This is a genomic window from Streptomyces tyrfis (genome assembly GCF_037034285.1).
Taxonomy (GTDB): Bacteria; Actinomycetota; Actinomycetes; order Streptomycetales; family Streptomycetaceae; genus Streptomyces.
In genome coordinates this window covers 1-56,185 of sequence record NZ_JBAGJZ010000043.1, presented here as the reverse complement: position 1 = coordinate 56,185, position 56,185 = coordinate 1, and the positions used below count along the sequence as shown (strand labels likewise).

Genomic DNA, 56,185 nt, shown 5'->3' with positions numbered 1-56,185 from the left:
CGACGACGCCCCCCGTGGTCCGGCCCGGCCGCCCCTCGGCAGCCGGGCCGGGAAGCACACCCTCGGCCGGCCGGGCGCACACCCTGGGCCGGCCGGGCGCACACCCTGGGCCGGCCGGGCGCACACCCTGGGCCGGCCGGGCGCGCCCCCTCGGCCGGCCGGGCGCGCCCCCTGGGCCGGCCTGGTACGCGTGGGCCGGACGGACACGCCATGGGCCGGACGCGGCACGGCCGGCCGCTCGACGCCGTCGGCGGCCCGTCAGCCGCCCGTCAGCCGCCCGTCACCGCCCCGGCCAGCAGCGTGATCTCGGCCGCGACGGCCTCCGGGTCGGCCGCGACGGTGACCTGGGCGACGCCGTCCAGGCTCGGGTGCGCGCCGACGCGGACGGCGCGCTCGGCGTTCCGCAGCAGGTCGACGTCGTTGATGTCGTTGCCGAACGCGATGTACTCCCCGATCCCCGCCCCCGTCAGGGCCTCCCACTTCGTCGTCGAACCCGGCGCGAAGTCGATGATCGCCTCGTCGAGGTGGTGGTTGACCATCAGCCCCAACCGCCGTCCCGCGTCGGCGAGTCCGGCCATGTCCGACGCGCCGACGACCAGGAACTTCACGACCTCGGGGAGCGCCGAGAGTTCCACCGGCCGCGCGAGGCCGCCCTGGTCGACCCGGCTCATGATCGGATGGTCGGCGGGGCCCGTGTAGGCGTAGTCCCAGGGGCCGTCCGCGAGATAGGCCGCCTCGTACCGTTCGACCGCGTCCAGCAGCGCCGCGAGCCCGGCGGGGTCGAAGGCGGCCCGGGCCCGGACCCGGCCGCCTACCGAGACCAGGCTGCCGTTCCCGCCGATCAGCGTGGCGGACGGAAAGTCCCCGTCGAGCACGGGCAGGAGGTCCCTGACCGGGCGGGCGGACGCGAAGACCACGTCGAAGCCGGTGCGTTCGCATTCACTGATGGCCGTGCGGATCCGGTCGTCGATCGTCCGCCCGTCGAAGCAGAGCGTGCCGTCGATGTCGAAGACCAGGGTGCGAGCGCGAGTGCTGTACATCGTCGGATGATATCCAGCGCCCCGGCGGCCGGAACGCCCCCACCAGGGGCGGAACCCGCCCCGGCCACCGGGCGCGCCCCGCGGCCGCGGCTGTCCCGGAGGCCGTCCGCGCGAGGGTCCCGGGCCCGCTCACTCCCCGGCGGGAGCGACCCCCACCGGGCAGGAGACGCCCGTGCCGCCGATGCCGCAGTAGCCCGCCGGGTTCTTGTCCAGGTACTGCTGGTGGGGCGCCTCGGCCGGCCACAGCGGGCGGCCCTCGGCGGGGAGGATCTCGGTGGTGATTTCGCCGTAGCCGGAGCCGGTGAGCACCCGCTGGTACGCCTCGCGGGAGGACTCGGCGGCCGCCGCCTGCTCGGGGGAGTGGGTGTGGATCGCCGAGCGGTACTGCGTGCCGACGTCGTTGCCCTGGCGGAAGCCCTGGGTCGGGTCGTGGGACTCCCAGAACAGCCTCAGCAGCTCGGCGTACGAGACGGTCTCCGGGTCGAAGACGACGCGGACGGCCTCGGTGTGGCCGGTGAGGCCCGAGCAGACCTCCTCGTACGTGGGGTTCTGCGTGTAACCGCCCTGGTAGCCGACGAGCGTGGTCCAGACGCCGTCCGTCTGCCAGAACTTGCGCTCGGCGCCCCAGAAGCAGCCCAGCGCGAAGTCCGCGACCTCCAGGCCCTCCGGGTACGGGCCCAGCAGCGGATTGCCGAGGACCGTGTGGCGGTCCGGGACGGCGAACGCGGGCTCGGGGCGGCCCTTCAGGGCCTCCTCGGGGGTGGGGAGCTGCGGGGTGCGGCGGTACAGAAACATGCGGGGCTCCTCCGGGGCTGGAATTTCCGGTCGGTACAACGCGCCGGGGCCGCCGGAGATTCCGGCCGCCCCGGCACGGCCGCCCCGGCACAGCCGGGCGGCCGGGCGCGGTCAGGAGTCCTCCCCGACCCTCAGGGCGCTGTACTCGTGGCATGTGGTGAAGAAGGTCTTCGGAGACGTGGAGTACGACCACGGGGCGTACGGCGACGGGACGTCGTCGGCGGCGGGGCAGTCGATCAGGCGGAACTGCTCCATCGCCTCCGCGTACCGGTCCTGCCAGTACAGCGTCCAGGCGAGCAGGTGGCGGGCCCGGACCAGCCGCCGGTCCTCGCGGCCGGCCGCCGCGGCAGCGGCCACGTCGGCCAGGCAGGCGTCGGCCGCGGCGATCAGTTCCGGGGCCTTGTAGTACTCGTCCGGGTCCGTCTCCGGGCTGCTCCGCTCCTCCTTGAACGCGGCGTACAGCGGGAGCAGCGTGAGCAGCCGGCCGGGGCTGCTCCGCCTCGCCGCCTCCCGCGCGAGGTACCCGGCCTGCCGGTACGAGCCGGCCCAGTGGTGGCCCCAGTACCGGAGCGCCGTGTCGTGGGCCGCGAGGTGGGCCCCGCCGCGCACGACGATCTTCGCCCACAGGGCACGGCACTCGGCCCGGTCGTAGCCGAGGGCGAGGGCGCAGGGGATCTCGGCGACGTACGGGCACGGGTCGTCGCCCGCCAGCGCCTGGGCCTCGCGGCACGCCTCGCGGGCCCCGGCCATCACCCGGCGGAAGACGGAGGACTGCTCCCACGTGGGGTCCTGCGTCGGACGCGTGCCGTGCACCCGCGCCGCGACGCCGGTCAGCGCGCCGGCGTGCACGAGGGCCGCGCCCGCGTCCCCGGGACGTTCGGCGCGCCAGACCAGCAGCCAGGCGTCGTCGGCCGCGGCCTCGTCCTGGAGGACGGCGGCACGCCGGAGACGTTCCTGCCGGTCCCGGCCCGCCTTGCGGAGGAAGGCGGCGCCCGCCCGCCAGTCGCCGGCGCGGAGGGCGATGCGGACCTCCTCGTCGCGGACTTCTGCGGCGGGGAGCCTCCTGCCGGGGATCTCCCTGGCGCGGAACTCCTCGTCGTGCGGGCCGGGGGCGTTCCCGGGGCCGGTCCACGACGGCGTCCTCCGCGCCCTCGTTCGGACCTTCGGCCAGAGGTACTCGCGCGCCCGGAGGCACGCGCGCAGAGCGGTCGCCGACGGGAGTGGCCGGGGTGTCGTCGCGGAGAGCTCCGGGCCGGTGCGGGGAAGTCCGGCGCCGGGAAGCCCGGTGCGGGGGAGGGGGCGGAGGTCAGGATCGAGCAGGGCGCGCAGCGGCCCGGTGTCGGGGACGTCCGCCGCCGCCGCGTCCAGCGCCGCCGGGAACAGCTCCGCGTGGCCCGGCGGCAGCTCCAGGAACGCCTCGTCGTCGGTCCAGGGAAGCCGCCAGCGGGCGCGCCCCTGCCGTACGTACTCGGCCTCGGCCAGTTTCCACAGCACGAGGTGGAGCCAGTGCCCGGCGAACGCGCGGGCCACCCGGCCGGTCGCCCGCCGGGCCTCGTCGGACGTGTGGAGGCGGTCGGCGATCCGCCACTGCGCGCCCGCGTCCACGGCGTCGAGCGCCTCGGCCACCGAGCCGTCGCCGCCGGTCACCGCGGCGACCGCCCTGACCAGGTACCGCGCCAGCGACTCCTCGCGCGCCACCGTCGAGTCGTGCAGCAGCTCCGGCCAGTCGACCCGGCGCAGTCGCAGCAGCTCCGGTGCCAGCACCCGCTCCTCGACCGCGGCCAGTGTGCGCTCGGCGTCGACGAGCAGGTCCATGGCCGGCGCCGCCGGCGCCGGCCCGCGCCCGTCGTCCGGCAGCGCCTCGATCCGGGCGATGCGCTCCGTGAACGACCCATGCTCGTAAGGGGTCCCCGTTCCGGGCGGCGCGGAGTAGTACGGGTCGTCGAGCACGTCCCCGCGCGCGTCCAGCATGTGCCGGAGGCCGCCGAGGACCTCGCCGGGCGGGGGCAGCAGCCCGATCTCGTCGCCGATCAGGGCGTACGACTCCAGGTACTCCGCGTGCGCGTGGCGGAGGGCCCGGAGCTCGCGCAGCGCGCACGCGCTCACGTCCCGGCCGGCGATCCGCGCGGCGGCGACGTCGGCGGCGGACTCCGCGCGGTCGGTGTCGGACGTCGTGACGCGCCCGCAGAAACGCTCGTACCTCTCGTACCGCCCCGCCAGGAAGCGGTACGAGGCGCCGGCGTGGCCCGGGTCGATCCTCCTGGCCCTCCTGCCCCTGGCGCGCGCCTTCGCGGCTTTCTCCTCCTGGCGTTCCCGCTCCCTGGCGACGGCCTTCTCCGACTGCTCCCGGAAGTGGGCGACGGCGCGGGCCGCCCGGTCCCGGGCGAGGGCGGCGACCGCGGCGAGACGGGTGTCGGAACGGGCGCAGCGGCTCATCTCGTACGCGAGCACGAAACGCAGCCGGGCCTCGGACGTTCCGAGCAACAGCGGTACGCCGACGGAGAGCCGGCGGCGCCCGGCGACCAGGCCGAGGAGCCGGGTGTGCTCGGTGGCCTCGGCGCCCACCCCGCCGGTGAGCACGAGGTCGTCGGGCGCGCGGGCGCCGGCCCGGTCGGCGAGGTCGCGGACCAGGGCCCAGAGCCGGGGCTGTTGGGCGTCGTCGACGCGCAGCCCGCGTACGTCGTCGCGGTCCGGCGTGCACGTGTCGCGCAGGAACGTGCCGCGCACGATCGAGAACGCGGGCACGGAGGAGCGGACGAGGAACAGCGCGGCTACGGGAAGCCACGCCCAGCGGAACACGGCCCAGTCGACGACGCAGAGGACCGCGAGCAGAAGGAGGCCCAGCGCGTAGAAGCCGGCGAGCAGGGCAACGGCGCGGAAGGCGCGCAGAGTCGGGAGCATCGGACGGATCCCCCCCACGGGAACGGAGGTCGGCGGCGACCGTGGCGGTCGTGGTGCGCGTGGGGAATCGGAGTATGTCGTCCCGCGGGCGGGCGCGGCAACGCGATATGCGGGCGGCCGGGGCCGGGGCGAACTCGCCCCGGTCCCGGCCATCGTCCGTACGCGGAACGGGAGTCGGGGCGTGAACGCCCGTACAGCAGGGGGCAGTTCGAAGACACCCCCTAGCGCGGCAGCGTCGCCGGGCTGCCGCCGTTCGCCTCGTATCCCGCGACCGCCAGCGCCCGGTGGACCGTGTACGCGGCGGCCGGGTCCGTCTCCTGGGTCCAGGGCAGCGCGCCCACATGGCCGTCGACGTGGACGATCTGGTTCATCGCCTCCGCCCAGCGCTCCATCCGGACCAGGAAGAAGACCAGCAGGTGGCGCACATGGGCGAGCATCGGGTCGTCCGGGCGGGCCGCGTGCACCGCGAACAGGGCGCCCTCCACCGCCCTGGTCACCACCGCGCTCCGGTAGAAGCCCTGCACCAGGTTGACCTCGGGCAGGTGCTCGTACACCGCGAAGAGCGGCAGCGCCGCGAGCAGCGAGCCCCGCGGGGCGCGGGCGGCGGCCGTGGTGGCGAAGCGGTCGGCCGCCTCACGGGAGCCGTGCCACTTCTCGCACCAGTAGTGCAGCGCCGCGAGGTGCGCGCCCAGGTGGGCCGGGGCGCGGTCGATCACCTTCGCCCACAGCCGGTCGAACTCCTCGGGGGAGTACCCGAGTCCACGCGCGACGGCCAGTTCGACGATGTACGGGACGGGGTCGCCGGGCGCCAGCGGCGCGGCCTCGCCGCAGACCGTGCGGGCCTCCTCCAGGATGATCCGGAAGTCGTCCGACCCCGCGGTCGACGAACGCCACGCCTGCTGCACCAGGAACTCGGCGTGCACCGCCGCCCCGCCCGCGTCCTTCGGCGCCTCCGCCCGCCAGGCGCGCAGCCAGGCCCCGCCGACGCCGGGCCGCGCCGCCAGCTCCAGCGAGGCGGCGCCCGCGAACGCCTGCACCCGCTGCCAGCGCAGCTCGCCCTCCTTGGGCGTGCCGGCCAGCAACTGCGAGGCCGCCCGCCAGTCCTGGGAACGCTGCACCAGGTCGAGCACGTCCAGGAGATCCTGATCCGGCCCCGGCAGCCGGATGTCCAGCTCCTCCTGACGCGCGAAGCCGTAGGCGGCCGGGTCGGCGGCGTCCGGCGAACCGGGCGCGACCTGGCGGATTCCGCCGCGGCGGCGCAGCACGAAGGGGCCGATGACCGCGGCGAGCATGCACAGCGCGATCAGGAACCAGAGAATCTCCATGCCCCCATTGTCACCGGACGGCCGAGTAGCCCGCTGAGCACCCTCGCGACGAACTACGCTCGGGCCCCATGAGCGACCAGCACAGCTTCGAGACTCTCGCGATCCACGCGGGGAACACCGCCGATCCCCTCACCGGCGCCGTCGTCCCGCCCATCTACCAGGTGTCCACGTACAAGCAGGACGGCGTGGGCGGCCTGCGCGGCGGCTACGAGTACAGCCGCAGCGCCAACCCGACCCGCACCGCCCTGGAGGACAACCTCGCGGCCCTGGAGGGCGGCCGCCGAGGCCTGGCCTTCGCCTCCGGCCTCGCCGCCGAGGACTGCCTGCTCCGCACCCTGCTCACCCCCGGCGACCACGTGGTCATCCCGAACGACGCCTACGGCGGCACCTTCCGGCTGTTCGCGAAGGTCGTCTCGCGGTGGGGCGTGGAGTTCTCGGTGGCCGACACCTCGGACGCGTCGGCGGTACGGGCGGCGATCACCCCCCGCACCAAGGCGATCTGGGTGGAGACCCCGTCCAACCCGCTGCTCGGCATCACCGACATCGCCGCGGTCGCCGACGTGGCCCGCTCGGCCGGTGCGCGGCTGGTCGTCGACAACACCTTCGCCAGCCCCTACCTCCAGCAGCCGCTCGCCCTGGGCGCCGACGTGGTGGTGCACTCCACCACCAAGTACATGGGCGGCCACTCCGACGTCGTCGGCGGCGCGCTGATCACCGGTGACGCCGGGCTGGCCGAGGAACTGGCGTACCACCAGAACGCGATGGGCGCGGTGGCCGGGCCGTTCGACGCGTGGCTGGTGCTGCGCGGCATCAAGACGCTCGCGGTCCGCATGGACCGGCACAGCGAGAACGCCACGAAGATCGCGGACCTGCTGACCCGCCACCCCAAGGTCACCCAGGTCCTCTACCCGGGGCTGCCCGAGCACCCGGGGCACGAGGTCGCCGCCAAGCAGATGAAGGCGTTCGGCGGCATGGTGTCGTTCCGGGTCGAGGGCGGCGAGGAGGCGGCGGTCCGGGTCTGCGACCGGGCCGAGCTGTTCACCCTCGGCGAGTCGCTGGGCGGCGTCGAGTCCCTGGTGGAGCACCCGGGCCGGATGACGCACGCCTCGGCGGCGGGCTCCCCGCTGGAGGTCCCGGCCGATCTCGTCCGGCTGTCCGTCGGCATCGAGTCCGCCGACGACCTGATCGCGGATCTGACCCAGGCGCTCGGCTGACGGAACCGGCCGGGGGCACGTCCGGGGCGGACGCACGGCCGTGCCCCCGGGCGGGCCGTGGACAGGCCCCCCGGGCGGGCGTCGGCCGTGCCCCGGGCGGGCCTCGGGTGAGCATCGGCCGGCCCGGGCGGACACCGGAATCCAGTGGGCCGCCCGGGGCGCGGTGGCCCGCCGGGGGCCCGGACACCCGTCCCGACTCCCCGGACACCGGCATCGGCCCCGGCACGCCCATCCCGGCCCCGGAAACCCACCCCGGCCCTGGTCGTCCGCCCCGGACCGGAGCCCCGTGCCGTACGGTCCCCCGGACCCGCCCTCACCAGCCGCCCGCCGGGGTCGTCGTGGCGGGCGGCGTCCGCCACGGCTGCGCCGTCACCGCCCACACCGTGAACGCGGCCGCCGCCGCGAGCACCAGGACCAGCAGCAGCCGGCGGGCGAGGCGACGCCGGCGCCGCAGTCCGCCGCCGCGTTCGACGGCCCGCCGCGCCAGATCGGCGGGCACCCGCGGATGCGGACCCTCCAGCATCCGCCGGACCTCGTCCTCCTTGTCGCCGCCGCGGCTCATGACACGGCCTTCGCCGGACGCCTCGGCGACGACAGCCACCGGGAACCGGGGCGGCGGGCGCCGCGCAGGACGGCCACCGCGCGCGTGCAGACCACCCGGAGCCGTTCTTCCGGAAGCCCCAGCAGCGCCGCGGCCTGCTCCTCCGCGACCCCCTCGTACAGGCGGAGCACGAGCACCAGGCGCTCCTGCGGGGTCAGCGGGTCCAGCGGGCCGCCGCACGGCCGGCGGTGGCGCCAGACCTCGCGGGCGAAGCGGACGGCGAGCTCCCGCCGGGTGCGGTCGTACGGGTCCTCGCCGCGCAGCTCCTCCCACCGGGCGTACGTGCGCGCCAGCGCCGCCGTGAGCATCCGCACGGCGCGCGGGTTCGCGCCGGGCGGGTGCAGGGGTTCGGCGGTGAGCAGCGTGGCCGTGTGCAGCAGGCGGCCGGCCGCGCCCGCCACGAAGGTCTCGAAGTCCTGGGCGCGGTGCCGCTCGCGGTCCGTTCGGCGCTCTCGCACAGGGCACATCCGAGCCGCTGCCGGAGCCCCGGGTCAAGAGGCGTGCACGGCCCCGGTCCGCCCGGCCCCCGCGGGGCTATCCGGCCGGGGGCGCCTGGTGCGCGGCCTGGCGGGCGGCGAGCGCCGCGTTGAACCGGGTGAGCAGCGTGCAGAACGTCTCGCGCTCCTCGGCCGTCCAGTCGGCCGTGACCTGCGTCATCAGCTCGCGCCGGGAGCCGCGGACCTCGTCCAGCCGGGCCTGGCCGCGCGGGGACAGCTGGAGCACCACGGCCCGGCCGTCCTCCGGGTGCGAGGTGCGCTTGACCAGGCCCGTGTCGACCAGCGGCGCGACCTGCCGGGTCACGGTCGAGGAGTCGATCCCCATGCCCGCGGCCAGGGCCTTGACGCCCATCGGCCCCTCCTGGTCCAGCCGGTTGAGCAGCAGATAGGCGGCCCGGTCCATGGAGTTGCGCACCTGCCCGACGCCGCCGAGACGCGTCTGCTCGGCACGGCGGGCGAACACCGCGACCTGGTGCTGGAGCGCGTCGAGCACACGCTCGGATTCCGTGGGTTCGGGAGCGGCGCCCCCGGAAGGAGACGCAGCTGTCGTCATGTCCTGAGGGGGCATGGCCGGGAGCTCTCTTCGTGCGGTGTCGGGTGGGTGGGGGACAGAGTACGCGGCCCCGGGGCAACGCGTGCCAGTGCCGCACAAACCCGCGGACATCGCGCGGGACCGGACCGCGGGCGGCGCTCGCACACCCGTCGGGCTGCGAGACTTGCCGTATGGACTTCCGCACGCCCGGTCACCATCCCCCGCTCATCCTCGACGACGTCCGGGGGGCGCAGAAGATGCTCTCCGGCGTGGCCAGGACGACCCCCATGGAAGGCAGCCGTCATCTGACGGAGCTGGTCGGCGCCCCGGTCCACCTCAAGTGCGAGAACCTCCAGCGGACCGGTTCGTTCAAGCTGCGCGGTGCCTATGTGCGGATCGCCGGCCTGTCCCCGGTGGAGCGGGCGGCCGGGGTGGTCGCCGCCAGCGCCGGGAACCACGCGCAGGGCGTCGCGCTCGCCTCCTCGCTGCTCGGCGTGCGGTCCACGGTCTTCATGCCGGTCGGCGCGCCCCTGCCGAAGGTGGCCGCCACCCGGAGCTACGGGGCCCGGGTGCGGCTGCGCGGCCAGGTCGTCGACGAGTCGCTGGACGCGGCGCGGGAGTACGCGCGGGAGACCGGCGCGGTCTTCATCCACCCCTTCGACCACCCCGACATCATCGCCGGGCAGGGCACGGTCGGCCTGGAGATCCTCGAACAGTGCCCCGAGGTGCGCACGATCGTCGTCGGGGTCGGCGGCGGCGGACTGATCGCGGGCGTCGCGCTGGCGGTGAAGGCGCTGCGGCCCGACGTGCGGATCGTGGGCGTGCAGGCGGCGGGCGCGGCCGGCTACCCGCCGTCGCTGGCCGCCGGGCACCCGGTGTCGGTCGGTCCGCTGAACACGATGGCGGACGGCATCAAGGTGGGGCGGCCCGGCGACGTCCCGTTCGAGATCGTCCGGGAACTGGTCGACGAGGTCCGCACGGTCTCCGAGGACGAGCTGTCCAGCGCACTGCTGCTCTGCCTGGAACGGGCGAAGCTGGTGGTGGAGCCGGCCGGCGCCAGCCCGGTCGCGGCGCTGCTGAGCGACCCGGGGGCGTTCCGCGGGCCGGTGGTGGCGCTGCTGTCGGGCGGCAACGTGGACCCGTTGCTGATGCAGCGCGTGCTGACCCACGGCATGGTGGCGGCCGGCCGCTATCTGAGCCTGCGGCTGCGGCTGTCCGACCGCCCCGGCGCGCTGGCCACGCTGCTGGGAGTCCTCTCGGTGGCCGACGCCAATGTGCTCGACATCGGTCATGTGCGGACCGACCCCCGGCTCGGACTGACCGAGGTCGAGGTGGAACTCCAGCTGGAGACCAAGGGCCCCGAGCACTGCGAGGAGGTCTCGGCGGCGCTGCGCGAGGCGGGCTACCTGGTCATGGACTGAGAGCGTCATGACTGAGAGCGGCCGAGCCCGTCCGGGGCCGGCCGACGCCGTCCAAGGGACGGTCCGTCCCGGCCACGATCCGCGACGATCCGCCCGGGTACGGGTCGCGATGATCCGGGACGGTCTGTTCCCGGCGATGAGCCGCGACTCCTCGACGAACCGCCCGGCTACGGGGCCGCGACGCGCGGGTGCCGCCGGTCCCGTCCGGGCCGGCGGCACCCGCGCGTCGTCGGTGCGTGCCGTGGGGTCAGCCGGTGTAGGGCTTCGCCTCGAGGATCTTCACGCTGGCCATCCTGCCGTTCGGCAGCTCGTACTCGGCCACGTCGCCCCGGCGCTTGCCGTTGACGCCGGTGCCGAGCGGCGACTGCGGGGAGTACGTCTCGATGTCCGAGCTCGCGTACTCGCGGGAGGCGAGAAGGAAGGTCAGGGTGTCGTCCGGGTCGCCGTCGAACGCGATGGTGACCACCATGCCGGGCTCGACCACGCCGTCGTCGGCGGGGGCCTCGCCGACCTTCGCGTGCTCCAGGAGCTGGGTGAGCTGGCGCACCCGCAGCTCCATCTTGCCCTGCTCCTCCTTCGCCGCGTGGTACCCGCCGTTCTCCCGGAGGTCACCCTCCTCACGGGCCGCCGCGATCTTTACGGAGATTTCCGCGCGCGCGGGACCAGAGAGGTACTCCAGCTCGGCCTTGAGCTGGTTGTACGCCTCCTGCGTGAGCCAGGTGACGTTTTCGCTGGTCTGGGTCACAGGGTGCTCCTCGTCGGTACTGGGAATACAAAGCATCGCCCTACCCGTAAGCATGTGCCTCTACGGGTGGGCGAAACCACGAGCCTAACAATTCACGGGGAAAAGGGGGAGCAGGTAAACCATCAGGACCGCGTCCGCGCAGGTCAGCGGCGATGCGGCCCGCCCGGTGTCGCTGTACGGCGGGTCAGTGGCGCGGGCGTGGCGCCGGGCGCCGCACTCGTCTCAGTGCGTCTCAGTGCGCCGCGCCGTCGTCCGCGGTGCAGCCCATCAGCTCGACGGCCGTCGCCCGCGCGGTGGTGCGCAGCGACACGATGCGGTCCACCCGGTCCGCGCGGTCGTCGAAGCGGAAGTCCTTGCGGGCGACCTCCCTGCCGTCCTCGTGCCGGGCGCGGAGCGTGCAGTAGCCCTTGGCGTCCGCGTCCTTGCGCACCTCCAGGTGCACGTCCACCTGCTCGTCCGAGACGACCTTGCGCTTGATCACCTCGGCGCTGATCTGCTGCCCGGCGATGTAGTCGTAGCCGATCCAGCCGACCACGCCGAGGAGGGCGACGCCGAGCACCGCGCCGACGACCCGGAGCCTGCGGTCGGCGCGCTCGTCCGCGGAGCGGCCGTAGCGGTTCTCCGGAAGCGCGTCGCGCACCGCGGTCATGATCGTTCCTCCCGTGCCGGGACCGAGGAATTTTCCGCCCCCCGGTTCGGTCACTATAGAAGCCCCGGACCGCCGCCCGACGACCGCCCCGCGCCGACGTTCCGCGGGCACGACACCACGTTTGACGTTGACGACACCGCGTAATCGCGGCCGATCACTGAGGAACGAGCTTTGACTGAGCAGCTGCGATTGATGGCCGTTCACGCCCACCCCGACGACGAGTCGAGCAAGGGCGCGGCAACGATGGCCAAGTACGTGTCCGAGGGGGTGGACGTGCTGGTCGTGACCTGCACGGGCGGCGAGCGCGGCTCCATCCTCAACCCGAAGCTCCAGGGGGACGCGTACATCGAGGAGCACATCCACGAGGTGCGCCGGAAGGAGATGGACGAGGCCCGGGAGATCCTGGGCGTCAGGCAGGAGTGGCTCGGCTTCGTCGACTCCGGACTGCCCGAGGGCGACCCGCTGCCGCCGCTCCCGGAGGGCTGTTTCGCGCTGGAGGACGAGGAGAAGGCCGCCGGGCGGCTCGTCCGCAGCATCCGTGCCTTCCGGCCGCAGGTCATCACGACCTACGACGAGAACGGCGGGTACCCGCACCCGGACCACATCATGACCCACAAGATCACGATGATCGCCTTCGAAGGCGCGACGGACACCGAGACCTTCCCCGAGTCGGAGTTCGGCCCCGCCTGGCAGCCGCAGAAGCTCTACTACAACCAGGGCTTCAACCGGCCGCGCACGGTGGCGCTGCACGAGGCGCTGCTGGCCCGCGGCCTGGAGTCCCCGTACGGCGACTGGCTCAAGCGCTGGAAGGAGTTCGAGCGGGCGGAACGCACCCTGACCACCCATATCCCGTGCGCGGACTTCTTCGAGGTCCGCGACAAGGCGCTGATCGCGCACGCCACCCAGATCGACCCCGACGGCGGCTGGTTCCGGGTCCCGATGGACATCCAGAAGGAGGTCTGGCCCACCGAGGAGTACGAGTTGGCGAAGTCTCTGGTCGACACCTCCCTCCCCGAGAGCGACCTCTTCGCGGGCATCCGCGACAATGCCTGATATGTACGCGACTCTGGCACTGACCGACCTCGTTACGCTCGCCGACCCGTTCGACAAGAACAAGGTGACCCCCGGCGTCCTCGGCTTCATCGTCTTCGCGGCACTGGCCGTCGGCGTGTGGATGCTGATGAAGTCCATGAACCGGCACATGGGCAGGGTCGACTTCGAGGAGGCGCCGGACCCCTCGGTTCCGGCCGACGCCGCCATGGCGACGGGCTCCGCCTCCGCGAAGCGGAAGTAACGCGCGAGCGGAGCGGCGGCGGACGCGGAGACCGTCGAGCCGGTCGGCGCGGCGGCGGACGCGGACGCGGAACCTGCTGAGCCGATCGGCGTGGCGGCGGCAGCGGGGGCGGGCGCGGGGGAACGCTCCGTTGCCCCGCCGCCGCTCCGCCCCGACTGCCGGGCCATCGCGACGTCGGCGCGCCCGTCCTGCCCGTGGATCCCGTTGATCCCGTGATCCCGTGATCCCGTGGGCAGGGCGGGCCGCTGTGCTGCCGGGCGCGGTGACCGTCGGCCGTCGTGACCGCGGGCCGTCTCCCGGGCGTGCTGGGCGGCCGCGGGCGGTCTGCCGGGCGTGACGTGCGACTGCGGGCGGTCTGCCGGGCGTGGGCGTGGCGCGCGGGCCGTCTCCTTGGGCGTGGGCGTGGGCGTGGCGCGAGTCTTCGCCCCTCGCCCTTCCCTCCTCGCCCGTTCTCACGTCTCGCCGTCGCGCGCGGCCCGGATCGGGACGGTCCGGGACGGTCGGCCGGGACGGCCCGGGAGCCGTGATCGGGCCGGCTGCGGCGCCGGGCGTCGCTGTGCCCGCCTTCGACAGCTCCTGCCCGCGTGGGCGACTTGACGCGTACGTTCGCCCTGGCCCCTGGCCCCTGGCTCCCGGCGGTCCCGGCTGGTGTCCAGGCGGTCCCGGCGAGTACGTCCCGGGGGCCCGCCGGTCCGCCCCCCCCTCCGCGCCGCCCCTCCTCCCTCGTATCCCTCGTACGACGTGACCTGTGACCACTGTCACATGACCTTTTCGCGGTCGATGTCCTCCGGAACCGGGGCGTCGGGCGTATGCCCGGTGAGACCGAGGAGATCCAGGAGCTGTTTGTTGACCGTCGAGGAGTTCGAAGAGTTCTATGCGCAGACGGTCGCCCGGCTGACGGGGCAGTTGTTCGTGATGCTCGGTGATCTGCACGAGGCGCAGGACGTGGTGCAGGAAGCTTTCGTCAGAGGGTGGAGCCGACGGCGTCAGCTCGACCGCGAGGAGCGGCCCGAGGCATGGATCCGTACGGTCGCCTGGCGTCTGGCGGTGAGCCGGTGGCGGGGCCGACGCCGTACGGCCGACGCCTGGCGGCGCCGAGGCGCCCCGCCCCACACGGAGGCGCCCGGACCGGAGTCGGTGGCCCTCGTGGAGATGCTGCGCGATCTGCCGCTCAGGCAGCGCCGCACACTGGCCCTGCACTACGTGTGCGACCTGACTGTCGAACAGATCGCCGCGGAGACCGGCCTGGCGGCCGGCACCGTCAAGACGCACCTGGTCCGGGGCCGGGCCACGCTCTCGCACCGTCTGCAGGATCCGCGCACCGAGGAGGGGCCCCGTGCCTGAAGCCCACGACCCGTTGCGGTCGCTGTTCCGGGAGGCCGCCGACATCGGCCGGGCCGGGGCCCGTTCCGTGCCGCCGTCGGTCATCACCGCGCGCGGGAGGCGGGTGCACAGACGCCGGGTCCTGACGCTCGCCCTCGGCGCCTGCCTGGCCGTCTCCGGCGCGGGCGCGGCAGCCGCCGCGCTGCTGCCCGCCGGCGCCGGGGCCACCCTCCCCGCCACCACGCCGCCGCTGCCCGGCCGCTCGTCCCCGCCCTCCCCGCCGTCCTCCGGCGCCCCCTCGCCGGGCCGGAGCGATTCGCCGCCGCCCGGAGACCCGCTCCCCGGGCGCGGCGGCACGGACAGCCCGAGCGCTCCGACCCGGAGCACCAGCCCGCCGCCCACAACGCCGCCCTCCTCCACACTGCCGCCGGCCTCCTCCTGGTCCTCCTCGTCCTCCTGGTCCTCCTCGTCCTCCTCGTCGTCCGTCTCGTCCTCGTCGTTCTCCAGCCCCTGAGCCCTCTCCCGCCCCGGCCTTCCGCGTACGGTTCAGGGCGCGCCGTCCCGCCCCCGACCGAGCCCGACCCCGGCCCCGATCCCGATCCGAGCCGATTCGCCCGTCCCGACCCGACCCCGGAGAACTCGCAGTGACCCTCCCCTCCCTCTCCCGCAGGCGTGAGCCTTCGCCCGCCCGGACCGGGACCGCCCCGGGGCCGTCGGCCGCCGTCCCGCCGTCGGACGCGAACGTCCTGGACCGGCTGCTGCTCCGCCCCCTGCGGCGGCTCACGCCCGCCGACCGCGAGGTGCTCTGGCTCTACCTGCTGACCCGGGTGGGCATCTGGACCGTCGCCTACTGCACCCGCTGGCTGTTCGCCGACGACGGCCAGAGCCACCACGCCGCCTCGTTCTTCTCGTCGTGGCAGCGGTGGGACTGGTGGCACTATCTGCACATAGCCCAGCAGGGCTACTTCCCGGACGGGAACGGGCCCTGGACGTCCGAGTGGGACAACCGGGAGGCCTTCTTCCCAGGCTTCCCCTTCCTGCTGCGGGCCGTCCACACCGTGGTCCCGAGCTGGCCCGCGGCCGGCGCGCTGATCTCCTTCGTCGCCGGGGGAGTCGCCGTGCTGGCCCTCGGCCGGATCGCCCGGCTCCGGCTGCCGCAGGACGAGGCCGGGTCCCGCGCGGCCCTGTTCTTCCTGCTCTCCCCGTGCGCGGTCTTCCTCGCCGCCGGTTACACCGAGGCGCTCTTCCTCGCCCTGGCCCTGCCCGCCTGGCTGGCCGCCCAACGCCTCAACTGGCCGCTCGCCGCCCTGCTGACGGCCCTGGCCACCACCGTCCGGGTCAGCGGGCTCTTCCTCGCCGCCGCCCTCGCCGTCCACTTCCTGGTCACCGCCCGCACCGCCGCCCACTGGCGCCGCGTCCCCTGGCTCTTCCTGCCCGCCCTCCCGCCGCTCCTGTACAGCTGGTACCTGCACGCGCACACCGGCGACTGGATGGCCTGGAAGCACGCCGAGGAACGCGGCTGGTACCGCGACTTCCACACCCCCTGGGAAGCCTGGGCGAACACCTGGCACGCCGCCTTCGGCCACTCCCAGGCCACCGGTTACGCCCTGATGAGCCAGGCCGAACTGCTCGCCATGCTGGTCGGCGTCGCCCTCTGCGGCCTGCTGCTGTGGCGCAGGCGCTGGCCGGAGGCCGCGTACATCGGGCTGAGCCTGTGGGCCCTGGGCACCTCCTACTGGTACACCTCCATCCCCCGGGCGACCCTGCTGTGGTGGCCCCTGTGGGTGGGTCTCGCCGCCTGGAGCCTGCGCCGGCCCCGCGTCAAGACCGCCTATCTCGCCATCGCGGCCCCCCTCATGACCGTCGTCGCCCTCACCTTCCTCTCCGGACGCTGGGCCGGCTGAGCACCCGGCCGCCGTCCCGTGGCGTGGGCGCGTCGTTCCGCCGGGTGCGACAGGATGGGGCCATGGCCAACCGACTCGCGCACGCCACGTCCCCGTACCTGCTCCAGCACGCGGACAATCCCGTCGACTGGTGGCCGTGGGAGCCCGCGGCCTTCGCGGAGGCGCGCCGGCGCGACGTGCCCGTGTTTTCCTGAGCGTCGGGTACAGCTCCTGCCACTGGTGCCAGTGAACTCGCGAACCCCGTAGTCGGCGGTATCTACACGTCCCTGATGATCACGCGCGTCCCACAGAGCTTCGACCAGTCGTCACGGTCGGAGGTCAGCACGATCACGGGAGCTGGAACGCGGAGCGCGAGCGCAGCGACGAGGGCGTCGATCGCGTACTTGTGTCCGTGCAACCCGCCTGCGTCCAGAAGAAGCTTCACCGCGGTCAGGGAGTCCTCCTGGCTGACCGGTTCCACCCGCAGCCGGGATAGCACCCACTTCAAGCGCGCCAGATCCGTCTTCCCGTGCACGGCTTCGACGATGGTCAGGGCAGACACGAGGACGGACACCCCGACCTGCCGCGATGCCTCGATACGAGCCACCATCTTGCGGTCGTTGCGCAGGAGCAGGGAGAGCGCCTCGGAGTCGAGCACCAGTGATCGGGCCGGCTGCTCCTTCACGCAGCGCCTCGCTCGGCGTTCTCGTCTCCGAACAACTCGCGTCGGGCGGCTTCGATCTCCTGCTCAGTGAGCGCGCCGTGCACTTCCTCGTGGGCCGTCACGATCTCGGCGAGCCCGTCCATGGCGAGCTGATGTCTGACAGCCTCGGTGATGTAGCTGGACAGTCCCCGGCGGCCGGTTCGAGAGCGGAGCTCGCTGACCAGCTCGACGGGCATGGACACGGAGATGTTCTCGGTGGTCCCGGCTCGGGTCGGCTTCATGTTCAGAGTGTACGACAAGCTCTATTACACGGAGGGCTTCGTCGCTTCCCAGTGAGCTGGTCGACGGCCGGAGCTGCACTCAACCCAGGCGGGCTTTCCCGACCTGGGACAGACGCCTACTGAGGGACGACACCGGTTCGTCCACTTACCGCCGCCCGACATGACTCAACCAAACCTTCAACTCCCGAGAGAGTTACGAAATAGAATTTTCTAGACAAAAGTTGGCTTACTTAGGCAATAGGTATCGCCCTGCGTGGAAGCTGTTCACCGCTGTGCGATTGCGCCCCGCTGCGGCGGTAGAGGGCACCGTCGAGCAACTTGCCGCCCGGCTGAATGAACCTGCACCTGACCGTACTGCCTTGCACGGAGGTACAGACTCGCTGGATCCGATTCCGAGGACTACGAACAGGCGAGCCACGCTCTGCTCATGATCTTTTACTGGAGCGCCTCGGACTCGAATGGCAGGCATCCGAAGCGAGTGAGCCGGACGCTCTGCCCTTGAGTGTGCATGCGGCCAGTGGGCATCGGGAGGTGCGGGAGCGCTGGGGGAACTGGGCGCCCCGGTAAGCCTAGATCGAGAAGGAGCCCCTTGCCCCCTCTGCCGACGCTTCCGGTGTTGCGATCAGCCGCCCTGGGCTGGCCGACCCAGAGCGTGCGACGATGCAGGTATGAATCGACTGGCTAACGAGCAGTCGCCCTATCTCCTCCAGCACGCCTCCAATCCAGTGGACTGGTGGCCATGGGGAGAGGAGGCGATGCAAGAGGCCAAGCGGCGCGACGTTCCCATCCTTCTCTCGGTGGGCTATTCGTCGTGCCACTTAGCCCACTGATCACTGGTGCCATGTGCTCGCCCACGAGAGCTTCGAGGACGAGGAGACGGCGGCCTTCTTGAACGCGCACTTCGTGTCCGTGAAGGTGGACCGGGAGGAGCGCCCCGACGTCGACGCCGTCTACATGGAGGCGTTGCAGGCGGCGACCGGTCAGGGCGGCTGGCCCATGTCCGTGTTCATGACCCCCGACGGCCGGCCGTTCTACTTCGGGACGTACTTCCCGCCCGAGCCGCGCCACGGCATGCCCTCGTTCAAGCAGGTGCTGGAGGGCGTACGGGCGGCCTGGGCCGAGCGGCCCGGCGAGGTGGCCGAGGTGGCGGGGAGGATCAGCCAGGACCTGGCCGCGCGGCGGATGGAGCCGGCGCTGGGCGGGCCGCCCGGCGGGTCGGAGCAGGCCGGGGCGCTGCTCGAACTCACCCGCACGTACGACCCGGTGTCCGGCTGGTTCGCCGGGGACACCAAGTTCCCGCCGAGCATGGTCGTCGAGTTCCTGCTGCGCCACCACGCCCGGACCGAGTCCCAGGGGGCCCTGGACATGGCCCAGGGGCTGTGCGGGGCGATGGCCCGGTCCAGCCTGTTCGACCAGGTCGGCGGCGGCTTCCACCGGTACGTGCTGCGCCAGCGCCCCGGTGGACCCCTGGTCCCGCACTTCGAGAAGATGCTGTACGACAACGCGCTGCTCTGCCGGGTGTACGCGCACCTGTGGCGGGTGACGGGCTCGGCGGAGGCCCGCCGGGTCGCCCTGGAGACCGCCGACTTCATGGTGCGCGAACTACGCACCGCCGAGGGCGGTTTCGCCTCCGGGCTGGACGCCGACAGCGCCGAGAACGCCGACGGGACCGGCCGGCACGTCGAGGGCGCGTACTACGTGTGGACGCCCGAGCAGCTCGGCGAGGTGCTCGGCGAGCGGGACGCGGCCTTCGCCGCCGAGTACTTCGACGTGACGGAGGAGGGCACCTTCGAGGAGGGCGCCTCGGTCCTCCGGCTCGCCGGGACGGGCCCCGAGGCGGAGGCGGGCCGGGCCGACGAGGTGCGGGCCAGGCTGCTGGCCGCCCGTGAGCAGCGCCCGCGCCCCGGGCGGGACGACAAGGCGGTCGCCGCCTGGAACGGCCTGGCGATCGCCGCACTCGCCGAGACGGGGGCCTTCTTCGACCGCCCCGACCTGATCGAACGCGCCACCGAGGCGGCCGATCTGCTGGTCCGGGTGCACCTGGGGGACACCGCCCGGCTGGACCGTACGTCGAAGGACGGGCGCCCCGGCGGGCATGCCGGGGTGCTGGAGGACTACGGCGATGTCGCGGAGGGCTTCCTCGCCCTGGCCTCGGTGACCGGCGAGGGGGTCTGGCTGGAGTTCGCCGGGCTCCTGCTCGACACCGTGCTCCGGCACTTCACCGGCGACGGCGGAGAGCTGTACGACACGGCGGACGACGCCGAGCGGTTGATCCGCCGCCCGCAGGACCCCACCGACAACGCGACGCCGTCGGGCTGGACGGCGGCCGCCGGCGCGCTGCTCTCGTACGCCGCCCACACCGGTTCCGAGGCCCACCGCACGGCCGCGGAGGGGGCGTTGGGCGTGGTGCGGACGCTGGGGCCGCGGGTGCCCCGGTTCATCGGCTGGGGGCTCGCCGTGGCCGAGGCGCTGCTCGACGGGCCGCGCGAGGTGGCGGTCATCGGCCCGGTCGGCGGCGCGCTGCACCGGGCGGCGCTGCTGGGGCGGGCGCCCGGCGCGGTGGTGGCGGCCGGCGAACCGGGGCCGGGCGGGGCGGCTGAACAGGGCAAGGCGGGCGAGCCGGGCGGGGCGGAGTTTCCGCTGTTGGCGGACCGGCCGATGGTGGACGGGGCGCCGACCGCGTATGTGTGCCGGCACTTCGTGTGCGACGCCCCGACGACGGACCCGGACGAACTGGCCCGGCGTCTGGGGGCCGACCCGTCGGGCGCGGGTCCTCGCCCTGCCTGAGGCGCCGGTCCCGGAGCGCCGGTTCCGGAGCGCCGGTTCCGGCGTGCTGGTTCCGGTGTGCTGGTTTCGTCGTGACAGTCCCGTCGCGCCGGTTCCGTCGTGGCCGGTCCCGCCCGGTGCGGCCTACAGCTCCAGGCCGCCTTCGAGCGTGTCCAGCGCCTCGTCGATGAGGGCAGCCAGGTCGTCGTTCTGGCCGCGCTCGCCCCAGCACAGGGTCGCCTCGCGCAGCGCGCCCAGCACCGCCGCGACGAACACCCGGACCACCAGGTCGTCGGGGCGGCGGCCGGTGCGGTCGGCCAGCACCTCGGCCAGCATCCTCGCCGTGACCGAAAGAGACTCCGTCAGGCGCGCCCGGACGGCGGGGACCTCCACCATCAGCCGGGTGCGCTGCCGTACCTCCTCCTCGTTGCGCGTGAGGAACGCCGGCAGCGTCCCGGTCAGGACGGACCGCAGCGAGTCCAACGGGCGTTCGCCGGGCGGCCGTCGGCGCAGCCCGGCTTCCAGGACCTCGTCGTACGCGTCGGTGAGGACGATGTCCTCCTTGGCCGGGAAGTAGCGGAACACGGTGCTCGGCGACACCTCGGCGGCCTCGGCGATCTGCTCGATCGTCGTCGCGTCGTACCCCCGCTCCAAGATCAGCCGGTACGTCGCCCGGCGAATCGCCGCCCGGGTCTTGAGCTTCTTCCGCTCGCGCAGTCCCGGCTGCGGGCGCTCCCCAGCCGGGGAAACGGAAGGGGTACGGGAGATGGCGGCCATGGTCGTCATTGTCGGCCATCGGAGGGCCCGGGGCCATGGACGGGAATGGCCGCGGCTCGGAGACCGCGGCCACCCCACGAAGGGGCACGGCCACCCCACGTCGTCGAACGACGACACCCTTCTCAGGTGGACGACACCCGTCTCAGGTGAAGGCGATGGCCGCGCCGGTCGAGATCGAGAGTTTCGCAGCGTGGAGGAGTTGCAGGCATACATAGGACTCGACGCCGTAGCGCTGCCACCCCTCGGGGGCCGGCGTCTCGGCATCGGCGGCGTCGACGATCTCTTCGGAGTCCGGATCGAGGTCTTGTTCAAACCCACGACCCGATCTTGCCATCGTCCATCGGCCATCGGGCGACCGCACCTTGCCCTGCTGCCGGGGGCACGCCTTGTACGGGCCGAAAGTCGATGCCAAGAACCGGACGGGAGCCGGGTGGCCCCCGGTCAGCCGTGGTTGTACGCCACCAGTGAGATGCCGACGTAGTGCACCACGAAGGCGGCCAGGGTCAGCGAGTGGAACACCTCGTGGAAGCCGAACCAGCGCGGGGACGGGTTCGGCCGCTTGATGCCGTAGATGACGCCCCCGGCGCTGTACAGCAGCCCGCCGACGACGACCAGGACCAGCACCGCGATGCCCCCGGTGCGCAGGAAGTCCGGCAGGAAGAAGACCGCCGCCCAGCCCATGGCTATGTAGCAGGGGGTGTAGAGCCAGCGCGGCGCACCGACCCAGAACACCCGGAAGGCTATGCCCGCGGCCGCCGCCGCCCACACCGCCCACAGCAGCGGCCGACCGGTCGACTCGGGGAGCAGCAGCAGGGTCAGCGGCGTGTACGTGCCCGCGATGATCAGGAAGATGTTCGCGTGGTCGAGCCGACGGAGCACCGCCTCGCCGCGCGGGCCCCAGGTGCCCCGGTGGTAGAGCGCGCTCACCCCGAACAGCAGGCACGCGGTCAGGGTGTACACGGCGCAGGCGATCCGCCCGCGCGGGCTGTCCGTCAGTGCGATCAGCGCGATTCCGGCGACGACCACGGCCGGGAACATCCCGGCGTGCAGCCAGCCACGCAGCCGTGGCTTCGGCGGGATCACCGGATTCGACGGGGTCGCCGGAACGGGCTCGGGCGAGGCGGAGTCCGGTCCGGCCGGCTCGGGCGCGGCGGTGGCGGCAGTCATTCCCGCATCGTACCTACGCGACCGTAGGTACCGGACGGAAGTGGCCATGCTCACGTGTGCGGCCCTCTGGACATATGGGCGCAAGGGTCGGATGATCAAATGAGTGCGGTCGGCACCGGATGAGCGCCAACGGATTCGAAGGGGACGAAGCGTCCGGGTCGCAGCCCCCACGGGGCCTTTCAACACACACCCTCAGCAAGGAGCGATCGTGGCGCGCGACATCGCGGCTCCCCCCACTGCCCCCACCAACCACCAGGAGCTCGTTTCCTGGGTGAACGAGATCGCTGCCCTCACCGAGCCGGACCGGGTGGTCTGGTGCGACGGCTCCGAGGCCGAGTACGCCCGCCTGTGCGAGGAGCTCGTCGCCAGGGGGACGTTCAAGAAGCTGGACGAGACCAAGCGCCCGAACTCCTACTACGCCGCCTCCGACCCCAGCGACGTCGCCCGCGTCGAGGACCGTACGTTCATCTGCTCCGAGAAGGAGGAGGACGCCGGCCCGACGAACCACTGGAAGGCCCCCGCCGAGATGCGGGAGATCTTCACCGGTGAGAACGGGGTCTTCCGCGGCTCCATGCGCGGGCGCACCATGTACGTCGTGCCCTTCTGCATGGGCCCCGTCGGCTCCCCGCTCTCCGCGATCGGCGTCGAGATCACCGACTCCGCGTATGTCGCCGTCTCGATGCGCACCATGACGCGCATGGGCCAGGCCGTCCTCGACGAGCTGGGCGCCGACGGCTTCTTCGTCAAGGCCGTGCACAGCGTGGGCGCGCCCCTGGAGGAGGGCCAGGAGGACGTCCCCTGGCCGTGCAACACCACCAAGTACATCTCGCACTTCCCCGAGGACCGCGAGATCTGGTCGTACGGCTCCGGCTACGGCGGCAACGCCCTGCTCGGCAAGAAGTGCTACGCGCTGCGCATCGCCTCCGTCATGGCGCGCGACGAGGGCTGGCTCGCCGAGCACATGCTGATCCTCAAGCTCACCCCGCCGCGGGGCGAGGCGAAGTACGTCGCGGCCGCGTTCCCGTCCGCCTGCGGCAAGACCAACCTGGCCATGCTGGAGCCGACCGTCCCCGGCTGGACGGTCGAGACCATCGGTGACGACATCGCCTGGATGCGCTTCGGGGAGGACGGCCGCCTCTACGCGATCAACCCCGAGGCCGGGTTCTTCGGCGTCGCGCCCGGCACCGGCGAGCACACCAACGCCAACGCCATGAAGACCATGTGGGGCAACTCCGTCTTCACCAACGTCGCGCTCACCGACGACGGCGACGTCTGGTGGGAGGGCATGACGGAGACCGCTCCGGCGCACCTCACCGACTGGCGCGGCAACGACTGGACGCCCGCGTCCGACACGCCGGCCGCCCACCCCAACGCCCGATTCACCGTCCCGGCCGGGCAGTGCCCGATCATCGCGCCCGAGTGGGAGGACCCGAAGGGCGTGCCGATCTCCGCCATCCTCTTCGGCGGCCGCCGCGCCTCGGCCGTGCCGCTGGTCACCGAGTCCTTCAACTGGCAGCACGGCGTCTTCCTCGGCGCCAACGTCGCCTCCGAGAAGACCGCCGCCGCCGAGGGCAAGGTCGGCGAGCTGCGCCGCGACCCGTTCGCCATGCTGCCGTTCTGCGGTTACAACATGGGCGACTACATGGCCCACTGGCTGAAGGTCGGCGCGGACAAGCCGGACCAGTCGAAGCTGCCGAAGATCTACTACGTGAACTGGTTCCGCAAGAACGACGCGGGCAAGTTCGTGTGGCCCGGCTTCGGCGAGAACAGCCGGGTCCTGAAGTGGATCGTCGAGCGCCTGGAGGGCAAGGCCGAGGGCGTCGAGACGCCGATCGGCGTCCTGCCCACCAAGGACGCCCTGGACACCGAGGGCCTGGACCTCTCCGACGCCGACCTGGACTACCTGCTCACGGTCGACAAGGACGTCTGGCGCGAGGAGGCCGGCCTCGTCCCCGACCACCTGAACACCTTCGGGGACCACGCTCCCAAGGAGCTGTGGGACGAGTACCACGCCCTGGTGCAGCGCCTGGGCTGACCCCACCGGGCCGCGCCCCGCGTGGGCGCGGCCCCGCACACCCCGCGGCCGGGCCTGTGAACATCCGCCCTGACCTGTGGGTCGAGCGCCCGCCGCGGAACGGCCCCCGGAACCCCCTCACGGTTCCGGGGGCCGCCTCTTCCGAGGGGTCGGGGTTCCGGGGCTCGGGGGCGACCGGCGGCGGGGGAGCGGTGGAAGTGGGGCGGGGAGCGGTGGAAGTGGAAGGCGCCCGGTCCACGCGCCTCGGCGGCCCGTGGACCGGGGCCGTCAGCGGGCGCCGACCAGCCGCGACGGGGCGGCGGGGGCGGTCGCGGCGGCGAGCGCCGCGGTGTGGGCGTCCATGCGCTCGGCCGCGAGGATCGCGACGACCGTGTCGGCGCGGGAGGCGGCCACCACCAGCGCCCGGCCCGCGTGGGCGTGCGCACGGCGGTGCAGGGTGAGCGCGGACGCGTCGGTCCGGCCGGCGTGCCGGGCCGGCGGGGCCCCGCGCAGCCGGGCGACCTGCTCCGCGATGCGGTCGCCCGCCGCGCCCAGCCCCAGCTCGTCGGTGACCGCGAGCAGTGCCGCCAGGTGCCCGGCGAGCTGGATGTCCAGCTCTTCCTCGCGCGAACGGTGCGGGAAGTCAGTGGTGCGGTCGGCCGGTGTGTGGACCGATTTGGTGCGGATCGGTTCGTACATGGAGGGCCTCCTGGGGTTGCCGTGAGACCATCCTACCTTGGAATCAATCTAAAGTTGTCTGCGGTCGATGTGGCTGGGCGGTCGGAGGGGGCGGGTCCGGTCACGGCCGGCATCAGGGCTGGCCGTATCCGTCCAGGAAGTGCGCGATCCTGGTCACCGCGTCCGTCAGATCCTCGACCGAGGGCAGCGTCACGACCCGGAAGTGATCGGGCTCCGGCCAGTTGAAGCCGGTGCCGTGCACCACCATGATCTTCTCGGCCCGCAGCAGGTCGAGCACCATCTGCCGGTCGTCCTTGATCTTGTAGACCTTGGGGTCGAGGCGCGGGAAGAGATACAGCGCCCCCTTCGGCTTCACGCAGGTCACCCCGGGGATCCGGGTCAGCAGCTCGTACGCGGTGTCGCGCTGTTCCAGCATCCGGCCGCCCGGCAGCACCAGGTCCTCGATCGACTGCCGCCCGCCGAGCGCGGCGGCCACCGCGTGCTGCGCGGGCATGTTGGCGCAGAGCCGCATGTTGGCGAGGATCGTCAGCCCCTCGATGTACGAGGCGGCGTGCGCCTTGGGCCCGCAGACCGCCAGCCATCCTGACCGGTATCCGGCGACCCGGTAGTTCTTGGACAGCCCGTTGAAGGTGAGCACCAGCAGGTCGGGCGCGATCGTCGCGGTCGGGGTGTGGACGGCGCCGTCGTACAGGATCCGGTCGTAGATCTCGTCGGAGCAGACGACCAGGTTGTGCCGCCGGGCGATCTCGGTCAGCCCGCGCAGCATCTCGTCGTCGTAGACCGCGCCCGTCGGATTGTTCGGGTTGATGATCACCAGCGCCTTGGTGCGGTCGGTGATCTTCCGCTCGATGTCGGCGAGGTCCGGCAGCCAGTCGGCCTGCTCGTCGCACCGGTAGTGCACCGCGGTGCCGCCGGCCAGCGAGACCGAGGCCGTCCACAACGGGTAGTCCGGCGCGGGCACCAGCACCTCGTCGCCGTCGTCGAGCAGTGCCTGCATCGACATCTGGATCAGCTCGGAGACGCCGTTGCCGAGATAGACGTCCTCGACGTCCAGCTCGACGCCCTTGGTCTGGTAGTGCTGCGTCACCGCACGGCGCGCGGACAGCAGGCCCTTCGCGTCGCCGTAGCCGTGCGCCCCGGCGACGTTGCGCAGTATGTCCTCCAGGATCTCGGGAGGGCATTCGAACCCGAACGCGGCGGGGTTGCCGGTGTTCAGCTTGAGGATGCGCTGACCGGCCGCCTCCAGCCGCATCGCCTCCTCCAGCACCGGGCCCCGGATCTCGTAGCAGACGTTGGCGAGCTTCGTGGACTGGATGACCTGCATGCCCGGGAGCTTACGACCGGGTCTCCCGGGTCGCCGGGCTTTCGCCCCCGGCCCGTCCGCCCGGGTGATCCGGCCGCCGGTCCCGCGTCTTTCATCGCCATGCGCCCGCGCCCCCGGACCGTGGGAAACGTCGGCCGGGGGCGGGTGAGGGGCTTGGAATGGGCCGGAACGGGGACGTGACGCAGACGAACGGGTGAGATGTGCCACGCGGGTGGGGTGGGGAGGGGGCGGGGGAGGGCGGACCCGCCGGAGCCCAGGGGTGTTTCCGGGCGGGTGTTCCGGACGCCGTTCCGGGTGCGTCTTCCGGTTTCAGGTGTGTCTTCCGGCGCCGGGGGTGTCGGGGGTGTCTTCGAAGACAGCCCTTAGGCGCGGGTGAGGTGGGTGAGGGTGGTGCCGTTGGGAAAGGCGGTGCGCTCGGCGACGTCGAAGGCCGTGGGGTCGAAGACGCCGTCGACGACCGGGACTCCGGCGCCGGCGACCACGGGGTAGGTCTTGAGCAGCAGTTCGTCGATCTCGGGCAGGAGGGCGCCCGCGAGCCTGCCGCCGCCGCAGAGCCAGATGTCCAGGTCGGCGCCTTCTTCCCGCTTGAGCTCGCGGACGAGGGCGAGCGGGTCGCCCGGGACGACGGTGACGGCCGGGTCGATCTCCGGGTCGAGCGTGCTGGAGACCACGTACTGGCGCAGATGCGCGTAGGGGCTGGTGATCCCGTGGTCCAGGGCGGGCCGGTAGGAGCCGAGACCCATCAGGACGGTGTCGAAGCGCCGGTTGGGCGCCTCGGCCACACCGGCGGCGGCGCGGTGGGCGGTCGGGACGGTCTCGGGGTACAGCGTGTTCATCCAGGAGAAGTACGCGGCGGCCTGCCGCTCGTCGCCCTGCGGGAAGAAGTCGTACTCGCCGCCGGGGCCCGCGATGCGGCCATCGAGCGTGACGGCGACGTAGTACACGAGCTTTCGCAACTCTGATGACTCCCATCGTAGTACTCTGGTTGGAGTGGTTTGAAAGTAGTACTACGGATGGAGTGGTGTCAATGGTGAGAAGGAACGACCAGCGGCGCGCCGCCCTCGTCGACGCCGCCATCGAGGTGCTGGCGAGGGAGGGCGCCCGGGGGCTGACGTTCCGGGCGGTGGACGCCGAGGCCGCCGTGCCCGCCGGCACCGCGTCCAACTACTTCGCCAACCGCGACGCGCTGCTCACCCAGGCCGGTGCGCGCGTCTATGAACGGCTCCAGCCCGACGAGGCCACGATCGCCCGCCAACGGGCCGCCGGTCGCGACCGGGAGACCTACGCGGAGCTGATGCGCGGACTCGTCGACCGGGTCGCCGCCTTCCGCACCGGCTACCTCGCCCTGCTGGAACTCCGCCTCGAGGCCACCCGCCGCCCCGCGCTGCGTCAGGTCCTCACCGAGCGGGTCCGGGCCGACGTCGACGCCAACGTCGCCTATCACGAGGCGTCCGGCCTTCCCGGCGACGCCATGGCCGTCAAGCTGCTCATCCTGACGCTGAACTGGCTGATCGTCGAACAGCTCACCTTGCCGGACGTCTTCACGGAGGCGGAGCGCGAAGAGCTGGTGGAGGCGGCGGTCGAGCGGATCGTGGCGGCGGGGTAGGTCCGGTCTTCGAACTGCCGTCGACCGTGCCGCCGGTCACCGGGCGCCGTGAGACCGGCCGGCGAGGAGGTCAGGCGGGTCAGGCGGGTCCGGGCGGGGCCTGGGGGAGTGCGACGCCCTCGGGGAGGCGGATGCCGAAGTCCTCCGCCAGCACCCGCAACACCTCGTCGTCGTCCGCCAGTTCACGCTCCCGGTGGGAGCCGTCGTCCATGGTGGTGGTCAAGGTGCGGCCGGTCAGGGACAGATGGCGGTCCGGGGCGAGCCGCTGGACGCGCAGATCGTGGTGGAACGGGGAACGCGGGTTGGTCGCGATGTGCCAGTTGACGACCTCGAAGTCCGGTGCCTCGAAAGGCTCCAGGGTGAAGGCGTACTGTCCCTTCCAGCTGCCGTTAGGGGCCCGCCACTGAAGCTCCCACAGTTCCAGGGGCCCGTCGTGCGGCGGATGCACCAGCCGATGGCGGAGCGGGCCGCCGTCCGGCTCCGGGGCGCGGCCCGGCTCGGGGGCGCGGCCTCGTTCCGGGACGGCGGCCCGCTCCGGGGCGGTGGTCGGCGGGACCGGGGCGGCGGTCAGCGGGACGGGCGGCCCGGGGTGGACGGGTGGCCGGGGCCGGACGGGTGGTCGGATGTCATGTACCGACCGTACGCAACCGGCCCGGGTGGTCGCGCGCGGGGCGCGGGCGGCCCGTCCCCGGGGTGCGCCGGCCCGCCCCGGCCCCGGCCGAGGCACCCCTTACGCGACCGTCCGGGCCGGTGCCGCCGGTGTGGGTGGCCGGAAAACGCCCCTTGTGGGGGTGCCCTCCGTACGTAACCATGCGCATGTCAAGTCGAAGGAACTTCGACAGCCGGGGCCGTCCGGGTCCCGCGCAAGTCACTGGAGGGGACCCCCACATGAAGAAGCCTCTCGTCGGTGCGCTCTTCGCCGTTCTGCTCCTCGGGGCAGGAACCGCGCCGGCCGTCGCGGCCACCGGCCCCGACACGGCGGCGCCCGCCGCGGTCAAGGAGAAGGCCGCGGTCAAGGCGGTCAACTTCGCCGGGACCGTGGCGCTCAGCAACTGTTCCGGCTCCGTCGTCCGCACGCCGTCCTCCCAGCCCTCCGACCCCGCGCTGGTGCTCTCCAACGGGCACTGCATGGAGACGGGTTTCCCCGGGCCGGGCCAGGTGGTGTACAACCGCTCGTCCAGTCGCAGCTTCACCCTGCTGAACGCCTCCGGCAGCGGCGTCGCCACGCTCCGGGCCAGCAAGATCGCGTACGGGACGATGACGGACACCGACATCTCGGTGTACCAGCTCACCAGCACCTACGCGCAGATCGAGAGCAACTACGGCATCAAGGCGCTGGAGCTCGACACCGCGCACCCCGTGCAGGGCACCGCGATCACGGTCGTCTCCGGCTACTGGAAGCGCACGTACTCCTGCAACGTGGACGGGTTCGTCTACCGTCTCAAGGAAGGGCAGTGGACCTGGAAGGACTCGGTCCGTTACACCTCCGCCTGCCAGACCATCGGCGGCACGTCCGGCTCCCCGGTGGTCGACAACGCCACCGGCAAGGTCGTCGCCGTCAACAACACCGGCAACGAGAACGGCCAGCAGTGCACGGACAACAACCCGTGCGAGGTCGACGAGAGCGGAAAGGTGACGGTGCGTAAGGGCATCAACTACGCCCAGCAGACCTACGGCATCGTGCCGTGCATCGGCGCCGGCAACCAGTTCGACCTGAATCGGGCGGGATGCGCGCTGCCCAAGCCGTGAGGCCGGCCAGGGGTGCGGGTCCCTTCCGGGGGCCGCGCCGGTGAACCTCTCCGCCGTCGTGACCGCCCGTCCGTGCCGGGCGGTCACGACGGCGGTGTCCGTGCGGCGACGATGCACCCGCGCCGACAGCGTGCCCGTGGCGGCGGCGTCGTGGTGGCCGCCGCGTCTCATGGGAGGGGCCGGGTCGCGTCCTTGCGCCGGACCGCCGCCTCGACGCCGTCGAGCAGCACGCCGAGGCCGACGGTGAACGTCTTGCGCGCCTCCCGCTCCAGAAAAGGCACCGCCTCCACCTCGCCGTCGTCGCCCTCGACGGGCGGGGCGGCCGAAGGGGCCGGGGCGCTGTCGCGCTCCATCGCGGCCAGGCTCGGACAGCGGTCCGCGAAGTCGGGCGCCACCTCGCCCAGCAGTGCCGAGCGGGCGGACCACCACTCCTCGTCCGACTCGCCCGTCACCGCCGCCGCCTGCCTCGCCTCGGCGATCGTCCCGGCGCAGCCGCGTACGAAGTGGGTGAACGTGCCCACCAGCCGCCGGGTCGACGGCGCGCCGAGCCCGGTCCGGCCCAGCAGGCACACCAGGGTGTCCAGGGCGGTGTACTCGTGCGGACCGAGTACCGGGCGCGCCTGGGAGACCTGGAGCACCCAGGGGTGGCGCAGCAGGAACGCGAGCGTGTCCTCGGCCCAGGCGGTCAGCCCGGCACGCCAGTCGTCGCCGAAGTCCGGGTAGGCGCGGGGGAGTTCGGCGTGGACCGCGTCGTACATCAGGTCCAGCAGCTCGCCCTTGCTGGGGACGTAGGTGTACAGCGCCATCGCCGTGCGGCCGAGCCGTTCGCCCACCGCGCGCATCGAGAGGGCCCCCATGCCCTCCCGGTCCGCGACGGCGATCGCGGCGGTCACGATCGCGTCCACGCTCAGCCCGGGCCTCGGCCCCGGGCCGGGCCCGCGGCGCGGCTGCTCCGGCCGCTCGGGCCGCCACAGCAGGGACATCGAACGGCGGGCGTCGCCCTGCCCGGCATAGACCACCACTTGCAACTCCTTACGGCATAAAGTAACTTCGCCGAAGCGAATTCAATTCCTTATTGCGTAAAGTATCAGTGCTGGTGTCAGGAGAGGTCGGTGCTGTGATGGGGCAGCCGTTGCCCGTGTCGTACGTGCGGGTCGTGGGCGTGGAGCGGATCACTCCACGGGTCGCGCGCGTCTCCTTCGCGGGGGACTCCCCCGCCGGGGGCTCCCGCGCCGGGGACGCGTCCGCGCCCGGTCTCGCGGAGATCCTGGAGGACCGTCCGGACCAGCAGATGAAGCTGTGCTTCCCGAGGGAGGGGCGGGAGGCGCCCCGGCTCCCGCGGCCGGACGCCGACGACGCGTACGGCATGCGGTGGTACGAGGCGTACCTCGCGATTCCCGAGCCCGAACGCCCGCTCATGCGGAGCTTCACCGTGCGCGGACACGACCGGGCGGCCGGCCTGATGACCGTCGACTTCGTGCTCCACGGCGACGACGGTCCCGCCGCCCGCTGGGGCCGGGACGCCCGCCCCGGGGACGTGCTCGGCATGGTCGGCCCGTCGGCGGCCTACGCCCGCCCGCTGCCCGCCGCCGACTGGCTGCTGCTGGCCGGTGACGAGACGGCGCTCCCGGCCATCGGGACGCTGCTGGAGTCACTTCCGGCCGGTGCCCGGGCGGTGGTGTACGCGGAGGTCGCGGACGAGGCGGAGCGGCAGCCGCTCGACACGCGCGGCGAGGTGTCCGTCCACTGGGTGTACCGGGACCGGGGCCGGACGCTGGCGGACGCGGTACGGGCCGCCGAACTGCCCGCCGGGTCCGGCGCCGCCTGGCTGGCCGGCGAGGCCGGGGCGGTGCGGGCGCTCCGCCGCCATCTGGTCGAGGAACGCGGACTTCCCCGTAAGGCCGTGCAGTTCAGCGGCTACTGGCGGGCGAGCCTGACCCAGGACGACGCCCCGACCGAGGAGGACCTGGCCTGGGCGCGGGAGCAGGCGGCGGAGGCCACGGAGGACGCCGGGGCGTAGATCGGTCCGGGCTCACGCCCGACGCCCCGCACCCCCGCCCGGGCCTGTGCCTCCGGCCCGCGCCCCGCGGTTCCCGGCCAGGCCCCGCGTCTCCCGGCCCAGGTCCGTGTCGTGCGGCCCGCGCCCCGCGTCTCTGCCGCGCGGGCCGCCAGGGTCTACGCCGCGCGGCCCGGGCCCCGTACCGCGCGGCCCGCCAGGGTCTGGGTCCGGCGGCCGTCCTCGATGACGAAGCGGCCGTCGATCAGCACGTGCGGGATGCCGGTCGGCAGGGTGCGCGGCCGGTCGTAGGTGGCGCCCGCGCCCACCGTCGCGGGGTCGAAGAGGACGAGGTCGGCGCGGTGGCCCTCGCGGATCTCCCCGCGGTCGGCCAGGCGCAGCCGCCGGGCGGGGCGGGAGGTGAGGTGCGCGACGCACTCCTCCAGTGACAGGATGCCCAACTCCCGTACGTACGTGCCGAGATAGCGGGGGAACGTGCCGTAGGCGCGTGGGTGCGGCTTGTCGCCCTGGAGGATGCCGTCGCTGCCCCCGGTGTGCACCCGGTGCCGCATGATCCGGCGGACGTTCTCCTCGTGGCCCACATGCTGGAGGATCGTGGAGCCGAGCCGGTCCTCGACGAGCAGCCGGCGGGCGGTCGTCCAGGGCGACTCGCCGCGCAGCCGGGCCGACTCGGCCACCGTGCGGCCGACGTACCCGGCGAGGCCGGGCACGGTGACGCCCGAGATCTCGATCGTGTCCCACTCGATCGGCACCCCGTGGCAGCCGTCCGAGCCCACCACCTCCAGATGGTGTCGGATCCGTTCGGCGGCCGCGTCGTCCGCGAGGCGGGCCAGGACCGACTCGGGGCCGCCCTCGCCCGCCCAACTCGGCAGCATCGCCACGAGAGTCGTGCAGCCGGGGGTGTACGGGTAGCTGTCGAGGGAGATGTCGGCCCCCGCGTCCAGCGCCGCGTCGAGCAGGGCGAGCAGCTCCGGGGCCCGGCCCTCGTTCACGCCGAAGTTCATGGTGGCGTGGGCGAGATGGAGCGCGCAGCCCGCGTTCCGGGTGAGCCGCACCATCTCCTCGTACGCGGCCAGCGCGCCCGCCCCGTACGAGCGGTGGTGCGGGCAGTAGTAGCCGCCGTACCGGGCCACCACCCGGCAGAGTTCGGTGAGTTCGGCGTCGTCCGCGTACATGCCGGGGGTGTAGGTGAGGCCGGAGGACATCCCGACCGCGCCCTCCGCCATGCCCCGGGCCACGAGCTCCCTCATCCGGTCCAGCTCGGCCGCGGTGGGCGGCCGGTCCTCCCAGCCCATCGCGTACATCCGGACCGTGCCCTGCGGGACGAGGTACGCGGCGTTGACCGCGATGCCCCGTCCGTCGAAGCCGTGGTCCAGCCGGTCCAGGTACTCGCCGACCGTGCGCCAGTCGAAGTCGACGTCCCGGTCCTCGGGCCCGCCCCCGTTCCAGCCCGCGATGGCGCGGCGCACCTCGGCCAGCGTCCGGTCGTCGGCCGGCGCGTACGACAGGCCGTCCTGGCCGAGGACTTCGAGCGTGACGCCCTGCGCGGCCTTGGCGCTGTGGTCGGGGTCGCGGAGCAGCGCCAGATCGCTGTGCGCGTGCATGTCGATGAAGCCGGGGGAGAGGGCGAGCCCGTCGGCGTCGAGGACACGGCGGCCCGAAGGGCGCGGACCGGGCGCGTGCTCGGGGTGGATCCGGGCGATCCGGCCGCCGTCGACCGCCACGTCGGCACGGCGGCCGGGGGCGCCGGTGCCGTCGATGACGTACGCGTCGCGGATGACCAGGTCCATGGGATCGCCTGTCTGTGCTGTGGTCCTGCTGCGGTTGTGCCGTGCGGTGGAGCGGGCGTTGGGTGGGGTGCGGTGGGGTGGGGCGCGGTCGTGTTGTTGCGGGCCGCGGAACCGGTTGCGCCGCAAGCGATGTGACGATGAGTCAGAAGAATGTGCGGATGTAGTCGGCGACCGTGCCGTCCGCCTCGACCAGCGGGATCAGCTGCCACTTGTCGAAGCTGGTGCAGGGGTGCGACAGGCCCATCCCGACCCAGTCGCCGACCTCCAGCTCCGCGCCGGGTTCGGTGCGCAGCCAGGTGTGCTGGTCGGACAGGCCGGTGACCGTGATCCCCGTCGCGGGCCGCACCGTGCCGTCGCGGCCCGACCGTACGACCTGGGCCTGCGGCAGATCGAGGTCGTGCGCGGCGTCGCGCTTGCCCGCGTTGAGGAACGCCTGCTCGGCGGAGGGGCGGGAGACCACCTGGGCCCAGAGCCGGAACGCCGGGCGCAGGGCGCCCTCCTCGGGGACGCGGTTGAACGGGGTGAGGTGGCGGTAGTGGCCGTCGTCGTGCGAGACGTACGCCCCCGAGCGCAGCAGCTTCAGCGCCGGACGGGACAGCTCGGGGATCTCCGCGAACACCTCGGCGACCGTGTCGAACCACGCGCTGCCGCCCGCGCTGATCACGATTCCGTCGTCGGCGGCGGCCTCCGGAGCTACTCCCGATGCCGATGCCGATGCCGATGCCGTGGCCGGGGGCGATGTCGTGCTCGTGGCTTCACCGCCTCCCGCGGGCCTCGTGGACGGCGTGAAGCGGCCCTCCCGGTCGAAGGCGACGGCCAGTGCGACGAGCCGCCGCAGCCACTCCCGTACCCGCTCGTCGGACGCCTGGGGCACCTCGCCCTCGTAACCGGCCACGCCCACCAGCCGCAGCGTCTCGGCCGCGGCCACCGCGTCCGCGACCGCCGCGCACTGCGCCTCGGTGCGGACGCCGGTGCGCGCCCCCTTGCCCGCGCCCAGCTCCACGACGACGTCCACGGGGCGGGAGGCGCCCGCCGCCCGCAGCGCCTCGTCCATCAGCTCGACGCCGCGCACCGAGTCGACGTAGCAGACGAAACGGAAGTCCGGGTCGCGGTTCAGCTCGTCGGCGAGCCAGCGCAGGGCGGCGGCGTCGACGAGTTCGTTGGCGAGGAAGATCCGCCGGATCCCGTACGCCCGGTACACGCGGGCCTGGTGCGGCACGGCCGCGGTGATGCCCCAGGCGCCGTGCTCCAGCTGCCGGGCGAAGAGCTGGGGGGACATGGACGTCTTGCCGTGCGGGGCGAAGGCGAGCCCGTGGCGTCGCGCGTACGACTCCAGCAGGGCGAGATTGTGCTCGACCGACTCGGCGGACAGGGCGAGCACCGGGGTGGTGAAGCCGCCCGTGAAGAGATCGCGCCGCTGGGCGGCGAGGGCGCCGACGGTCAGGCCCTCGGCGTCGGGCGGAAGCGCCTTGAAGCGGTGGTCGACCAGCTCGTCGGCGAGTCCGGCCACGGGGCGGTGGGCGGCGGGCAAGGGTGCCTCCTCGATCGAAGTGGTCGGCGCCGCGGAAGGGGCGGGCGGGCGGCGCGTCGGACGATGGTGTCAGCGTAGGACGATTGTCGTTCGTTGCATCATATGCAACGAGCATTGCGTATACCGCTTGGGCTGTCTAACATCCCAGCCGATGCCGGGTCAATGGCGCTCCCCGGCACCGCTTCCGTCCCGGGCCGCCCAGCGCATCCCGTCCCGCCGACCCGTCGACCACACGAGGAGCCCCGAGTGCCCGGAACCACGGCCGGCACCGCCGACCCCGGCACGACCGCCGACGTCGTGTGCCTCGGTGAGTCCATGGTGACGTTCCTGCCGTCGCGGCCCGGCCGGCTCGCGGACGTCCCGTCCTTCGCGCGCGGCATCGGGGGCGCCGAGTCCAACGTCGCCTGCGCGCTCGCCGCGGCCGGGCACCGGGCGGCCTGGGTCAGCCGGGTCGGCGCGGACGGGTTCGGGGACCACCTGGTCGAGGCGATCGCCGGATACGGGGTCGACGTCTCCGCCGTGCGCCGCGACCCGACGCGGCCCACCGGCGTCTACTTCCGTACGGCGACGGACCGGGCCACCGATGTGCACGAGGTCGCCTACTACCGGGCCGGGTCCGCCGCCTCCGCGATGTCCCCGGACAACGTCCCCCGCGAGGCGCTGTCCGCCACCCGCGTCCTGCATCTGTCCGGCATCACGGCGGCCCTGTCCGCCGACTGCCTGGCCCTGCTCCGCGACCTGACCGCGCCCCGTCCCGGCCGTCCGACGGTCTCCTTCGACGTCAACCACCGGCCGCGGCTGTGGCGCGGCACCGCCGACGGCCCCGGCGTGCTGCTGGACCTGGCGCGCGGCTGCGACCTCGTCTTCGTCGGGGAGGACGAGGCCGAGCAGGCGTGGGGGCTGAAGGGCGCGGCCGGCGCGATCCGCGCGGCGCTCCCGGAACCGGCGGTGCTGGTCGTCAAGCACGGCGCCGAGGGGGCCACGGTCTTCTCCCGCACCGGCGGGGCGGACGCCGTCACCACCGTCCCCGCCCTCCGGGTCGACGTCGTCGCCCCCGTCGGCGCGGGGGACGCCTTCGCCGCCGGGTTCCTCTCCGCCACCCTGCGCGGCCTCGGCGTACGCGAACGGGTCCGGCACGGCCACCTCATGGCCGCCGCCGTGCTCACCGTCCCCGGCGACCTCACCGATCCGCCGTCCCGCGCCCGCGCCGACGCCCTCGCCGCGCTCGACGACGACGCCTGGGGGAGACTTCGTCTCGGCCCCGGCTGGACGGGGGAGGACCAGGAGGTACCGACGACATGAGCGGACGCGAACGGCGCACCGCCGAGGACGCCGCCCCGGGCGGGCACCCGGCCGTGGGCGGCCGGGGCCCCGGGACCGGCGAGACGCGCAGGGCCGGCGAGGGCCGCCGGAGCGGTGCGACGCGCGGGGGCGGCCGAGGCCCCGGGACCGGCGGGGGCCGCCGCGGCGGCGTGGGACAGAGGCGCGGCGAAGGCCGCCACGGCAGTGAGGCACGCGCATGAGCCAGACCGTCGACCGCGCGCTGAGCATCCTGCCCCTGCTCGCCCAGGGGCCCGCCGACCTCGGGCAGGTGGCCGAGCGGCTCGGCGTGCACAAGTCCACCGCGCTGCGCCTGCTCCGTACGCTCCACGAGCACGGCCTGGTCTACCGCCAGCAGGACCACCGCTACCGTCTCGGCGCCCGGCTCTTCGCGCTCGCGCAGGAGGCCGTCGAGAACCTCGACGTGCGCGAGATCGCCCACCCCCACCTCGTCGCGCTCAACGAGAGCTGCGGGCACACCGTGCACCTCGCGGTGTACGAGGAGAACGAGGTCCTCTACATCGACAAGGTCGAGAGCCGCTACCCGGTCCGCATGTACTCGCGGATCGGCAAGCCCGTCGCGATCACCGTCGCCGCCGTGGCGAAACTGCTCCTCGCCGACCTCCCCGAGCCCGAGCGGCGTGCCGTCGCGGAGAGGCTCGACTACCCCATGTACACGCCCCGTTCGACCCCCAACGCCGGCGCCTTCCTCAAGGAGCTCGCCGTCGTCCGCGAACAGGGCTGGGCCACCGACCTCGGCGGCCACGAGGAGTCCATCAACTGCGTCGGCGCGCCCGTCCGGGGCGCGGACGGGCGCGTGGTCGCCGCGATGTCGGTCTCCGCGCCCAACGTCGTCGTCACCGCCGAGGAACTCCTCACCCTGCTCCCGCTGGTGCGCCGCACCGCCGACGCCATCAGCCGGGAGTACTCCGGCAACGACCAACCCAGGAGAGCCTGAACACCCATGACCGAGAAGACCGCCCTCACCCCGAGCACCCACACCACGCCGCCGGCGAAGTTCTCGCACGGGGTGAAGAAGGGGAACATCCTCCAGGTCGCCGGCCAGGTCGGCTTCCTCCCCGCCGTGGCGGGCCAGGCCCCGACCCCCGCCGGCCCGACGCTGCGCGAGCAGACCCTCCAGACCTTCGCCAACGTCAAGGCCATCCTGGAGGAGGGCGGCGCGACCTGGGACGACGTGATGATGATGCGCGTCTACCTCACGGACGTCGACCACTTCGCCGAGATGAACGAGATCTACAACGCCTACTTCGCCGAGCAGGACCTGAAGGCCCCGCCCGCCGCCCGCACCACCGTCTACGTCGGCCTCCCCAAGGGCCTGCTCATCGAGATCGACGCCCTCGCGGTGCTCGGCTGACCCTCGCCGTACGGCCCGGCACAACACAGCACGGCAGGACAGGGCAGGACAGGGCAGGGCAGGGCCTGGCATGGCCCGGGCGGGGCGTCTCGCCGTACGGAGGTGGCGCGCCCCGCCCGGTCCTCAGCCGCTGTACGTCGTGCACAGCACGTTCTTGCCGCCGTCCACGTCGTATATCCAGTAGGAGTTCCGGTCGCCCTGGCCCCGGGAGCAGTAGCCCTGCGGATAGCTCTTCTGCGCCCGGTAGTAGCCGGTGATCCGCAGGGTCGCGTTGTAGCCCTTGGGCACCTTCTCCGCGTCGCAGCTCCAGACGTTCATCAGACGCGAATCGGTGACCCGGGTGCCGTCGACCTTGGCGACGAAGCACTGACCGGTGCGGAACTGCCGTTCCACGCACAGCGATACGCTGAAGTCCGGCACCGAGCCCGAGTGGTACCAGTACGTGCGGCCGCTGCCGGCCGGGCAGCCCCCGAAGCCGGCCCCCTTCCGCGCGGACGTCACCCGGGTGTAGGCGTCGGCGGCGCCGCAGGAGACCGTGCGCGGCACGGTGGTGGACCAGTCGCCGTAGCCGTCGTCGTACGCCGTGAGGCAGTCCCCGGACGACACGTCGCGGAAGGCGGTGTCGGCGGCGTCGGGCCTGGGGGCGGGGCGCCCGACGGCGGTGGAGGACGAGCCCGAGGCCGAGGTGCCGCCGCCGGCGGTGGTGCCGCCGCGGCCCCCGGCGCCGCCGTCGGCGTCCGACTTCCACGGCTGCCAGACCACCAGCACGACGAAGAGCAACGGCAGGAGCCACCACCCGCTCGACGACCCCTTCTTCGCCGCCGGGGCGGCGTCCCCCGATGCCGAGGAGGCGGACGACGACGGGGACGACGAGCCCGGGGGCGCGGCCCGGGACGCGCCGGACGCCCGGCCCGGCGAAGAGGCCGCCCGGGCGCGGGCCCGCTCCTCGCGGCTCCGCTCCTCGTGCTGCCGCTTCGCCGCCTCGGCCGCCAGGAGACGGGCGGCGCGCTCGCGGGAGGCCCGCCTCTCGGCCCGTTCCCGTTCCGCGCGCTCATGCTCCCGCGCCGCACGCTCCCGTTCCCGGTCCCGTTTCCTCTCCTCCTCCCGTCGCAGGCGTTCCCGTTCCTGTTCCCGCTCCCGTTCCTGTTCCTGTTCCTGTTCCCGTTCCTGTTTCCGCTCCCGCTCGCGGGCCTGCTCCGCTTCCCGTTCGTGTTCCGCGCGTGCCCGGTCCTCCGCCGCGAAGTCCCCGGGGTACATCCGGGTCCGGTCCGGAGGCGGCACCGCCGAGGTGCGCTGATCAACGGTCAGATCGTTCGCCCCCGCAGCCCCCGCAGCCCCCGCAGCCCCCGCAGCCCCCGCAGCCCCCGCGTGCCGCAGGGCGTGGCCCCGGCGCTCGTACTCCTCGATCAGCGCCGTCCAGCGCGGCGGCAGCCAGCGCCTTCCGCTCTGCGTCAGCGGCAGCCCGGCCATCGACCGGCGGAACTCGCGCAGCAGGTCCGCCGGTGCCGGACGGTCCGCCGGCCGTACCGCCAGGCAGGGGCGGATCAGCGGGACGAGGTCCTTGGGCAGCCCGTCCAGATCCAGTTCGCCGCGCTGCACCCGGGCCAGCAGGGCGAGGGTGTCGCCGTCGGCCCGGTACGGCGGCCGGCCCGTGGCGAGGTGGAAGAGCGTGGCGCCCAGGGAGTACACGTCGGACGCCGCCGTGGAGCCCTCGCCGCGCGCCTGCTCGGGCGAGGTGAAGGCGATCGTGCCGAGGGTGAGACCGGTCAGGGTGAGGTCGTCGGCGTGCGAGATGCCGAAGTCGATCAGCCGCGGGCCGGTCAGCGGCAGCAGGATGTTCTGCGGCTTCACGTCCCGGTGGACGATGCCCCCGCGATGCAGCACGACGAGGGCCTCGGACGTGCCGGCGGCCAGCCACCGCACCGCCGAGGCCGGTAACACCCCTGCCGCACACACCAGTTCGGACAGGGATGGGGCGGGGATGTAGTCGATGGCCATCCACGGCGTCGCCGCGTCCGGGTCGGCCGCCCGCACGCGCGCCGTGAACGCGCTGTCGATCCGCTGCGCCACCTTCACCTCGCGGGCGAACCTGCGCCGGTCGGCCGCGCCGACCGCGCCCTCCGCCAACAGCGTCTTCACCGCCATGAGCCGGCCGTCGGCGCCCCGGGCCAGATAGATCCGCCCCATGCCGCCGGACGCCAGCCGGCCCAGCAGCCGGTAGGGCCCCAGCACCGCCGGATCGTTCTCGCCCAGTGCCTCCAGCCGTGGCCCCGCCATGTCGCTCCCCCCGTCGCGCCGCATGGTGCCGTGAACAGCGTCCCACGGGAAGGCCGGACCCGTCCCGTGCCGGAACGGGCCGGACACGCGGCAGCGCCGCCGGGGGAGCGGCGGCGCTGCTGGTCACGGATGCCGCGCGGCGGTGACCGGCGCGGCGGGGGCGGGGGTTACGGCAGGCCGTGGACGTGCGGGGCGACCGCGTTCGACCAGGCGTTGCCCGACTTGGCGTCCCAGTTGGTCGACCAGGTCATCGCACCGCGGATCCCCGGGTACGTCTTCGACGGCTTGAAGCTGCCGCAGTTGGTGCCGGAGGCCAGGCAGTCCAGGGCGGCGTTCACGACCGACGGGGACACATAGCCGCTGCCCGCGCCGCTGGTGGAGGCGGGGACGCCCAGGCCGACCTGCGACGGGTCGAGGCCGCCCTCCAGCTGGATGCAGGCGAGCGCGGTCAGGAAGTCCACCGAACCCTGCGAGTACACCTTGCCGTCGCAGCCGAGCATCGAACCGCTGTTGTAGTACTGCATGTTGACGACGGTGAGGATGTCCTTGATGTTGAGCGCCGTCTTGAAGTACTCGCCCCCGGTCGACTGCATGTCGATGGTCTGCGGCGCCATCGTGATGACCAGGCCGGAGCCCGCCTTCTGCGACAGCTGGCGCAACGCCTTCGACATGTAGGTGGAGTTGAGGCCGTTCTCCAGGTCGATGTCGACGCCGTTGAAGCCGTACTCCTGGATGAGCGAGTAGACCGAGTTCGCGAAGTTGGTCGCCGAGGCGTCGCTGTTGACGGAGATGGTCCCCTTCTCGCCGCCGACCGAGATGATGACGTTCTTCCCGGCGGCCTGCTTCGCCTTGATGTCGGCCTTGAACTGGTCGACGGTGTAACCGTTCAGCCCGGCCGTGTCCAGGTTGAAGGTGACGGCGCCCGGCGTGGTCGTGGCGTCGGCGAAGGAGACCGCGATGATGTCGTAGTTCGCGGGCACGTCGCTGAGCTTCTGCACGGTCGCGCCGTTGTTGAAGTTCTGCCAGTAGCCAGTCACCGCGTGCTTGGGCACGGAGGTGCCGGGGTTGGGGTTGCCGCCGCCCTCCTTGGCCGTACGGGCGCTGACGGCCGCGGACTTGACGGACTCGCCGGCCGCGTTGGTGGCGGTCACGGAGAACTGGTACGCCGTGTCGGCGGCCAGCCCCGTGACGGTGGCGGAGGTCCCGTTGGTCGTGGTCGCCTTGGCGCCGTCCTTGTAGACGGTGTAGCCGGTCGCGCCGGACACCGCGTTCCAGGACAGGGCCACCGAGGAGGTCGTGGTCGTGCCGGCCGTGAGACCGGTCGGCGCGCCGGGGATCTGCGGGGTCTGGCCGCCGCCGCCCCCGTCCGGGCCGCTGACCGAGACGTCGTCGACCAGGTAGGCGGCCTGCCCGTACCAGCCGTGCGTGTACACGGTGACCGAGGTGGTGCTGGGACCGGTCTTGAACGTGGTCGTCAGCTGGGTCCAGCCGGTGGAGCCGGGCGACCACGTCGAGACGTCGGTGGTGCCGGTGCCGCTCGCGCCGAGGTACGCGTACCCGCCCTGCACCCAGGAGCTGAGCGTGTACGTCGAGTCCGGCTTCACGGTCACGGTCTGGGAGCAGCGCGCGTTGTCCTGCCCGGCCGGGGTGGCCTTGAGGGCGCCGGTGCCGCTGTGCACGGGCGAGGAGACGACCTCGCCCGTGCCGCCGGAACACGTCCAGTCGGCGAGCCCCGACTCGAAGCCCGGGTTCTTGGCGACGTTGACGTCGGCGGCCTGGGCGCTGCCGGTGAGACCGGTGGCGGTCAGCGCGCCGGCCGCGAGGACGGCCATCGCTCCGCCGAGGAGCGGCCGGGTGTGACTTCTGCGGAGTCCGCGTCCGCGGGCGGGGGAACGTTCCACTTGCTGCCTCCGTGGGGATTCGGGGGATTCGGGAGGAATCGGGGAATCAGGGCGGTGGGGGGGCGGGTCGGGGTGTGGGGGAGCCGGGCCGTGGGGATCCGGGCTGTGGGAGGGACCGGACCGTGGGGGTGCGGTGCGGTGGTGCCGTGGGGGTGGAGTGGGGATGGGACAGGAGATGCGCGGGTGGGGGACGCCGGAGGCCGGATGCGGGTGGGGGCGCGGGAGGTTGGATGGGGTTGGGGGACGCGGAGGGGGATCGGGGGCGGGTGAACCGGGGGTGAAGGGGCGGGGGGAACCGGGCGACGACGGGTCACCGCTGGCCGATAAGCTGGTCCAGACCAATCGAGTTGTCAAGACCTCTGGCAATGACGACCGTTCGGTCGTGCGTTCGCCCTGTGGGTTCCGGGCCGCGCTCCAGGCGGCACGTCGGCCGTTCGTCAACGCCCCGCGAACATCACGCGAACCCTTCACGACCGCCCCGTCCGACCGCCATGAATTGACGTTCCGTCGACCTCGCACCGGTCCGTTCGAGCGGGGCCGTTCGAGTGCTCGGACAGTGACCGGAGGGCCGCCCTCCGGGCGCCGACTGCCCGGTTCCGCATCGGGGTTGACGTGCGGAGACGAATTCGGGCCCGGAGGTGGCCGGGTGGTGGATTCGTAACACTCCGCAGTGGTACAGGAGTTAACCAATTTCGATTTGATCCGATTTGACGTGTGGAGGTTGGTCCGACGTCCCCCGGACGTTGTCGTACTGACCTCCGGAAAGTGTTCTCTGCCAGGTAAGACGTGGATAAAGTGCTGAGTCAGAACGCGGAGGAGCGATTGCGGCCGACGTCATGACCGGCGCTCGGTCGGAGCCGAAACGGGGAACAGTGTGCCAACCGCAATAGCAGTGACCAGTGCTGATTTGGTACTGCCTCCGACCGACCAGCAGACGCCGACGGCCGCCCTGCTGCAGGCGCCGGACGCCCAGGCGTTGGAGATGGCCATCAGCGACATGCACGTGCTGCTGGAGCAGCACGGCTACGTCGTCGCCGTCTACCCGAGCGGTATCGCGCCCGCCCATGAACGTCGGCTATACTCCGTGCGCTCCGTTCTGGAGAGCGATCGCATCGCTCTGCTCAAGGTGGACCTTCCTCCACTGGCCGTCGCCGTACTCGTGCGGCAGCTGCGCCAGTTGTCCATCTGCGACTTCAGCCCGGGAGTGGTCGCCTCCGCCGCCCGGCTGCTGTCCCATTACATCCACGCGGGCGCCCTGCTGCACTCCGTCACCAAGTTCGACCGGGTACCGGTGGACCTCCGCACCCATGCCAAGTCATGGGTGCCCGGCTCCCAGTTCGCGGTGGTCGCGAGTCCCGAGCCGAGGCTCGTCACGGTCGGTCCGAAGGCGGAACCGCCGGCAGGTCCGGAATTTCCCACGGAACTGATGACGGCCAAGGGGCAGTCGCAGTCCGAGTGGGTGAAGCAGACCCTCGCGCCCGCGTGGAAGGTCCAGTCCATTCACGAGGCCGCACTCCCGTCGGATTCCCCCGCCTGGTGGGGAACCGGAAAGCTGGTGGAATTCGCCGCCTACCTGCCAGACATCTCCGTCCTGTACCAACTGGTCTGCTCCGTCCGCCGGGAGATCTGCCACTGGTGCGGAATGGAACTCATCGGCGACCTCTGCGGGTTCTGCTCCTCGCCGCTTCCCGCAGCCGAGAGCCGAATGCTCCAAGCCGGTGTCCTCGGCCAGGGAACGCCCGCCCCACCGCAGTCCTAGCGCTTCCGCTTTCCTCCGTAGACGCCCTCCTGCCCGCTGCCCCACGCATCCGAATCGAACGAGGTTGTCCGGCCCATGAACTCCCGCCAGCGCCGCGGCGTGATACTCCTGCTTCTGTCGGTTCTGTGCGCCTTCGGCGCCTTTGCCGGTGTGCTATCGGTGATCAGCGACGTCAACTCCAAGGTGGGTCCCGAGGTCTCGGCCTATCAGCTGAAGTCCGACGTCGCCCCCTACACCGCCCTGTCGGTGGGGCAGTTCGAGAAGATCTCGATGCCGAAGCGCTGGCTCTCGGAGAACGCCGTGACCGACCTCTCCGAGGTGAACGGCAAGATCGCCGTCACCCAGCTGCGCAAGGGCTCGCTGCTCCAGTCCGACATGATGCAGAAGCGCCCCGAACTCCAGCCCGGCGAGCAGGAGATCGCCATCATGATCGACGCCGCCACCGGCGTCGCGGGCAAGATCACCCCCGGCTCCACGGTCAACGTCTACGCCACCTTCGCCGGTGAGCGCGACGGCGACCCCTCCACCTCGAAGGTCATCGTCTCCAACGCCAAGGTGCTGGACGTCGGCAAGCTGACGGCCCTGGAGCCGAACCGCGACGGCAAGTCCAACATGGGCACCGAGGCCGTCCCGATCACCTTCGCCCTGAACACGCTCGACACCCAGCGCATCGCGTACGCCGAGTCGTTCGCCGAGCACGTGCGCCTCGCACTGCTGGCCTCCGGCAGCGACAGCACCATCCGTCCGGGCGATCGCTCCTACACGCTCGACAAGGACAAGTGAGGATCGGATGACCACGAGGATCCTCCCGGCCGTCGGTGACGTCGACGCGGCCAGATCCGTCACCACACTGCTCAGCCAGCTCCCCGACGCCGAGCCGGCAGCCCCGGTCGGCGACTCGACCCAGCTCATCGACACCCTCGCCCGGCTGGCGGGCGAGTCGCTCGACGAGCTGCCCGAGGTCGTGCTGGTCCACGAGCGGATCGGCCCGGTGCCGGCACTGGAGCTGATCCGGGAGGTCTCGCTGCGCTTCCCCGCGATCGGGGTCGTGCTGATCAGCGCCGACGTCACCCCCGGCCTGTTCTCGTCCGCGATGGAGTCGGGGGCGCGCGGCGTCGTCACCCTGCCGCTGAGCTACGAGGAACTCGTCAACCGCGTCCAGTCCGCCGCCCAGTGGTCCACCGGCGTCCGGCGCCACCTGAGCACCGGGAACGAGGTCTTCACCGGCCCGGGCGGCACCGTCCTCACCGTCAGCGGCGCCAAGGGCGGCGTCGGGACCACCGTCGCCGCCGTGCAGCTGGCCCTGGCGGCCCAGGCGTCCGGGCGCAGCGTCGCCCTGGTCGACATGGACCTCCAGGCCGGCGACGTCGGCTCGTACCTCGACGTGCAGTTCCGGCGGTCGGTCGTCGACCTGTCGACGATCGCGGACATCTCGCCGCGGGTGCTGTCCGACGCCATCTTCACCCATGGCTCCGGACTGTCCCTGCTGCTGGCCCCGGGCGAGGGCGAGAGCGCCGAGGAGGTCAGCGACCGCTCGGCCCGGCAGATCGTCAGCGCGCTGCGCACCCGCTACGAGATCGTGGTGATCGACTGCGGCAGCCAGTTGCAGGGGGCGAACGCGGCGGCCATCGAGATGGCCGACACGGCCCTGCTGGTCACCACCCCCGACGTCATCGCGGTACGCGGCGCCAAGCGCCTCGTACGGATGTGGGACCGCCTCCAGATCCGCAAGGCGGAGGAGACGGTCACCGTCGTCAACCGCTTCATCCGCAACACAGAGATCCAGCCACCACTCGTCGAGAAGATCACCGGGACGCGGATGGCCGAGACGGCCGTCCCCGCGAACTTCAAGGAACTCCAGAGCGTCGTCGACGCCGGCCGGCTCCACGAACTCGACTCCAAGAGCAGCGTCAAACAGGCCCTCTGGGCCCTTGCGGGCGAGCTCGGCATCGTCAAGGTTCCTGAGAAGACGGAGAAGGGCGCCGCGAAGGGCGCCGCCAAGTTCAAGAACGACCGGGGCTCGATCGGACGCCCGCGCGTCGGCCGACGCGACGGCGAATCCCGGCACCGGGCGACGAACAAGGGGGCAAGTTGACCAATGGCACTCACCGATACGACAGACATGGGGATACGCGGCAGGCGTCGCGGTGACCCTTCCCGCCCGGACGGCCGCGGGGGCGGCCGGGCGGGGGACGCGACGCGGGGGCGGCTGCGCGCCGGGCTGTCCGGCCGCGGTCGCGACCGAGGGCAGACGGCGATCGAGTTCCTGGGCGTGTTTCCGCTGATCATCCTGCTCGCGGTCGCGCTCTGGCAGTGCGCGCTGATCGGGTACACCTTCTCGCTCGCCGGTAACGCCGCGGACAGAGCGGCGCATCGGGGAGCCGTCACGGAAGGCCCCCGGCTGAGGGAATGCCGCGAGGCAGCCGTGGAGCATCTGCCGAAGGCGTGGAAGAAGTCGATGCTGCCGACGGACTGCCGGTCCTCGGCGGGCATGTACAAGGCCGAGGTGAGGCTCCAGGTTCCGGTGCTGGTGCCCGGTGTATGGAACTGGCCGTTCCGTGTCGAAGGCCATGGCGCGTTCCCACTGGAGGGCTGAGCGATGAGCATCCGCATGCACACACCCCGCCCGAAACCGTCCTCGCGTCGTGACCGCGGCCAGGTGGCCATCGAGTACATGGGCTTCATTCCGCTGATGCTTCTGGTGGGCCTGCTCTCGATCCAGCTCGGAGTCGCCGCCTACGCCGTCAGCCAGGCGGGCACCGGAGCCCGCGCGGCAGCCCGGACCGCCACGCAGGAGATGTCGCACGGGGATCCGGAGACTGCGGGACGCGCGGCGATGAGCGACTGGCTCGGCAACCCGAGAATGTCCCGGTTCACCCAGCAGGGCGGCTACGACGAGGTGACGTACACAGCCCGGGTGAAGATTCCCTCCGTCGTGCCGGGCATCGACGACTGGGGCTGGGCCAGGCGCAGCTCCACCATGCCGCGCGGTTGACCCGTCGCCCGCGTCACGCGCAGGGGGCACCACGGTTTTGTCTGAGCGAGGAGTAGAGGAATGAGTCTGCGGGCACGCATGAGCGCCCCCGAGAAGAGCGGCGGGGCGCGGGAGGACGGCCATCTGGTCGCCGTCTTCCGTGCCAAGCTGCTCGAAGAGATCGACCTGGCGGAGATGTCCTCGCTCGCCGCCGCCGACCGGCGGGCGCGGCTGGAACGCGTCCTCAGCCACATCATCAGCCGTGAGGGGCCGGTTCTCTCGACCGCCGAGCGCACCCAGCTGATCCGCCGGGTCGTCGACGAGGCGCTCGGCCTCGGCATCCTGGAACCGCTCCTGGAGGACGCCTCCATCACCGAGATCATGGTGAACGGGCCGGACCAGATCTTCGTCGAGCGCAGCGGCAGGGTCGAACAGCTCGCGATGCGCTTCGGTTCGCACGAGCAGCTGATGCAGACCATCGAGCGCATCGTGTCGACCGTCAACCGCCGCGTCGACGAGTCGAACCCGATGGTCGACGCGCGTCTGCCCAGTGGTGAGCGCGTCAACGTGATCATTCCGCCGCTGTCGCTGACCGGCGCCACGCTCACCATCCGGCGGTTCCCCCGGGCGTTCACCCTCCAGGAGATGATCAGCATCGGCTCGCTCGACGAGCAGATGCTGATCCTGCTGTCCGGCTTCGTCCAGGCCAAGCTCAACGTCATCGTCTCCGGCGCCACCGGCACCGGGAAGACGACCCTGCTCAACGCGCTCTCCGGCCTCATTCCGAACCGCGAGCGCATCGTCACCATCGAGGACTCCGCCGAGCTCCAGCTTCAGCAGAGCCACGTGATCCGGCTGGAGTCCCGCCCGGCGAACGTCGAGGGCAAGGGCCAGATCACCATCCGCGACCTGGTCCGCAACTCGCTGCGTATGCGCCCCGACCGCATCGTCGTCGGTGAGGTCCGCGGCGGCGAGTCGCTCGACATGCTCCAGGCGATGTCGACCGGTCACGACGGTTCGCTCGCCACCGTCCACGCCAACAACGCCGAGGACGCGCTGATGCGTCTGCAGACCCTGGCGTCGATGTCCGAGATCGACGTCCCGTTCGAGGCGCTGCACGACCAGATCAACAGCGCCGTCGACGTCATCGTCCAGCTCACCCGGCACGCCGACGGCTCCCGCAAGATCACCGAGATCGCCGTGCTGGACTCGCACGGCCGCGAGCCGTACCGCATCGTGTCCGTCGCCCGATTCGACGCCCAGCCGATGGACTCCGAGGGGCGGATCAACGGCGACTTCCGGTACTTCCCGATCCCCCGCAGGATCGCGCAGCGCCTCTACATGGCCAGCCAACCCATCCCGCAGGCCTTCGGCGTCGCCGATTCCGCCGACCAGCTCGCCACCCGAGAGGCCAACTAGGTACCGAGCCATGACCAATCTCCCCCTTCTCACCATCGGCGTCACCCTGCTGGCCGGTGTCACGGGCGTCGTGGGTCTGCACGCCTACTCCGGCGGCAAGGCCGACAGCGACGCCCTGGTGGACCGCCTCTCGCGCACCGGGCCCGTCGCGGAATCCGGGCGCCGTCGCCGCTTCCGAGGCATTGACAAGAGGCTGCGCAGGACCGGCCTGGGCAAGAAACTCGAACTGAAGCTGGCCGCCACCGGCCTCGACGTCACACCGGGCGAGTTCTTCATCTACTCGCTGGTCGCCCTGGCCGGCCTCTGGATGATCGCCTCGTCGATGCTCGCCAGCTTCTTCGGCCCGCTTGCCGCGCTCATCGGACTCTGGGGCACCAACGCGTTCCTGAACTGGCAGCGGACCAAGCGCACCGAGCGTTTCATCAACCAGCTCCCCGAGCTCGCCCGCATCCTCGCCAACGCCACCCAGGCCGGCCTCGCCCTGCGTACGTCCATCGGCATGGCCGCCGACGAGATGGAGAATCCGGCCGGCGAGGAGCTGGCCAGGGTCGCCCGTCGTCTCGCCGTCGGCGAACCCCTCGAGGACGCGCTGAGTGAGATGACCGACCGGCTGCCCTCCCGCGAACTCGTCGTCCTCGTGACCACCCTCGTCCTGTCCAACCGGGCCGGCGGCACGGTCGTCAGCTCCCTGCGCAACCTCACCGAGACGCTGGAGGAGCGCAAGGAGACCCGGCGCGAGGTCAAGACCCAGCTCTCCCAGGTGACCGTCACCGCCTACGCCGTGCCGGCCTTCGGCCTGGGCGCCATGCTCCTGATGAACGCGGTGATGCCCGGTGCCCTCGACCGTATGACCGGCTCCTTCATCGGGCAGGTCGCGGTGGTCGTCTCCCTCGCCCTGTATGCGATCGGGTTCATCGTGATCCGTCGCCTGTCCCGGATCGACGTCTGATGAGCGGGGGAACCATGGGCTTGTTGCTCGCCGTCCTCATGGGCCTGGCCGTGTACGGAGCCGCCGCCGGCATCCGCATGTACCGGGCCGACGCCAAGCTTCCCAGCGACATGGCGATCGCTCTGGAGGTCGGCTCCACGCGCACCAACGCGGTCGGCTCCGGCATCGACCGGCTCGGCATGCGCTGGGCCCCCACGGTGCTGCGCATGATGGGTCCGAAGGCCGTCAACAAGAAGCGCCGCCAGATCGACATGGCGGGCAACCCGGGCGGTCTCACCATCGACCGGTACGCCGCCCGTCGCGCCGTCTACGGCGGACTGGGCGCGCTCGGCGCCCTGACCATGCTCATGCGCGGGCAGATCCTCCTCGCCCTGGTACTGGTCGCGTTCGGTCTATTCTGGGTCGAGGTCGGCATCTGGTCCGCGGTGCGCATCCGTCGCGACCACATCGACCGCACGCTCCCCGACTTCCTCGACGTGCTGGCCGTCGTCGTCTCCGCGGGCCTCGGCTTCCGCCAGGCGCTGGCACGCGTCGCGGAGAAGTACGAGGGCCCCTGGGCTGACGAACTGCGCATCACCCTGCGCCAGATGGACATGGGCGTCAGCCGCCGTGAGGCGTTCGACCAGCTGCGCAAGCGCAACGACTCGGAACAGGTCGCGATGTTCGTGACCACGCTCCAGCAGGGTGAGGAACTCGGCGCCCCGATCGTCGAGACGCTGATCCAGATCGCCAACGACATGCGGCGCACCGACGCCCAGAACGCCCGGCGCAAGGCCGCCAGGGCGGTCCCGAAGGCGACCTTCGCGGTCACGACCTTCCTTCTCCCCGGAACGCTGGTGATGCTGACGGTCGGATTCGTCTACGGGGTCAACGTCGACTTCAGCACTCTCATGGGCGGATGACGCGGATGGCGGCAGGGGAGGTGACTGACCCATGGCGTTCCAACTCGGCGCTCAGACCGGACTGGACGCGGAGGTGCGCCGGGCGATAGCGGACCCCGGCTCGCGCCCCACGTTCGCGATCCAGCTCAACGCGCTCCAGGCGATGTGCCGGCAGGTCTTCGGCTTCCGGATCGCGATGATCGCCATGGCCACGCCGTTCGCGATCGCCCACACCGCGTCGGGGCCGCCCATGTGGCTGATCGGCTCGTCCATCCTGGTCACGTTCATGGGCAGTTATGTCCTGTTCCGTGACTGGGAGCGCTTCGGCCCCGTCCTGTTGCGCCACCCCTGGCTGCTCGGCATCGACGCGCTGCTCGGAGCACTGTTGCTGATCACCGCGTCCCCCGAGTCCACCCTCGCGTACGTCACCGTGTGCACCCCGCTGCTGGCCGGGCTCGTCTACGGCTGGCGGGGTGCCGCGGTCTTCGCCGCGCTCCAGACGGCGATCGTTCTCGGTGTGTACGCCACCGACCCGAAACTGCAGCCCGCCGACGCCACGGCGTTCCTCCTTCCCGGCTTCTGCGTCATCGCGGGCGCTGTCGGCGTCACCCTGCGCAACCTGCTTCTCCGCTTCGGGAAAGCCAGTCAGGCCCTCACCGAGACCCGGGCCCGCCTCGCCGTCAACGAGGCCGTCGAAGGCGAACGCACTCGCCTGGCCCGCGAAATGCACGACTCGGTGGCCAAGACCCTGCACGGTCTGGCCCTGGCCGCCGACGGCCTCGCCGCTTCGTCCGACCGCATGGACCCGCTCACCATCAAGCGCCAGGCTGAACTGGTCGCCCGCGCCGCCCGTCGTGCCGCGGCCGAGTCCCGGGAACTCCTCTCCGACCTGCGTCGCGAGTCCGGTCTCGACGGGGGCGTCGACGTCGTGCGCGAGCTCCGGGCCCGGGCCGAGGACTTCACCCGGCGCTGCGAACTCACGACGACCTTCCGGCTGTACAACGACATCCCGGTCCCCAAGGTCCCCCAGGCGGTCGCGCGCCAGCTGCTCACCATCGCCTCCGAGGCGATGGAGAACGCCCATCGCCACGCACAACCCACCTACCTCGTCGTGCTCGCCGGCGTGAAGGGCGATGTCCTGCGTGTCAGCGTGTACGACGACGGCCGCGGCCTGCCTGCGGGCGTCACGCTCGACGATCTCCGGCACGCCGGACACTTCGGCCTCGTCGGCATGGTCGAGCGGGCGGCGTCGATCGGTGCCCGCATACGCATTGGGAAGGGCCAGGCGGCCAAAGGAACCGAGGTCCGCCTGGAACTTCCGGTCGCGGCGCTCAGGACCGCTCCGGACGGGAAGCAACCGAACGAACAGCGAACCGACTGACCAGCTCGAAACTCCACCCTCACCCCCATAGAACCTTGAGAGGAGGTCGCAGATGCCGGACGACGACTCCCGCGCGTCGGGCCAGAACCGGATAACGGGGAACCATGCCCTCCCGCATGAATCCACGCGCGTCAACCCGCTCAACCCGCAGGTCGGCTCCAGTGGGCACCCTGTCCCCGCCTTCACCTCCCAGCAGTCCGCGGCATCCGAGTCCCTGCCGCCCTTCCCCGCTCCGTCGCCCGTACCCGCAGCCCTGCGGGTCGTCGTCGCCGATGACAACCCCGTGGTCAGGGCCGGCCTGGGCGTGCTGCTCTCCGGTCGGGACGACATCGAGGTCGTCGCGGAGGCAACGGACGGCCGTCAGGCCTACGAGATGGCCGTCCGGAACCGCCCGGACGTGGTCCTGCTCGACGTTCGGATGCCCGGCGTCGACGGCATATCCGCGCTGCCGCACCTCGTCCAGGTGGCGCCGGTCATGATGCTGACCTACAGCCGCGAGAACGAGATCGTCCACGAGGCGTTGCGTCTGGGCGCGAGCGGCTATCTGGTCCACGGCGAGTTCACGGCCGACCAGTTGGTACAGGCCGTGCGCGACACGAAGAACGGACGTGCCCACTTCACCGCCACTGCGGCCGACGCCCTGCTCGCCCATATGCGCCAGGGCCCCGGATCACGGGGACGACCGCTTCCGGAGGGACTCGGCACGGCGCTGACCACGGGCGTTCCCTACCGGGTGTCGGGCTATGACGACCATGCCCCGAGTAGCGGCCCGCAATACGCTGCGCCTGCACATGTGCCCACGGCGGAACAGCCCCCACCTGCGGCGCGAGCAGTCCGACACCCGCAGGGTCTTTCGCATCTGCAACCAGTTGTGGCACAGTCTTCCCGGGTCGAGGAGAAGGACGTCGCCCTCAACAGAAGGCAGTACGGGCTGAGTTCACGGGAGGTGGAGGTCATGGAGCTGATCGCGTCCGGCATGAGCAATCAGCAGATCGCCGCCACCTGCTTCATCAGCGAGAAGACGGTCAAGAACCACATCAACCGCATCTTCACCAAGTTGCACAGTGCAAGCCGCAGCGAGGCCATCGCCCGCTGGCTCGGCACGGCCCCCGCGGGGCCGGGAGCGCGCGCGGCCGGTGGTCATCGTGGCTGAGTGGCGCGGCGGGGCCGGCAGCAGGTCCATGGGCGTGGGGCATGGGGCCCAGCGCGTTCCGACAGAGGCCCAACTGACGGTTTGGGCCCGGGAATGGGCCCTGGGACCCTCCGGCGAGCAGGGTGCGCCGCCGTATGTTTCTCATGTCGCCGACGGCTCCGGCCAGGAGGAAGCCGGATCCGTGGGCGACACCCGAGAAACGTGCGAGTCGGCCGACCATCGGTCGGCCGAACCCGGAGGGGAACACCATGTCGAACATCACCCTGAAGACCGCCGTTCGCGTCAACGGCTGGGCCAACACGGCGGTCAGCGCGATCCAGAAGCGCTACGAGGCCAAGGACCGCGGCCAGACGGCGTTCGAGTACCTGGGCATCATCCTGGTCGTCGTGGCGATCATCGGCGCGATCGCCGCCTCGGGCATCGGTGGGTCGATCTCGAGCAAGATCTCCGAGCTGGTGTCCCAGATCAAGGCCGGCTAATGACCGCGAGACTGCGCGGTGAGGCAGGGCAGGCTTTCCCCATCTACGTAGTGATGGTGGCGGGCCTGCTCTTCCTCGCGTTCGCTTTCTTTACCGTCGGCAGGGCCTCGGCCCTGCGCAACGGGGCCCAGGGTGCGGCGGACGCCGCTGCGCTGGCGGCTGCTCAGCAGGCTCGTGAGGACATGGAGGCGCCGTTTCTCGCGTCGCTTCCCGAGCGCATGCTCGATGTCTTCCTGGACAGCTACCAGTTCCCGTCGGCCATGCCCTGTGCTTCGGCCCAGCGGCTGGCCTCTGCCAATGAGGCAGATGTCAAAGAGTGCACCCCGCAGTACGGCGGCCGCCGCGACAAGATCACGGTCGAGGTCGAGACCCGTAAGCCGGTGGGGTCGCCGGTCATTCGCGGCATGGATCGTGAGTACGCGAAATCTCGCGCCACCGCCATTGTCGAGTTCCGATGCAGTTGGCATTCCGTGGACTTGAACGATGACAGCATCGAAGACGTGTACTACTTCAGTTGCGGGAGTGCCGGAGCGGTCGAAATCAGGACGAGCAGTCCGCCGTCCTGGTCCTCGGTGAGCAAGATTCTCTTTGACGTGCACCTGGTCGATTCATGACAGCGAACGACGAGTAAAGGAATCAGAACCCATGAGCATTCGGCGCTCCACCAAGTCCCGAAGGGCCGTGGCAGCCGTCTCTCTGGCGGCGGCCCTGGCGCTGGCCGTGACCGGCTGCGGCACTGACGACGGTGGGAAGACGAACGATGGCGGTTCATCGACGTCTTCCGAGCCCTCGAAGCCCTCCGAGGAGGACAAGGGGGCGAAGCAGGAGGACACCGCCGTCGGGGACAATGTGGACCCGAATGTGAAGCTTGCGGAGATCAGGGGCGACAAGGGCATGCTGCTCGTCGTCAACGAGGTGAAGAGGGACTCCGGCGGGTTCGTGACGGTTCAGGGCGAGCTGAAGAACCAAGGGGACACCACGGTCAACCCGTCCGCGTGGGCCGGTAGCGAAAGCGCCATCGTCAGCAAGAATCTGAACTCGGTCGGTGGAGCGACCCTGGTGGACAAGGCTGGGAAGAAGCGCTACTACATCCTCCGGGACACGGACGGCCGCTGTCTCTGCACGACCGGGATGTCGGCGGTTCAGCCCGGCAAGTCGGTTCCTGTGTTCATGCAGTTCCCGGCGCCGCCCAGTTCCACGACCGAGGTGGACTTCAATCTGCCGACGTTCACCACTACGTCACTGAAGATCTCCGGGTGACCGACGTCATGACACACATGGTTAGCAGGCGTCGCCCCATTCAGCTCGTGGGAATGGCCATGGCGACCGCGGCTCTGATGGCTGCCACGTCAGTCGTAGGTGTTTCCTCCGCGGTTGCCGACGACGGACCGAGCGTGCCGCCGGGCACCGAGGCGTCGGCAACACCGCCGGTCGAGGTGGACGGGAACAGCTCCGGCCTCCGCATGGTCGAGGGTGCGACGCTCGCCCCCGCGAAGGTCCTCGACATAGTGCAGGTGATCGAGGACGAGGGGGGCGAGGAGCGCCGCGAGGACAGCAACGCGAACGTCAAGTTCGCGCTGCAGGCCGAGGTGCTCTTCAGCAAGGACAGCGCCGCGCTGAGTCCCGCAGCGCACTCCCGTATCGCGGCCATCGCGGCCGAGATCAAAAAGCAGAACGCCACCAAGGTGCGGGTGTTCGGCTTCACGGACAACCTCGGCTCGGCGGCCCACGGCGACGTGCTGTCCAAGCAGCGCGCCAACGCGGTGCAGTCGGTGCTGGTCAAGGATCTCGGGTCGACCGTCACCTTCGACATCCGGGGGTACGGCGAGCAGTACCCGATCGCGAGCAACGCGACAGAGGAAGGCCGCAAGAAGAACCGCCGCGTGGAGGTCTCCTTCCCGCGCGGCGGCTCTTCCTGAGCCGACCGCTCCAGTGTCAGGGCCCGGCCCCCGCGGAACGCATCCGCGGGGGCCGGGCCCGTTTACGCTGGTCGGCGGAGACCATGACAGCGGCCCCGAGGACGGCGGGAGGCCGGCCGGGGGACCAGGAGGAGCGGACCGGGCATGAGCGGCGACGAGCAGGGACCGAGTCACGGACCGAGCCGGGGAGCGCGTCACGGATCGAGACGGGGAGCGTGTCGGGAACCGGGCGAGGTCCGGCACATGCCGCCGCCCGCGGGCCTCACCGTCGACGGCACCGGCCTGTTGTGCGTCACGCTGCTGCTCCGCCTGCGGAAGGCGATCGACGGCGCGGCGGCGGGCACCGTCGTGCACGTGATCGCCACCGATCCCGCCGCCCCGCTCGACCTGCCCGCCTGGTGCCACATGACGGGGCACGAGTACCTCGGGCCCGTTCCCGGTGAGCGGCCGGTGTACGCCCTGAGGCTGGCCGTGGACGCCCGCGCCACCCGGCCCGACCGGCCCTGGCACCGGGCCGAGGCCGGTCGCTGACGCCGCCGCTGCGCCACGCCGCCACCCCGCCATTCCGACCCCCAGGGGCCCCAGCGCTCCCAGGACTCAGCGTCCCCAGGACCCAGCGCCCCCGCGCCGCTGTCCCGTTCACCCGGCCGCCGCCCCCGCCCCACACCCCCGCAACGGAAACGCCGCCCGCCCCACCCGGACCGTTCGCCCGAACCGCCGCCGGCCGGGCCCTGACCCGTTTGCGCCGGTCGGGCGGCCGGAGGCGTGCGGCCTCGCATAGCGTGACCGGTGGACGCCCGGAGCGCCGGCCGGGCAGGCCGGGCCGGCCCGCCCGCGCCGCCCGCCCTCCTTCACCCGTGAAGGCCGTACCGGAGGTCGTACGTGAAGCTCGGCTTGCACTACTGGAACTACTCGGCGCCGGCCGACCCCGCGCTCATCGCGCCGACCCTCGCGGAGTCCGTACGCGTCGCGGAGCAGGCGGACATCGCCTCGTTCACCGTGATGGACCACTACTTCCAGATGGAGACCGGGCAGACCACCGCCGACGAACCGATGCTGGAGGGATACACCACCCTCGGCTACGTGGCGGCGCTGAGCGAGCGCATGACGCTGGGCCTGATGGTCACGGGCGTGATGTACCGGCACCCCGGCCTGCTGGCGAAGATCGTCACCACGCTCGACGTCCTCTCCGGCGGCCGGGCCAGGCTCGGCATCGGCGCCTCCTGGTACGAGCGGGAGCAGTACGGGCTCGGCGTGCCCGTCGTCCCGGTCGCCGAACGGTTCGAACGGCTGGAGGAGACGGTCCTCATCTGCCTCCAGATGTGGAGCGACGACAACGGCCCGTTCCGGGGCCGCCACTACCGGCTCACCGAGACGCTCTGCGTGCCCGAACCGATCGGTGAACGCCCGCCGATCCTGATCGGCGGCGGAGGCGAGCGGAAGACCCTGCGCCTGGTCGCCCGGTACGCGGACGCCTGCAACCTGTTCGCCACCTCCCCGGAGGAAGTCGCCCACAAGCTCGACGTGCTGCGCGCGCACTGCGCGGAGACCGGCCGTGACTACGACGCCATCGAGAAGACCGTGATGTACAACGGCGCGGTACTGGACCGGCCGGACAGGTTCCTCACCGACGCCGAGGCGTACGCGCGCCTGGGCGTCGGCGAGATCCAGGTCCTCCCGGACCGGCACCCGGTCAGCTTCACCCACCAGCTCGCGGAGCACATCGTGCCCCGGGCCGCGACGATCGGCTAGGGGGTGTCTGATGAATGAGTGCGGGAGAAGGAGCGGGGTCC

The 56,185-nt window shown here is 72.1% G+C and carries 52 protein-coding genes and 3 pseudogenes; 32 read left to right on the top strand and 23 right to left on the bottom strand.

Annotated features, from left to right (window positions below; all coding sequences use genetic code 11):
* Positions 1-269: 269 nt before the first annotated feature.
* From WA762_RS27445 to WA762_RS27430, 4 genes are all read right to left on the bottom strand, one after another.
* The gene (locus WA762_RS27445) at positions 270-1,040 is read right to left on the bottom strand and encodes an HAD family hydrolase (protein ID WP_335939164.1); all 771 of its coding nucleotides are present in this window, start codon (positions 1,038-1,040) and stop codon (positions 270-272) included.
* A gap of 129 nt (positions 1,041-1,169) precedes the next feature.
* Positions 1,170-1,835: a peptide-methionine (S)-S-oxide reductase MsrA gene (msrA, locus tag WA762_RS27440; protein WP_335939163.1), complete on the bottom strand. Its 666-nt coding sequence runs from the start codon at positions 1,833-1,835 to the stop codon at positions 1,170-1,172.
* A gap of 111 nt (positions 1,836-1,946) precedes the next feature.
* Positions 1,947-4,736, bottom strand: a complete 2,790-nt coding sequence (locus tag WA762_RS27435) for a M48 family metallopeptidase (protein ID WP_335939162.1) — start codon at positions 4,734-4,736, stop codon at positions 1,947-1,949.
* Between the two features lie 221 nt (positions 4,737-4,957).
* Complete coding sequence (locus WA762_RS27430) at positions 4,958-6,061, bottom strand: hypothetical protein (RefSeq protein ID WP_335939161.1); 1,104 nt, start codon at positions 6,059-6,061, stop codon at positions 4,958-4,960.
* Between the two features lie 68 nt (positions 6,062-6,129).
* Between WA762_RS27430 and WA762_RS27425 the strand changes: the two genes are divergently transcribed.
* Positions 6,130-7,275 carry a cystathionine gamma-synthase gene (locus WA762_RS27425; RefSeq protein WP_335939160.1) on the top strand — a complete coding sequence of 382 codons (1,146 nt, stop codon included), beginning with the start codon at positions 6,130-6,132 and terminating at the stop codon, positions 7,273-7,275.
* 313 nt (positions 7,276-7,588) lie between these two features.
* Here WA762_RS27425 and WA762_RS27420 read toward each other — a convergent pair whose 3' ends face one another.
* The 3 genes from WA762_RS27420 to WA762_RS27410 all read right to left on the bottom strand — a co-directional run bounded on the left by WA762_RS27420 (position 7,589) and on the right by WA762_RS27410 (position 8,941).
* Entirely contained in the window at positions 7,589-7,837 is a 249-nt protein-coding gene (locus WA762_RS27420; RefSeq protein ID WP_335939159.1) for a hypothetical protein, read from the bottom strand.
* Positions 7,834-8,334 carry a sigma factor-like helix-turn-helix DNA-binding protein gene (locus WA762_RS27415; protein WP_335939158.1) on the bottom strand — a complete coding sequence of 167 codons (501 nt, stop codon included), beginning with the start codon at positions 8,332-8,334 and terminating at the stop codon, positions 7,834-7,836. The genes WA762_RS27420 and WA762_RS27415 overlap by 4 nt, the downstream gene beginning before the upstream one ends.
* 76 nt (positions 8,335-8,410) lie before the next feature.
* Positions 8,411-8,941, bottom strand: a complete 531-nt coding sequence (locus WA762_RS27410) for a MarR family winged helix-turn-helix transcriptional regulator (RefSeq protein WP_335939157.1) — start codon at positions 8,939-8,941, stop codon at positions 8,411-8,413.
* A gap of 155 nt (positions 8,942-9,096) precedes the next feature.
* Between WA762_RS27410 and ilvA the strand changes: the two genes are divergently transcribed.
* Entirely contained in the window at positions 9,097-10,326 is a 1,230-nt protein-coding gene (gene ilvA / locus WA762_RS27405) for a threonine ammonia-lyase (protein ID WP_335939156.1), read from the top strand.
* Positions 10,327-10,573: 247 nt separating this feature from the next.
* Here ilvA and greA read toward each other — a convergent pair whose 3' ends face one another.
* Positions 10,574-11,071 (bottom strand): transcription elongation factor GreA, encoded by a 498-nt coding sequence (gene greA / locus WA762_RS27400; RefSeq protein ID WP_335939155.1) that lies wholly within the window; start codon positions 11,069-11,071, stop codon positions 10,574-10,576.
* Between the two features lie 232 nt (positions 11,072-11,303).
* The gene (locus tag WA762_RS27395; protein WP_335939154.1) at positions 11,304-11,720 is read right to left on the bottom strand and encodes a DUF4307 domain-containing protein; all 417 of its coding nucleotides are present in this window, start codon (positions 11,718-11,720) and stop codon (positions 11,304-11,306) included.
* A 171-nt stretch (positions 11,721-11,891) separates the two neighbouring features.
* Between WA762_RS27395 and mca the strand changes: the two genes are divergently transcribed.
* From mca to WA762_RS27365, 6 genes and pseudogenes are all read left to right on the top strand, one after another.
* Positions 11,892-12,773 carry a mycothiol conjugate amidase Mca gene (gene mca, locus WA762_RS27390; protein WP_335939153.1) on the top strand — a complete coding sequence of 294 codons (882 nt, stop codon included), beginning with the start codon at positions 11,892-11,894 and terminating at the stop codon, positions 12,771-12,773.
* Between the two features lies 1 nt (position 12,774).
* Positions 12,775-13,014 (top strand): hypothetical protein, encoded by a 240-nt coding sequence (locus WA762_RS27385; RefSeq protein WP_335939152.1) that lies wholly within the window; start codon positions 12,775-12,777, stop codon positions 13,012-13,014.
* Positions 13,015-13,794: 780 nt separating this feature from the next.
* Positions 13,795-14,358 (top strand): SigE family RNA polymerase sigma factor, encoded by a 564-nt coding sequence (locus tag WA762_RS27380; RefSeq protein WP_443080690.1) that lies wholly within the window; start codon positions 13,795-13,797, stop codon positions 14,356-14,358.
* Positions 14,351-14,851 carry a hypothetical protein gene (locus tag WA762_RS27375; protein WP_335939150.1) on the top strand — a complete coding sequence of 167 codons (501 nt, stop codon included), beginning with the start codon at positions 14,351-14,353 and terminating at the stop codon, positions 14,849-14,851. Before WA762_RS27380 ends, WA762_RS27375 begins: the two co-directional genes overlap by 8 nt.
* A 130-nt stretch (positions 14,852-14,981) precedes the next feature.
* On the top strand, positions 14,982-16,241 hold the full coding sequence (locus WA762_RS27370) for a mannosyltransferase family protein (protein WP_443080688.1): 1,260 nt from the start codon (positions 14,982-14,984) through the stop codon (positions 16,239-16,241).
* Between the two features lie 62 nt (positions 16,242-16,303).
* Positions 16,304-16,464: pseudogene (locus WA762_RS27365) on the top strand (DUF255 domain-containing protein); the annotation flags it as partial.
* 33 nt (positions 16,465-16,497) lie between these two features.
* Here the strand turns inward: WA762_RS27365 and WA762_RS27360 are convergent.
* Both WA762_RS27360 and WA762_RS27355 read right to left on the bottom strand, forming a co-directional pair.
* A complete protein-coding gene (locus WA762_RS27360) occupies positions 16,498-16,905 on the bottom strand; it encodes a type II toxin-antitoxin system VapC family toxin (RefSeq protein ID WP_335939149.1) in 408 nt (135 codons plus the stop codon).
* Entirely contained in the window at positions 16,902-17,165 is a 264-nt protein-coding gene (locus WA762_RS27355; protein ID WP_335939148.1) for a hypothetical protein, read from the bottom strand. The genes WA762_RS27360 and WA762_RS27355 overlap by 4 nt, the downstream gene beginning before the upstream one ends.
* A 668-nt stretch (positions 17,166-17,833) precedes the next feature.
* On the opposite strand from WA762_RS27355, the pseudogene WA762_RS27350 reads away from it, so the two are divergent.
* Positions 17,834-19,952: pseudogene (locus WA762_RS27350) on the top strand (thioredoxin domain-containing protein).
* Between the two features lie 123 nt (positions 19,953-20,075).
* Here WA762_RS27350 and WA762_RS27345 read toward each other — a convergent pair.
* The 3 genes from WA762_RS27345 to trhA all read right to left on the bottom strand — a co-directional run bounded on the left by WA762_RS27345 (position 20,076) and on the right by trhA (position 21,875).
* Positions 20,076-20,708, bottom strand: coding sequence for a TetR/AcrR family transcriptional regulator (locus tag WA762_RS27345; protein WP_335939147.1), 633 nt, complete (start codon positions 20,706-20,708; stop codon positions 20,076-20,078).
* A 142-nt stretch (positions 20,709-20,850) separates the two neighbouring features.
* A complete protein-coding gene (locus WA762_RS27340; RefSeq protein ID WP_335939146.1) occupies positions 20,851-21,120 on the bottom strand; it encodes a hypothetical protein in 270 nt (89 codons plus the stop codon).
* A 29-nt stretch (positions 21,121-21,149) separates the two neighbouring features.
* Positions 21,150-21,875 carry a PAQR family membrane homeostasis protein TrhA gene (gene trhA / locus WA762_RS27335; RefSeq protein WP_335939145.1) on the bottom strand — a complete coding sequence of 242 codons (726 nt, stop codon included), beginning with the start codon at positions 21,873-21,875 and terminating at the stop codon, positions 21,150-21,152.
* 208 nt (positions 21,876-22,083) lie between these two features.
* Here trhA and WA762_RS27330 point away from each other — a divergent pair, with 208 nt between their 5' ends.
* On the top strand, positions 22,084-23,910 hold the full coding sequence (locus WA762_RS27330) for a phosphoenolpyruvate carboxykinase (GTP) (protein ID WP_335939143.1): 1,827 nt from the start codon (positions 22,084-22,086) through the stop codon (positions 23,908-23,910).
* A gap of 267 nt (positions 23,911-24,177) precedes the next feature.
* Here the strand turns inward: WA762_RS27330 and WA762_RS27325 are convergent, their stop codons facing one another.
* The 3 genes from WA762_RS27325 to WA762_RS27315 form a co-directional block, all read right to left on the bottom strand.
* A complete protein-coding gene (locus tag WA762_RS27325; RefSeq protein WP_335939142.1) occupies positions 24,178-24,588 on the bottom strand; it encodes an SCO4983 family protein in 411 nt (136 codons plus the stop codon).
* A 112-nt stretch (positions 24,589-24,700) separates the two neighbouring features.
* A complete protein-coding gene (locus tag WA762_RS27320; protein WP_335939141.1) occupies positions 24,701-25,912 on the bottom strand; it encodes a pyridoxal phosphate-dependent aminotransferase in 1,212 nt (403 codons plus the stop codon).
* A 362-nt stretch (positions 25,913-26,274) separates the two neighbouring features.
* A complete protein-coding gene (locus WA762_RS27315) occupies positions 26,275-26,868 on the bottom strand; it encodes a dihydrofolate reductase family protein (RefSeq protein ID WP_335939140.1) in 594 nt (197 codons plus the stop codon).
* Positions 26,869-26,939: 71 nt separating this feature from the next.
* Between WA762_RS27315 and WA762_RS27310 the strand changes: the two genes are divergently transcribed.
* Complete coding sequence (locus tag WA762_RS27310) at positions 26,940-27,518, top strand: TetR/AcrR family transcriptional regulator (RefSeq protein ID WP_335939139.1); 579 nt, start codon at positions 26,940-26,942, stop codon at positions 27,516-27,518.
* Positions 27,519-27,597: 79 nt separating this feature from the next.
* On the opposite strand, the pseudogene WA762_RS27305 reads toward WA762_RS27310, so the two are convergent.
* Positions 27,598-27,984: pseudogene (locus WA762_RS27305) on the bottom strand (arylamine N-acetyltransferase); the annotation flags it as partial.
* Positions 27,985-28,406: 422 nt separating this feature from the next.
* On the opposite strand from WA762_RS27305, the gene WA762_RS27300 reads away from it, so the two are divergent.
* The gene (locus WA762_RS27300; protein ID WP_335939138.1) at positions 28,407-29,267 is read left to right on the top strand and encodes a S1 family peptidase; all 861 of its coding nucleotides are present in this window, start codon (positions 28,407-28,409) and stop codon (positions 29,265-29,267) included.
* Between the two features lie 167 nt (positions 29,268-29,434).
* On the opposite strand, the gene WA762_RS27295 is transcribed toward WA762_RS27300, so the two are convergent.
* A complete protein-coding gene (locus WA762_RS27295; protein WP_335939137.1) occupies positions 29,435-30,289 on the bottom strand; it encodes a TetR/AcrR family transcriptional regulator in 855 nt (284 codons plus the stop codon).
* A 98-nt stretch (positions 30,290-30,387) separates the two neighbouring features.
* On the opposite strand from WA762_RS27295, the gene WA762_RS27290 reads away from it, so the two are divergent.
* Positions 30,388-31,287, top strand: coding sequence for a siderophore-interacting protein (locus WA762_RS27290; RefSeq protein ID WP_335939191.1), 900 nt, complete (start codon positions 30,388-30,390; stop codon positions 31,285-31,287).
* A gap of 155 nt (positions 31,288-31,442) precedes the next feature.
* Here the strand turns inward: WA762_RS27290 and WA762_RS27285 are convergent, their stop codons facing one another.
* Positions 31,443-33,074 carry an N-acyl-D-amino-acid deacylase family protein gene (locus WA762_RS27285; RefSeq protein WP_335939136.1) on the bottom strand — a complete coding sequence of 544 codons (1,632 nt, stop codon included), beginning with the start codon at positions 33,072-33,074 and terminating at the stop codon, positions 31,443-31,445.
* Between the two features lie 142 nt (positions 33,075-33,216).
* A complete protein-coding gene (locus WA762_RS27280; RefSeq protein ID WP_335939135.1) occupies positions 33,217-34,605 on the bottom strand; it encodes an alanine racemase in 1,389 nt (462 codons plus the stop codon).
* Positions 34,606-34,851: 246 nt separating this feature from the next.
* Here WA762_RS27280 and WA762_RS27275 point away from each other — a divergent pair, with 246 nt between their 5' ends.
* From WA762_RS27275 to WA762_RS27265, 3 genes are all read left to right on the top strand, one after another.
* The gene (locus tag WA762_RS27275) at positions 34,852-35,907 is read left to right on the top strand and encodes a sugar kinase (RefSeq protein WP_335939134.1); all 1,056 of its coding nucleotides are present in this window, start codon (positions 34,852-34,854) and stop codon (positions 35,905-35,907) included.
* A 217-nt stretch (positions 35,908-36,124) separates the two neighbouring features.
* Positions 36,125-36,883 (top strand): IclR family transcriptional regulator, encoded by a 759-nt coding sequence (locus WA762_RS27270; RefSeq protein ID WP_335939133.1) that lies wholly within the window; start codon positions 36,125-36,127, stop codon positions 36,881-36,883.
* A 6-nt stretch (positions 36,884-36,889) separates the two neighbouring features.
* Entirely contained in the window at positions 36,890-37,300 is a 411-nt protein-coding gene (locus tag WA762_RS27265) for a RidA family protein (RefSeq protein ID WP_335939132.1), read from the top strand.
* A gap of 123 nt (positions 37,301-37,423) precedes the next feature.
* Here the strand turns inward: WA762_RS27265 and WA762_RS27260 are convergent, their stop codons facing one another.
* Both WA762_RS27260 and WA762_RS27255 read right to left on the bottom strand, forming a co-directional pair.
* Positions 37,424-39,577: a serine/threonine-protein kinase gene (locus tag WA762_RS27260; RefSeq protein ID WP_335939131.1), complete on the bottom strand. Its 2,154-nt coding sequence runs from the start codon at positions 39,575-39,577 to the stop codon at positions 37,424-37,426.
* Positions 39,578-39,744: 167 nt separating this feature from the next.
* Positions 39,745-41,478 carry a chitinase gene (locus tag WA762_RS27255; protein ID WP_443080687.1) on the bottom strand — a complete coding sequence of 578 codons (1,734 nt, stop codon included), beginning with the start codon at positions 41,476-41,478 and terminating at the stop codon, positions 39,745-39,747.
* Positions 41,479-42,370: 892 nt separating this feature from the next.
* Between WA762_RS27255 and WA762_RS27250 the strand changes: the two genes are divergently transcribed.
* From WA762_RS27250 to WA762_RS27175, 16 genes are all read left to right on the top strand, one after another.
* The gene (locus tag WA762_RS27250; protein WP_335939129.1) at positions 42,371-43,237 is read left to right on the top strand and encodes a hypothetical protein; all 867 of its coding nucleotides are present in this window, start codon (positions 42,371-42,373) and stop codon (positions 43,235-43,237) included.
* Positions 43,238-43,312: 75 nt separating this feature from the next.
* A complete protein-coding gene (gene cpaB, locus WA762_RS27245; protein WP_335939128.1) occupies positions 43,313-44,020 on the top strand; it encodes a Flp pilus assembly protein CpaB in 708 nt (235 codons plus the stop codon).
* 7 nt (positions 44,021-44,027) lie between these two features.
* Positions 44,028-45,332, top strand: coding sequence for a CpaE/TadZ family protein (locus tag WA762_RS27240; RefSeq protein WP_335939127.1), 1,305 nt, complete (start codon positions 44,028-44,030; stop codon positions 45,330-45,332).
* Positions 45,333-45,446: 114 nt separating this feature from the next.
* Positions 45,447-45,833: a TadE family protein gene (locus tag WA762_RS27235; protein WP_335939188.1), complete on the top strand. Its 387-nt coding sequence runs from the start codon at positions 45,447-45,449 to the stop codon at positions 45,831-45,833.
* 15 nt (positions 45,834-45,848) lie between these two features.
* Positions 45,849-46,232: a TadE/TadG family type IV pilus assembly protein gene (locus WA762_RS27230; RefSeq protein WP_335939126.1), complete on the top strand. Its 384-nt coding sequence runs from the start codon at positions 45,849-45,851 to the stop codon at positions 46,230-46,232.
* Between the two features lie 60 nt (positions 46,233-46,292).
* Complete coding sequence (locus WA762_RS27225; protein ID WP_335939125.1) at positions 46,293-47,630, top strand: CpaF family protein; 1,338 nt, start codon at positions 46,293-46,295, stop codon at positions 47,628-47,630.
* 10 nt (positions 47,631-47,640) lie between these two features.
* Positions 47,641-48,579, top strand: coding sequence for a type II secretion system F family protein (locus WA762_RS27220; RefSeq protein WP_335939123.1), 939 nt, complete (start codon positions 47,641-47,643; stop codon positions 48,577-48,579).
* A gap of 14 nt (positions 48,580-48,593) precedes the next feature.
* Positions 48,594-49,481: a DUF5936 domain-containing protein gene (locus WA762_RS27215; protein WP_335939186.1), complete on the top strand. Its 888-nt coding sequence runs from the start codon at positions 48,594-48,596 to the stop codon at positions 49,479-49,481.
* Positions 49,482-49,512: 31 nt separating this feature from the next.
* Positions 49,513-50,841 (top strand): sensor histidine kinase, encoded by a 1,329-nt coding sequence (locus tag WA762_RS27210; RefSeq protein ID WP_335939121.1) that lies wholly within the window; start codon positions 49,513-49,515, stop codon positions 50,839-50,841.
* Positions 50,842-50,893: 52 nt separating this feature from the next.
* Entirely contained in the window at positions 50,894-51,994 is a 1,101-nt protein-coding gene (locus tag WA762_RS27205; protein ID WP_335939120.1) for a response regulator transcription factor, read from the top strand.
* Positions 51,995-52,242: 248 nt separating this feature from the next.
* Entirely contained in the window at positions 52,243-52,473 is a 231-nt protein-coding gene (locus WA762_RS27200) for a Flp family type IVb pilin (protein WP_335939119.1), read from the top strand.
* Positions 52,473-53,087, top strand: coding sequence for a pilus assembly protein TadG-related protein (locus tag WA762_RS27195; protein WP_335939117.1), 615 nt, complete (start codon positions 52,473-52,475; stop codon positions 53,085-53,087). Before WA762_RS27200 ends, WA762_RS27195 begins: the two co-directional genes overlap by 1 nt.
* 31 nt (positions 53,088-53,118) lie before the next feature.
* Entirely contained in the window at positions 53,119-53,733 is a 615-nt protein-coding gene (locus WA762_RS27190) for a hypothetical protein (protein ID WP_335939116.1), read from the top strand.
* A 59-nt stretch (positions 53,734-53,792) separates the two neighbouring features.
* Complete coding sequence (locus tag WA762_RS27185; protein WP_443080689.1) at positions 53,793-54,392, top strand: OmpA family protein; 600 nt, start codon at positions 53,793-53,795, stop codon at positions 54,390-54,392.
* 243 nt (positions 54,393-54,635) lie between these two features.
* Entirely contained in the window at positions 54,636-54,923 is a 288-nt protein-coding gene (locus WA762_RS27180; RefSeq protein ID WP_335939115.1) for a sulfurtransferase TusA family protein, read from the top strand.
* A gap of 351 nt (positions 54,924-55,274) precedes the next feature.
* Entirely contained in the window at positions 55,275-56,144 is an 870-nt protein-coding gene (locus WA762_RS27175; protein ID WP_443080686.1) for an LLM class F420-dependent oxidoreductase, read from the top strand.
* The last annotated feature ends 41 nt before the right edge of the window (positions 56,145-56,185 follow it).

Excerpts from the sequence above, each read along its gene's own strand:
- WA762_RS27355 (WP_335939148.1), bottom strand. The coding sequence starts at position 17,165 with ATGAAGCCGACCCGAGCCGGGACCACCGAGAACATCTCCGTGTCCATG.
- WA762_RS27260 (WP_335939131.1), bottom strand. The coding sequence starts at position 39,577 with ATGGCGGGGCCACGGCTGGAGGCACTGGGCGAGAACGATCCGGCGGTG.
- WA762_RS27215 (WP_335939186.1), top strand. The coding sequence starts at position 48,594 with ATGGGCTTGTTGCTCGCCGTCCTCATGGGCCTGGCCGTGTACGGAGCC.
- WA762_RS27435 (WP_335939162.1), bottom strand. The coding sequence starts at position 4,736 with ATGCTCCCGACTCTGCGCGCCTTCCGCGCCGTTGCCCTGCTCGCCGGC.
- WA762_RS27190 (WP_335939116.1), top strand. The coding sequence starts at position 53,119 with ATGAGCATTCGGCGCTCCACCAAGTCCCGAAGGGCCGTGGCAGCCGTC.
- WA762_RS27300 (WP_335939138.1), top strand. The coding sequence starts at position 28,407 with ATGAAGAAGCCTCTCGTCGGTGCGCTCTTCGCCGTTCTGCTCCTCGGG.
- cpaB (WP_335939128.1), top strand. The coding sequence starts at position 43,313 with ATGAACTCCCGCCAGCGCCGCGGCGTGATACTCCTGCTTCTGTCGGTT.
- WA762_RS27285 (WP_335939136.1), bottom strand. The coding sequence starts at position 33,074 with ATGGACCTGGTCATCCGCGACGCGTACGTCATCGACGGCACCGGCGCC.
- WA762_RS27410 (WP_335939157.1), bottom strand. The coding sequence starts at position 8,941 with ATGCCCCCTCAGGACATGACGACAGCTGCGTCTCCTTCCGGGGGCGCC.
- WA762_RS27425 (WP_335939160.1), top strand. The coding sequence starts at position 6,130 with ATGAGCGACCAGCACAGCTTCGAGACTCTCGCGATCCACGCGGGGAAC.
- trhA (WP_335939145.1), bottom strand. The coding sequence starts at position 21,875 with ATGACTGCCGCCACCGCCGCGCCCGAGCCGGCCGGACCGGACTCCGCC.
- WA762_RS27325 (WP_335939142.1), bottom strand. The coding sequence starts at position 24,588 with ATGTACGAACCGATCCGCACCAAATCGGTCCACACACCGGCCGACCGC.
- ilvA (WP_335939156.1), top strand. The coding sequence starts at position 9,097 with ATGGACTTCCGCACGCCCGGTCACCATCCCCCGCTCATCCTCGACGAC.
- WA762_RS27225 (WP_335939125.1), top strand. The coding sequence starts at position 46,293 with ATGAGTCTGCGGGCACGCATGAGCGCCCCCGAGAAGAGCGGCGGGGCG.
- WA762_RS27195 (WP_335939117.1), top strand. The coding sequence starts at position 52,473 with ATGACCGCGAGACTGCGCGGTGAGGCAGGGCAGGCTTTCCCCATCTAC.
- WA762_RS27290 (WP_335939191.1), top strand. The coding sequence starts at position 30,388 with ATGGGGCAGCCGTTGCCCGTGTCGTACGTGCGGGTCGTGGGCGTGGAG.
- WA762_RS27230 (WP_335939126.1), top strand. The coding sequence starts at position 45,849 with ATGCACACACCCCGCCCGAAACCGTCCTCGCGTCGTGACCGCGGCCAG.
- WA762_RS27310 (WP_335939139.1), top strand. The coding sequence starts at position 26,940 with ATGGTGAGAAGGAACGACCAGCGGCGCGCCGCCCTCGTCGACGCCGCC.
- WA762_RS27380 (WP_443080690.1), top strand. The coding sequence starts at position 13,795 with ATGTCCTCCGGAACCGGGGCGTCGGGCGTATGCCCGGTGAGACCGAGG.
- WA762_RS27265 (WP_335939132.1), top strand. The coding sequence starts at position 36,890 with ATGACCGAGAAGACCGCCCTCACCCCGAGCACCCACACCACGCCGCCG.
- WA762_RS27385 (WP_335939152.1), top strand. The coding sequence starts at position 12,775 with ATGTACGCGACTCTGGCACTGACCGACCTCGTTACGCTCGCCGACCCG.
- WA762_RS27210 (WP_335939121.1), top strand. The coding sequence starts at position 49,513 with ATGGCGTTCCAACTCGGCGCTCAGACCGGACTGGACGCGGAGGTGCGC.
- WA762_RS27200 (WP_335939119.1), top strand. The coding sequence starts at position 52,243 with ATGTCGAACATCACCCTGAAGACCGCCGTTCGCGTCAACGGCTGGGCC.
- WA762_RS27270 (WP_335939133.1), top strand. The coding sequence starts at position 36,125 with ATGAGCCAGACCGTCGACCGCGCGCTGAGCATCCTGCCCCTGCTCGCC.
- WA762_RS27345 (WP_335939147.1), bottom strand. The coding sequence starts at position 20,708 with ATGGCCGCCATCTCCCGTACCCCTTCCGTTTCCCCGGCTGGGGAGCGC.
- WA762_RS27205 (WP_335939120.1), top strand. The coding sequence starts at position 50,894 with ATGCCGGACGACGACTCCCGCGCGTCGGGCCAGAACCGGATAACGGGG.
- WA762_RS27430 (WP_335939161.1), bottom strand. The coding sequence starts at position 6,061 with ATGGAGATTCTCTGGTTCCTGATCGCGCTGTGCATGCTCGCCGCGGTC.
- WA762_RS27180 (WP_335939115.1), top strand. The coding sequence starts at position 54,636 with ATGCCGCCGCCCGCGGGCCTCACCGTCGACGGCACCGGCCTGTTGTGC.
- WA762_RS27320 (WP_335939141.1), bottom strand. The coding sequence starts at position 25,912 with ATGCAGGTCATCCAGTCCACGAAGCTCGCCAACGTCTGCTACGAGATC.
- WA762_RS27420 (WP_335939159.1), bottom strand. The coding sequence starts at position 7,837 with ATGAGCCGCGGCGGCGACAAGGAGGACGAGGTCCGGCGGATGCTGGAG.
- WA762_RS27220 (WP_335939123.1), top strand. The coding sequence starts at position 47,641 with ATGACCAATCTCCCCCTTCTCACCATCGGCGTCACCCTGCTGGCCGGT.
- WA762_RS27395 (WP_335939154.1), bottom strand. The coding sequence starts at position 11,720 with ATGACCGCGGTGCGCGACGCGCTTCCGGAGAACCGCTACGGCCGCTCC.
- msrA (WP_335939163.1), bottom strand. The coding sequence starts at position 1,835 with ATGTTTCTGTACCGCCGCACCCCGCAGCTCCCCACCCCCGAGGAGGCC.
- WA762_RS27445 (WP_335939164.1), bottom strand. The coding sequence starts at position 1,040 with ATGTACAGCACTCGCGCTCGCACCCTGGTCTTCGACATCGACGGCACG.
- WA762_RS27185 (WP_443080689.1), top strand. The coding sequence starts at position 53,793 with ATGGCGACCGCGGCTCTGATGGCTGCCACGTCAGTCGTAGGTGTTTCC.
- WA762_RS27240 (WP_335939127.1), top strand. The coding sequence starts at position 44,028 with ATGACCACGAGGATCCTCCCGGCCGTCGGTGACGTCGACGCGGCCAGA.